Raw genomic sequence first — 57,671 nt, 5'->3', positions numbered from 1 at the left:
AATAATGACACGCTTTCCTAGTGAAGCAGCGAATGCCGCCTGAGGAACATAAGCCATGCTTGCCTCATCAAGGATTACAATCTCAAATTCTTTTTCATAGATGGCTGCATCTCCCGCTGCCTTAGCCAATGTTGTCCCGACAATAAACGCTTCCTTGATAAATTCAAGTTCCTTTTGGCGAATCTTTTCGAGGACCCTGGCAATCTTGGTCTCAAGCTCTAGCAATTGATTTGTATCCCTTTTGCTAAAAGAACGGGCGATATCCTGTTTTAGTTTCCGTCTTTCCTCTATTAACATTTCTTTCTCTTCCGCAAGCTGAGGGTCTTCTTTCTGAAGGAGCTGGCTTGTTGTAACCGTTTCATGATGTACGAGCTGCTCTCCAGTATTGAAGCCATAGCGGAGAACATCCCCTTCACGGAACCGGTCTTTCTTTTTAATAAAGGTCGATATCTCATTAATTAAAACATCTACCGCTTGGTTACTGTGCGATAAAATCAACACTTTTTTTTCCTGAAAATACTTATTAGCAGCTACCCGAGCCAAGGTGTAGGTTTTACCTGTTCCAGGTGGGCCCCAAACGAAGGTAACTGGGTTGTATTTGGAACGTAAAACTAACTCATGAACATTGCTTTTACTTTTTTCAACCGGATGCTTAGCAGGCATCGAAGGGTCCATCAACCGTTTCACTCTGATTCGTTTTTGCTTATTTTTTTTCATCTCATCGAGACGTTCAATGAGCTGGTCTAGCAGCTCCCAAGGATCGTGAAAAAGCTGCGCTTCAGGGATTAAATCTCCGAAAGATTGCTCCAAGGAGAGCATCACTCCTTTACCTTCTGAAGAAAGGACTCGTCCACTCAGTTTCAAGCTTCCCCATTCAAGTCGAACCTGAGACCCAATCGGTATACGGATAGAAATAGCGGTATCAAAGTAGTATGTATAGGAACCTTCCGTTGAAAGCAACCTGCCATTTGAAACTTGAAATTTATTACTGCCAAATTTTTTTAAATGGAATATTTCATTTTGAAGAGCCTGCTGCCACTCTTTAATAAAATTTATCACTTTCATAAAAATAATCCCTTCTATATGCATAATCCCTACATATCTTAAATAAAAAAGACCATTGCGTTGCTTCCGAATATTATACATTAAATATATATGGAGGGATATTTCTTATGAGTAATTTTGATTTTCTACAAATAAGCCGGAATTTTAAGAGTTATTATCAAACCCTACGGGATGTCCATTATTATCTAACGAATGATTCTGATTTAAGTGAGGAGGAATTGCAAGCCGTTTCTAAGGTATTGAGTAAATTAATTTATGGATTTATTCGTATTAAAGGAACATCTTTTAGAGAAATGGACCGCGAACAGTTCGAACAAGAATTTAATCTATTTCATCAGGATTTTCTAAAAGTCATCCAAACTAGCGGTGAAAATTATGTGGACTTTGATCAATTCACTGCTCTAATAGATGAAATAATTGGAATCGCTGTTAAGAGGACAAATGCACTTGGAAAAATTATAAGAGTAAAACAACAACCTTTAATCGAAGATGACGAAATGCTTGAAGTAACTGAGGATGAAGCGCAATTAAGTAATGAAAATGAGGACGTTGTTGCCGATGAAGAAGTGGTGGTTGAGGTGATCGAAGTAATGGATGAAATTAAAGAGGAAGTATCTGAAGTTAGAACTCTTAATTCTGAATTAAAAACTTTTAATACTGAATTAAAAACTTTTAATAATGAATTAAAAAGTTTTAGTACTGATGATGGAACTCTAAGTACTGATGATGAAACTCTAAGTACTGACGTTAAAACTTTTAGTACTGATGTTGAGACTCTGAGTACTGAGGTTGAGGCTGTCCAAGATGAAACTGGAAATGCTAAGAACAAAAAGCCGCAACAGGAGATTGAAGTGGTAATAGCTGATGTAGTTAAGGAGGTTAAAGTGGCGGCTGTGATGCCTAAAAAAGTGAAAAATAATTTTGTGGATGCTGCCCCAGTTGTTAATACCTTTACCGATTATGAAAGTAGTGACGATTTCCGGTTTCGACCTAGAAGGAGAAAAAATAGATAACCTCTGAAAAAAAGAACCCATGAAATTTACATTTGTAAATACATGGGTTCTTTTTTTATTTTCATCTAATTTTCTGAAGTGACTCAGTAAGTGTTTTGATCAGGTAGGTTAAATCTACTTGCTTAATCGTTAATGGCGGTGCCAGTGTTAATACATTGTTATATCCTGCTACTGTTGCGCCATTTTTTCCGATGAAAATTCCTTCCTGCTTACAATTGACGATAACCTGATTGACAAGGTCATTCTCCAATGGTTCCTTGGTCCGCTTATCCTTTACTAATTCAATTCCGATCAATAACCCTTTTCCACGGACATCGCCAACATGGGGATGGTCTTGTAAAAGATTCTTTAAATCATTTAAGAGTTGCTCCCCTAAATCACGGGAACGATCAAATAATTTTTCATTTTCCATAATTTCAAGATTTTTTAAAGCGAGCGCACAAGCAGCTGGATTTCCTCCAAACGTATTGACATGGCGGAAGTAATCATACTCCTCTGTGCCTTTAAATGCTTCGTAAATGTCTTTACGGACAGCTGTAGCGGAAAGGGGCAGGTACGCACTGGTAATCCCTTTTGCCATCGTTATGATGTCTGGCTTCACGCCATAGTTCATAAACCCGAATGGCTTTCCTGTACGGCCGAAGCCACAAATGACTTCATCGACAATGAGCAGTGCCCCGTGTTTTTCACATACCTCTTTTGCCGCTTTCATATAGCCATCGGGCGGAATGAGGACACCACCTCCGGTAATAATCGGTTCCATAATCATTGCCGCAATTGTTTCACTTAACTCCCATGTCATGGTCCGGTCAATTTCTTTGACGGAAGACAATTCCTTCGGATCTCCTACATTCGTATCATCCCGGTAGGAATCCGGTGGTGAGACATGAATAAAACCTGGTGCAAGCGGTTCGTACTTGTATTTTCTTTGCGCTTGCCCGGTGGCAGCCAAGGCCCCCATAGAATTCCCGTGATACGCTCGATAGCGGGAGACAATTTTGTAACGATTTTGTTCACCCTTTTGCTGATGGTACTGTCTTACTATTTTAAAGGCGGTTTCGTTTGCCTCGGAGCCGCTGTTTGAGAAAAAGATGACATATTCATCTCCTAACATCTGATTCAGCTTTTCTGCTAGTTTAATTGCTGGAACATGGCTTTGAGAAAGTGGAAAATAGGCCATTTCCTTCAGTTGTTCATAGGCCGCTTCGGCAAGCTCGGTCCTGCCATAACCGACGTTCACACACCAAAGGCCTGCCATCGCATCTAAGTAACGTTTCCCGTCGGCATCAGTCACCCATGACCCTTCAGCCTTGGCTGCAACGATTGTAGCTTTAGGGTTATAAGGCTTCATTGAGTGCCAAACATATTTATCATCCTGTTCCAATAAAGTTTCCTGAGGACGACTTGTTTGAACCATCGTGCTTCCCTCCATTTCAAAATATTGGTGCCTGACACCAAAAGTAATTTTGCCACTTGCTTAACCGTCAAAACGAGATGTAATCATTTTTTTGCGCGTATAGAAATTTAAGCCGTCTTTCCCGTTTACATGCATGTCACCATAGAAGGAATCCTTCCAGCCCGAAAATGGGAAGAATGCCATTGTTGCCGGTACGCCAACATTAATACCAAGCATACCTGCTTCTGCTTCTTCACGGAATTGACGGATCGCTTTCGCATTGTTCGTATAGATGGTTGCGCCGTTGCCATACCTGGACTTTCGAATATATTCCAACCCTTCGTCTAAATCATTGGCACGAAGGAGACTTAATACCGGGGCAAAGAGTTCCTCCTTGGCAATTGTCATTTCAGGTGTGACGTGATCAAAAATAGTAGGTCCCAAGAAATTTCCTTCTGGGAGCTCATCCATTTCTCTGCGTCCATCCCTAATCAAATCAGCGCCTTCCGCAAGGCCTTTTTCAATATAGCCAAGTACTTTTTCACGGTGTTCCCTCCGGATAATCGGTGTTAATAACACTTCATCATCCATTCCGTTACCAATGATTAGTTCATCTGCCTTTTTCTTTAATGCGGCTACAAACGGCTCATTATCACCGACAACAACAACTGCACTGCAGGCCATACAACGTTGTCCCGCACTTCCAAACGTAGAAGTTATCACATGTTGGACAGCCTTATCCATATCTGCATCAGGCATGACAATATGATGATTTTTAGCTCCAGATAGGGCTTGAACTCTCTTTCCTTCTGCAGCAGCTCGCTGATAAACATACTTTGCAACAGGTTGTGAGCCAACAAATGAAATGGCCGCAATGTCCATATGCTCGAGTAAGCCATTGACAACATCATGAGCACCGTGGACCACATTTAACACGCCTTTTGGTGCACCAGCTTCCATGAACAACTCTGCTAATCTATTAGCTAATATTGGTGTGCGTTCAGATGGCTTTAGCACAAACGTATTACCACAAGCGATCGCTAGCGGGAACATCCATAGCGGGACCATCATCGGGAAGTTAAAGGGTGTAATCCCGCCGACAATCCCTACAGGGTAACGGAACATTTCGGAATCAATATCTTCAGCAATACCTGATAACGTTTCTCCCATCATTAACGTTGGAGCGCCTGATGCAAATTCAACACACTCAATCCCGCGCTGGACCTCACCGTAAGCTTCTTTGTATGCCTTTCCATTTTCTAGCACAATTAATCTTGCTAATTCTTTATGGTTTTCAGTTAACAGATGGTGGTATTTAAAAAGAATTCTGGCTCTTTTTGGAACCGGGACATTCTTCCACTCCTTAAATGCAGCCTTAGCCGCTGCCACTGCTAGATTTACATCCTCTTTCGTTGACACAGGCACCTTTGTTAACAGCTCATTCGTAGCAGGATTGGGTACATCTAGTGTTTGGACGCTGTTCGAGTTCACCCATTCACCGTTAATGAAATTTTTTAAAATGGCCGTATCTTTTTTTGTTACACTCATATATCTAACCTCCTAAATTTTTTATATATAGTGTTTGAATTTTCTACCTTGATAGCCTTATAATCTCATTATCTCGTATCTAAACCACGCTTTCATTAGACGAACTGTTAATTGAGGCGAACCAATTCTTTGACGATTTGAATAGTCAATTGGACATTTATTCTGTTTTTCTGAAACTGGTATTGCTTGTATTTTGTTGGGAAGCTGATAAGTAATCTTGGACAAGTAGCATGAATTCGATAGCTACTCGTTTTTCATGTTCCATAAAGTCTTCTCCCAGAATGTTTTCAAGCTTTTGTAGGCGATGGTACAGTGTTTGCCTGACAATAAAAAGCTTGCTTGCGGCTTCTTGTTTTGATCCATTACATTCTAAATAGACCTTTAATGTCTCTAGTAGCTTGCCATTATATTTTTGATCATATTGAATAACAGGCTGTAAATACTCTGCTGCAATCTCTTTTAGGTTAACGTGTTTACTCATTTGTGAAATAAGACGATATAAATGCAGATCCTCATAAAAATAATAGGTCGCTTTATTGGTCATCTTTTGTTGTATTCGCTGAGTTTCCTTCGCTGTGAGATAACTTTTATGTACTTCATTTAAATTTCCAATAAAATTTCCTACCGCAATCAAGATTTTTGCTGAGCACTGTTTTCTAATAAACTCTGATTCGGTAATGGATTCAATTGCCTTCTTAATCCGTTCCTTTACATTCTTTTTCGTCCGATTATTTACAAGAATGAATGTAAGCTCATTCCTTTTTTCAACAGGAAACACAGTGAAGCCATTCTGTTCAAATATCGAGCGAAATAATAACTTTAAATAAGTAACATCTTGGGTTATTTTTTCTTTTAGAGGAATAAGCTTTGTGATTAAGACAACTGCTTCATTCGTTTTTGTTTTAATCCCGTTCAGGGTAAAATATTCACTAATGCTTTCGAGTGAATGTTCACCCTCAAGCCAGCCGTAAAGCCACTCAAACTCCTCGACACGCTTTTTTTCTTCAACATACATTTCCCTTAATAAATGCTGGGCCAGTGCTGTTGCGGTACGATCCAAAATCAATAAATCGTATTCACTGATAGGGATATCCTCTGAACAAATAAATAACTCTGCATATTCTTGTCCAAACAAGAATATAGGGGCAGACGCTATATGATCACATGGGTGTATTTTGGTCCCTTCAAGCTGGGTCATTAGTTTTTTTTGTTCAGTTTGACTAATTTCCGGGACAAATTCATAGTCCAGATTCTTTAAGCGGAAAATAATTTGTAAGTCCAATGCAGAAAAAATGCATTGAAGAATATCACCATAACTCTCCATCGTTAGAAGTCGTTTATTTAAGCTTTGCGAGTAATGCTCTAAATCTGAAATCTTCTGGTATTGCTGGTTAATAATGATTGAGTGGATGTCTTGAGTAATTTTCACAAACGGAACTTCCTGTGTAAAAATAATAATCGGAAATTGATGTTCATTAGCAATATCTATGACTTCCGCTGGGATGGCTGTCATGTATGTCCCCATTTCAATACATAAACCAGCTGCATTGTTTTCAAGAAATTCCATTATCATCGAAACAAATAAATCGGTATTATCTTTCCAGGCAACACCTGTTGCTAGAATAAGTTCATCTCCATTAAGAAGATTTCGAATACTGGTGACCTCGACGATATGAACCCATTTGACGAATCGATGAATACCGTCTTCCCCAGCGATAACCCGTGCATTTTCAAAATGCTTTCGATTTAAAATATCTGCCACCGTTAATTGAAAATGTTCTTTCATCATTTGGCTCTCCTCGCAAAAGTGAAAACAGATTGAATAGGTGAAAAAGGATTGGTCCTACAACCAATCCTTTCAATATATATCTAGAGTATTATCGGGAAGTTTACTTTTATTTCACTAAGCATTGACTCAAATTCATTTCGATCTAGAAAGTCTTCAGACTGCCAATTTTCCATGATCCAGGCCACTAATTCTTTAGGAGAGTTGAAGTACTCACCGCTAGAATCAGATTTTCGTATCGTATAACGTCCATTGTCTTCATCTATTGTGACTACACAAGGGTACGCATTATCCTTTGATCTTAAATAGAATTCCAAACTTCCCACCCCTATTATTATCTTTTAACACTTAGCACCTCACGAACTTGTGTGATTCTGCTTCAATAAAAGACTAGTAAAATATTTTCGTGCATTTGCTGTTCCAATCAAAAGTGTTTCAAATACATTTCCTTTGGGATGTAAAAATTCCACAGTAGCCCCATTTAAATGTTCTTTAACACCATTTATGCGATAGCCCTTCTGAATAAGGAAATCAATTTTGTCTCTTTCATCTAGAAATTGCTGATAATCTGACATCAAATCTCCCCCTTTTATTTTTTGGTGCCTTGATGAAGCGTGAAATAGTGGGAATATCTGCACTTAATGTCGCCCAAAAACCCATATTACTAAAAATAACAACTAAAAAGGCTGAAAAAGCAGCGCCGCCGGTTACAGGGGACTCGACCCAACTCCAGACCTCTCTGCCCGCAGCTGTTGCCTGACAAATTCAACAAACGGTCAACAACAATTAATCAAGTAATTGCTCAGCAAATCTGAGCAATTGCAGATAGGAGTAGTTCGATTAGTGTTTAAGTGAAGCTAAGATAATTAGCTAGATAGATAGTGTTTCACTTTGGTTTACTAGTGTATTTTTATTATATTTTGCCCTCTTCAAATATTGGCCAGAACCCGGTTTTCCAACAAATTGCTTGTCGCGAACAACAAATTCCCCACGTGACAACACCGAAACCGGCTCGCCGGTTACCTTCATACCTTCAAACGCATTGTAATCAACAGCCATATGATGTGTTTCGGCCGAAATCACACGTTCGATATTCGGATCAAAGATAACAAGGTCTGCATCTGCACCGATGGTGATTGTCCCTTTTTTCGGGAATAAGCCAAAAAGCTTTGCGCTGCGGGTTGAGGTAATATCAACAAATTGATTCAGACTAATCCGTCCCTTTTTGACCCCCTCAGAGAATAATACCGACAAACGATCTTCAATAATTGGACCGCCGTTTGGTATTTTAGTAAAATCATCTCTTCCTAAATCCTTTTGCCCTTTAAAATCAAAGGAACATTGGTCAGAACCAATCGTTTGCAATTGACCACTCTTCAAAGCATTCCAAAGAACATCCTGATTCCACTTCTCTCTTAATGGCGGTGACCAAACATATTTAGCCCCTTCAAAATTAGGCTTTTCTAAATAGTCTTGATCAAGGACTAAATATTGAGGACAGGTTTCTCCCCAGACATCAAAGCCCTTGCTTCGGGCTATCGCTATTTGTTCCACTGCATCTGCACAAGAGACATGTACGACGTATAGCTGTGAATTGGCAAGTCCCGTGAATTTTGCTGCACGCCCTGTAGCTTCGCCCTCTAATTCCTGCGGTCTCGTTAGTGCGTGATAAATCGGGGCCGTTTTCCCTTCATCAAGGGCTTTTTTCGTTAAGTAATCAATGACATCCCCATTTTCTGCATGGACCATGACCAAGGCTCCGTGTTCTTTTGCAGAGATAAGTGTCTTGAACAATGTTTCATCATCCGCTTGAAATACATTTTTGTAAGCCATAAATACCTTAAAAGAGGTAATTCCTTCTTCAGTAATAACTTGAGGGAGCTCACTGAGAACATTCTCGTTGATTTCTGAGATCATTAAGTGGAAACCATAATCAATTACAGCTTTTTCTCCTGATTTATCATGCCATGTTTGAATCGCATTTTTCAGCGGCTCCCCCTTATTGGTTAAGCAAAAATCAATAACCGTTGTCGTTCCGCCAAAGGCAGCAGCAATGGTCCCTGATTCGAAATCATCCTTTGTCACCGTTCCACCAAATGGCATATCGAGATGGGTGTGTGGATCGATCCCTCCAGGAAAAACAAAACAGCCTTTCGCATCGATTATTTCCGCGCCAGTCGCTGATAGATTTGTCCCGATTTGTGATATTTTACCATCTTCAATTAATATTTCTGCTTGGTATGTGTCTGTAGCCGTGACAATGGTTCCGTTTTTGATAATTTTTTTCATCAATAATTCCCTCCAAATCTTCTACTTGGTTAGATCTGCTTTACATTCTACAACTCCACTTAAGGCAGCCTGTCGTTCATTCCAAGTCATCGGCGGCAGTTCTCTTGCTGCTTCGACCATATCAATCGCCCCGTCTACAGGACATACGATCGAACATAAATTACAACCGACACAATCCTCTTCCCTCACTTTGAGGAAGCTCTTTCCATTTGCGTCCGTCAACATATCGATACATTGATGCGAGGTATCTTCGCAGGCAATATGACACTTATTGCAATTGATACAGACATCGGTATTGATTTTTGCGACGATATTGTAATTTAAATCCAAGTTGCCCCAATCCGAGTATTTAGGGACGGATTTTCCGATGATTTCAGTCACAGAGGCAATTCCTTTACTATCTAGATAATTGCTGAGTCCTTCAATCATATCTTCAACGATTCGGAACCCATGGTGCATGGCGGCAGTACAAATTTGAACGCCAGCGGCTCCCATCAACATAAATTCAACGGCATCCCTCCAATTGGAAATACCGCCAATCCCCGAAATTGGCACGTTAATATGCGGATGTCTTGCACATTCAGCGACCATGTTTAAGGCAATCGGCTTAACTGCAGGTCCGCAATAGCCGCCGTGTGCACCCTTTCCGGCCACATGTGGAATCGTATTCCATGAATCGAGATCAACACCCATGAGACTGTTAATCGTATTGATCATACTGATCGCGTCCGCACCGCCATTGCAGGCAGCTTCTGCGGTCGCCGTAATATCAGTGATATTTGGCGTTAATTTTACAATCACAGGTGTCTTTGCAACTTCTTTCACCCAAAAGGTCTGACGCTCAACAAGTGCAGGGACCTGGCCCGAAGCCGAACCCATGCCGCGCTCTGCCATCCCGTGGGGACAGCCAAAATTCAACTCAAGTCCATCAACACCGACATCCTCCACACGTTTAACGATTTCATGCCACTTTTCCTGCTTTGGTTCCACCATTAACGAAGCAATGATCGCATGGTTAGGAAATCGCTTTTTGGTTTCATAGATTTCTTTTAAATTGACATCTAAAGGTCGGTCGGTGATTAGTTCAATATTATTGAAACCGGCCACCCTTTGTCCGTTAAAACTAATTGCAGCAAACCTTGATGATACATTCAAAATAGGATCACCCAATGTTTTCCAGACTGCCCCGCCCCAACCAGCATCAAAGGCTCTCTGTACCTGATAGCCAGAGTTGGTAGGAGGTGCTGATGCCAGCCAGAACGGGTTAGGAGATTTTATCCCTGCAAGATTAATACGTAAATCAGCCATCTATTTTTCTCCCCTTTTTATCAAATAAGAAGTTATTTTGCCGTTCCGACAACAGAATATTGTTTATGAATGGCATAGGCCACATCTTTTCCCTGTTGCGCAGCGGTTACGACCATGGCGTCCCCATTCCCTTTACCAAACACAACATCTCCGCATCCAAACACTTTGGGATTAGAGGTTTGGAACGTTTCTTGATTTACCTTGACAACCCCGCCATCATGGCTAAGATCGAACCCTTCAATTAACTTCAGGTGTCTGGTTTGACCGATTGCTTTTACCACAGCATCGACAGGAAGTACATATTCGGAACCCTCGATTGTTACAGGTCTGCGCCGTCCATCTTTTTCTGGATCCCCAAGTTTCATTTTGATACACTCTATTCCGGTTACCTTCCCGGTTTCATCACCGATAATCCTTTTTGGTGCTGTTAACCAGCGGAATTCCACACCGTCTTGTTTGGCAAAATCATATTCAAATTCATAGGCCGTCATTTCTTCTTCCGTTCTCCGGTATAAGATTTTGACGTTTTCAGCTCCTAACCGAACGGAACAAGTCGCACCATCAATCGCGGTATTCCCAGCACCAATTACGACAACCCGTTTTCCAACAAACTCTTCGGATAACTGGCCACTTTTTGTTGCCTTGACAAATTCAATCGCATCAAATACACCCGCTAAGTTTTCGCCTTCAACACCCAGGTTTGGAACATGTGCCATACCTACTGCTAATACTATATAATCAAAATTTTCAGTAATTTCTTCCGCTGAAATATCCTTGCCGACTATTGTGTTCGTTTTAATGGTTACATTCAATTTTTCAACCTGCTCTACTTCCCAGAAGGAAATTCTTTGAGGTAAACGGAAAGAGACAATTCCATACGTATTTAAGCCGCCTGCTTTCTCGGCCCCCTCAAATATTGTAACCTCGTATCCCAATCTCGCCAGTTCCCTTGCCGCCGATAGTCCAGCCGGACCACCGCCGATGACAGCAACTGTTCGTCCATTCGCTTGGCCTGGTCGAAAAAGTACTTGCTCATTTGTCATTGCCCAATCCGTAGCATATCTTTGTAGATTGCCTATCATAATCGGCTTGGTTGAATGATTTAGGACGCAAGCACCTTCACATAGTTCATCGGTTGGACAAACCCTAGAACAGCTTGCACCAACTGGATTTGAAGACATGATTGTTTTAGCGGAACCTAGTAAGTTTCCTGAGGCAATTTTTTTAATAAAGGTTGGAATATCAATACCTGTCGGGCAGGCCTTTATACATGGAGCATCATAGCAATAGAGGCACCGATTGGATTCTTCAACAGCTTCTTGGTTTGTCAGTCCCTGCTCCACCTCTAGAAAGTTCTTTTCAAGATTGGATAAGGATATACGCAGCATTTTTTCATTCGCCAAAGAGAAGCCCTCCTTCTTATATGAATGGTTTATGGCCAATACATATGGAATAAATAAATTATTTAAGTGCTGATCTTTAAAATGTAAGCGCTTTAATAAACTGATATTACCAAAAAGGGACCAACTCCTTTAGTCAATTATCTATTTCGCAGAAAATTCTGCATCTTATTATTATTTTACAGACTGGTTTTAGACATTTCACCTAACAATCTGTAAATTGATGCAAGCATTTATTTATTCATTATGTAAAAAGAAAATAGTTTACTATGAATTTTAACCCTAGGGGAGTATTGTTGTTAGATGGAAATTGGAAATGATATGGAATATTGTAAATAGTTTTATCAGAGGGCAGATTTCTTGTCCACTTTTCTGAATCCTTTTTCAATTTAACACAATAATACCAAAAATATTGTAAAAAGAAATCGAATTGTCAATTAATCTTACAAGCTTTATTTGTTCATTTTCAATTGTCTAATCAGTAAAGTATTACTTACCTAACAATGCATCTTCCTTCTAAGGAAAACTGACTTATTATAAAACAATCGTAAAAAACTTCTCGACATTTTTTACGAATGTGGAGGAAATGAACCCCTTCGCGCCTTCCGCTCCAATCAACATGTGCCAAAATCAACAATGAGCTTTAACATAGCCTATAAAAAAGTGTACCCTTTTTAGAAGGTACACCCAGCCATGTTTAACTTTGAAAATATTTAGACAACTCGATAACCATTGCTCCCATTCTCTCATTTTCAGGAACAAGGATCCGTTCTACCCCTTGCTCTTTTAATGCTGCTGCGGTAACTTTTCCAACGGCTGCAGCTACTGCTTTTTCCTTGAATGAATTAACAATGTCTGTAAATATTTCATGTTCTCTTGCATAGTCAAAAAGCGAGTGAACCTGGGTTGCCGTAGTAAAGCATACCGCGTCACATTCACCGGACTGAAGTTCATTACATAACCTTTCCACCATCTCTTTTTCAGGTGCTATATGCTGGTATGGGAGTAACTTCTGGACAATAGCACCGCGATCTTCGAGAAATTTTGTTAATACTGGTGCTGTTTCCCCGTGAAGTTGCAACATAACTCTTTTTCCAGAGAAATCTACGGTTTCAAGTGATTGAGCTAATCCCTTTGTTGTTCCATCATCATCGACCACGTTTGGTTTAATCTCATATTTCTTTAATGCAGAAAAGGTTTTATAGCCTCTAGATGCTATCTGTGCTTCACGAAGGTTCTTTAAAAAGGACTCTTTTAATCCAAGCTTTGTTGCTAATTCCACAAGTGTCTCAAAACCAATCCCCGTTGTGAAGATCACCCAATCGGCACCTTTCTTTACAAATTCGCGTAAATCAGGTTCCACTTCCTTTTCTGCTAAAAATACAGTCCCTTGAAGAGTACGGACTAGAGGAACACCTCCTTGTTTTCCAATTATCGTACTTATTTCTTCTATTTTTCGCGAACCGCTAATGACAACTCGCTTTCCAGTTAAACTCTTCTCCATTGCACTAACCTCTCAAATCGTATTAATTTTTTTCTCTTGCGATTCTTTCAATCTCATGTGAAGGATAAATGTTCACACCACTTTTATCAGTCTGGGCCACGGCTGCCATTGCTGCTGCGACGTTCCTTGCTTCAATCGCTTTATAAGGTCGTAATGCGCCAACCATAAGTAAATTTAAAAAGGCACTTGCTTTTTCCGCAATTCTTTCCCCAAAACGAAACTCTGTCCGCTCTCCTAACAATAGTGATGGCCTGAAAATATGAACAGATGGTATAATTAATTTACCTAGAGCTTCCTCAACTTGTCCCTTCACTTGATTGTAGAAAATTAATGATTTAGAATTTGACCCCATCGCTGTAATAATGAGAAATTTTTCTACACCAGTTTTTGATGAGATTTTTGCTGCCTCGACCGGATATTCATAGTCTACTTTTCGAAAAGCTTCCTTGCTTTTTGCCTTTTTAATAGTAGTCCCTAAACAACAAAAAACATCTGTTACCTGAAATAATTCTGAGTATGTATCTAGCTTGTCAAAATCAACGACATGCACTTCACAGGAGGGATGATTGCTTTCAATTGGTCTTCGGACTAACATATGGATCTTTTCATAATTTTTTTGTTGAATGAGGATTTTTACTAATTCATTTCCTACTAGTCCGCTAGCACCTAGAACAAGTGCCGTTTTTTTTCTATTTTTCATATCTAATCCCCTTTACGATCCAACCTTTTATCTCATTGAATCGGTATCATTAAGATTATTACACAATCCTCGTGAATAATGAAGAATATTAATCCTTAGATGTATAATTTTGACTTTGTATCTTACCCTAAAAAGGAAGATACAAAATTCAATAAGGTAAATCACGATTAAGTTGGCAATATTATAGATTATTTTTGTTCAATTATTTTTTCCTTGGACATACTGAGGAAGTGAAAATTTTTTTAAGGAGGAACAAGGATGCCTAACGATTTCCAATTTAGTAATTTTATTAATGATGTATCGCTGCAAACGAAAATGGAGAATGTGTGGAGTAATACTTGTGGTTCATGGGAGAATTGCAACCAAGAAACGATTCAATCTTTCCTAGCCCAGTGCCTCGATTATAATATTGACCCACAGTACTGCATGAGTTGGGTTGAACAGCATAAGGAAGAAATACCCAATTGGACTAATGTCTCGAAAACCTCGTTAGGCTGGGTAAACCAGCACACATCAACGGGTTCAGCCATTTCGATTACAGAGCAGGATTTTAGTTGATTTTTAGGGAGGAGGTAATACCCTCCCTTTTCATTTATCCAAAAATAAAAAAAGTGCTTCTCTGGTCATTTAAATCTATGAATCAAATCTACTAACCTTTCTAATCCATCGAGCAGTCTGGGTGAGGGGCGGCAGTACAGTTCTTCCTCAAGAATGAGAATCTGGTCATCACTTTTAAACCCTAGTTCTTCAAATCCAGTTCGCTTTTTAACAAGGCTTTTTTGAATCTTATCTTTCCTCACTCCTACCCAAGCAAGACAAATAAAATCGGGCTTGCGAATTATTACATCTTCCCACTCCGTTTGAACACTGGCCAATTCAATATCCTGAAAGATGTTTATTGCCCCAGCAGCTTCGGATATCTCCGTGAGCCAATTTATTTTTCCTGGTGTAAAAATCGGCTTTGGCCACCATTCCCAGTACAAACGTGGTCGGTAACTTTGATTTACACTCTGCTGTTTTACTTTTTCAAGCCGGGAACGAAATTGCCGAGCCGCCTCCACTCCCCGTTCTTGTTCGCCAAGAACTCCAGCGGTTGTGATTAAATCGTTTTCAATATCTGTTAATGATTGTGGATTTAAAACAAGATGGGGGATATCTCGTTTCTTTAGAGCCTCAATATTTTTTTCCATCCCTGGAACACTTAAAGAAGCAAGGACCATATCAGGCTGCAATTGTTCAACTAGATCCATGTTAATCGATAAATCAGGACCTAACTTTGGTAGATTTTTGATTGAGGCTGGCCAATCGGAAAAGTCATCAACTCCTACTAATAAGTGTGTTAAACCCAGATATTCCATAACTTCGGTATTACTAGGGCACAAGGAAATGACTCGCATGTTCTACCATCTCTCCTCTCGATATAGTTAAAGCAAAGGAATCATAAAACGCATGGCTGGAAAATCATCCATGCGTTTTTGGGTATTTCTATTTCCTTTCCCCTTCTACGGCCTCAACCAACTGAAATAAAAAGCGATAAATAAGCTGGAACGCCTCACCTATGGATATCTCTTCGGTAAAACCTTCCACATAGTTTAGGGCAAAATTCAAATTCCATAATCCATCTTCCAAGCTGAACATTAAGTCAAATTTTGCTTCATCCCCGTGTAATTGGGTATTTAAATTTTCCTTTAACGCTTTTTCAAATTTCTTTTGCAGTTTTAATCCCAACATTACATCGTATGTCCCAAATACATCATCCGCTTCTATTGAAACCGCCTCGACACCAATTAAATCAAACCAATTGGACTCTAAATAAATAAATTCATTTTTATGCATTTTTAAGTAATCGAGAGGCTGAGTCAAGAATGAAGACGATTCATTCTTTAGCATATTTTCTGTTTCTTTATCACAACGTTCAATGTAGGCGTCTGCAAAGCGCACACTAACATCCTTCTCCGAAAATTGGACATTATCACCCAGCTGATTTTTTTCGAGATACTCTTTTTCTTCTTTAAAAATAGTAATACTATTGCCGTTTGGGTTATTTTGCTGTTCAGATATGTACTGTTTGATTTGGTCTTTTAACATAAGGAATGTCCTCCTATGATTCACTTTTCATCTTTAATTTTGAGTGTTTATGTGTAAAAAAGCAAATATGTAAATGTTTTTTTTCCAAAAAAAAGAGGTGACTATATAAAAGCCACCCCACTAATTGCTATTTAATTTTCCGCTAATTTCGTTTTTACCTTATGAGCGGACGGTTTTACCTCACCTGGATCTTCTGCTTGTTTTGCCCGTTTAATAAATAAGGCAAGAACTAAAGCGAGGCCAGCGATAAATACACTTACAAAGAAAGCATCATTAATTCCTTCCAAAAGAGCTTGCATCTCAATTTGATGTTGCATTTTTAGTTTCATGGCTTCTGTAATCTTTATTGAAGGGTTAGGTACAACCTTCTTTGCAGCCTCAACGATTTCAGTTGCATGTGTTTTGGCACGAGTTGTCATAACCGTAACCAACAAGGCTGTACCAATGGCACCAGATACCTGCGACATCGTATTATTCATCGCCGTGCCATGAGGATAAAACCGTGCCGGCAACTGGTTTAAGCCATTGGTCGTAATTGGCATATTTACCATCGAAAAACCAAACATACGGATCGTGTATAAAATAATTAAATGAGTATAGGTGGTTTCCAGTGTTAATTTACTAAATAAATAACTTGTTATCACTGTTATAGCTAAACCAATAATAGCTAAAGCACGACCACCGAACTTATCAAAAAGTTTACCTGTAATCGGCATCATAATGGCCATTAGAATTGCCCCTGGCAACAACATTAAACCCGCATCTATCGGGGAAATCCCGCGAATATTTTGGACATAAATTGGTAGAAGAAGCATCCCGGAAAACATCGCCATTGTAACTACCATGGATATAGAAGAAGATAATGCAAACATTGGATATTTATAAATCCGGAAGTTAAGAAGTGGCCGTTCTTGTCTTAATTGACGCAAAATAAATGTTACCAATGAAATGAGCCCAACTGCAAGCGTCCCATAAACTTGCGGACTATCCCATCCTTCTTTTCCAGCGGAACTGAATCCATAAAGTATTCCGCCGAAACCTACGCTTGATAACACCACAGATAAGAAATCAAGACGAATATCAACCTTACCTTTTTTATCTTTAAGTAAGAAAAAGCCAAGCAATACGACGAGAATCGCGATTGGTGTGACAAAATGGAAGAGCATTCTCCAATCATAGTGTTCAATAATCCAACCCGATAAAGTCGGTCCAATTGCCGGAGCAAACATTAATACTAACCCGAAAACCCCCATTGCTAATCCACGTTTTTCAACAGGAAAACTTGTTAACATTACATTCATTAACAAAGGCATCATAATCGCTGACCCAGAAGCCTGAATCATCCGACCAGATAATAAAAGTGGAAAGGCATGAGCAAAGCCAGCTAAAACAGTTCCAAAAGTAAATAAAAGCATGGCTGCTAGGAATAATTGCCGGACCGAAAATTTTTGAATTAAAAATGCTGATAATGGAATCAGAATTCCATTTACTAACATAAAACCGGTTATCAACCACTGACCAGTTGATGGGTCAATTTTTAAGTCAGTCATGATCGAAGGCAGTGCGATATTTAATAATGTGTTATTTAAGAATGCAATAAAAGCTCCGACAATCAGTACGGCAAGAACGCCATACGGTGGGCCAGCAGGCTTTTTTATCTTTTGTTTCATTCATTTTCCCCCTATAATATATGTTCATTTTTTTATACACCTGTTTCACACTTACATAATAATATACGCAGAGTTCAATTTTTGCAATTAAAAAAACCTGCAAAATTATGGGTTTGTAATAATGCTTTAAATAATGTACTATATTTTTATACTAATAGTACAAATGGAAATAAAGGTGATTTTATGAATGACCGAAAGCAGCATGTAGTAAATATGGCTCATCAATTATTCATCGAAAAAGGATTCCAAGCGACATCTATTCAAGATATTTTAGACTATAGCGGGATTTCTAAAGGAACGTTTTATAATTATTTTTCATCGAAAAGCGAATTATTAATCGCGATTTATAAAACAATTTTTAAGAGGCTCGAAAAGGATCGAAACGATTTATTAATTGGTCAAAACCCTTCCAGTATAGAAATTTTCATTAAGCAAGTGGAAATGCAAATGATTTCTAATAGGAAAAATAAATTAATTGCCCTTTACGAGGAAGTATTGTCCTCTAATGATGCCGACCTCAAACAATTTATCCAACGACTTCGTTTAAATTCACTTCGTTGGTATTACAATCGGTTTATCGACATCTTCGGCGAAGAGAAAAAACCATTCCTATTAGATTGTGCGATTATGTTTCAAGGTATATTACAATATAATGTCCAATACAATAGAATGGCCCATGAATCTGGAGAAAAAATAAGCAGTGTTGTCCGCTACAGCGTGGCGCGATTGGTTAAAATAGTTGATGAGGTTTCTGAATCAGGGGATCAATTAATAGAACCAAATACTTTAGAAAAATGGGTCCCTGGCTGCCAAAAAAACAATCTCGAGATTATCACCCAGTTGATGAAAATAGCGGTAACGTTAAGGGCATCGATAACGAAAAGCATTCAAGATGTAGAAGAACAAAGCAAATACAATGAACTTCTGGATTTTATTCAAGAAGAAATCATCCATACAAAATCACCAAGAAAGTTTCTTATTCAAAGTGCCCTATTATCATTAAAGCAAAACCCCGAATCACTTTGGAAAAAAGAACTAGGGCAGCTTAATGAATTGATCGAGTCTTTTTATAGTGTGACAGAGTCGGAAGAAACAAACCCCTAATCCAAGGATTAGGGGTTTGTTTTGTGTAGGTAAGGCTTTTATTATTTGAAAAGCGTTGCTGAATTTCCCAAATAAAGTAATTCCTTGAATATTGTTTTACCACCACGATTGCATCTTCACCATTTTTTGTAAATATTAACCCTAAACCCATTTGTTCTTGAAACTTCCATCCTTTTGATTTCATATATTTTTTTACAACATTATAGCTGCTATCTTGATTACTTTCGGATAAGTACCTGCTTCGTTTATCTGTTTTTGAGAACAGCTCAAATTCTGAATCGCATAAGTGAAGCTTCATTGCAGAAACAATTAATGGTATTGGATTTCCCTCCTGAAAAAGCGCAGAACCAAATCTGCTGACAACTAGACCAAATCCTATGACCAAAACAATCACTAGGGTAACGGCCATTTTTCTAATCCCCTCCACCCGTTCGCCTCCTTATTTATCTGCTTCTATTAAATTTGACGACGGATGGGTATTTTTGGTTTCAGTTAGAAATATTTCATTTTCATTAAAATTGTTTTAAGAGATCGGTAATGAATTTATAAATTAGTATTAAGAGTAGTTTATTAAAGGGAAAGCAGCAATAATAGGGGTATCAAAATAGACATGATCAATGCGGAGGTAATCATCGCTATGCTCCCCATGACCCCTTCTATTTCTCCCCATTCAAATGCACGGTTGGCACCAATTGCCTGGGCTGAGGTTCCTAAAGCTAATCCCTTAGCAATTCTGCTTCTAATCCGAGTAAAATTTAAAAGAAATGGCCCAACCATTAAAGAAAAAACCGCTGAAATACAAACAAACAAAATCGTTAGTGACGGTATCCCCCCTAATGACTGGGATACTGATAAGGCAATTGGAGCAGTGACCGATTTTGGAATAAGCGACAACATAATTTCCTTATTCATGTGCAAATACTTCGTCAACAAGACAATTGAAATTACCCCAGTTATTGTGCCTGGCATAACCGCCCAGAAAATAATTACGAAATTTTTTCTAATAATTCTTACATGTCTATATAAGGGAACAGCGAGTGACACAGTGGCAGTTCCTAATAAAAGTGAAAATATTCCTGTTCCAGAAGAATATTGGGCCACTTTAATATGAGAAAGCGTCAATAAACCAATGATGAACACAGTTACTGTATATAACGGATTTAACCATGCCTTGTTATAAGTTTTAAACACCTTATTTCCTGCTACATAACTCATAACAGTAATGCTGGTACATAACAATATATTAGAAATCATTGTTCCCATTTTGTTTACTCCTTTTTCTGTTAGTTTCTAAATACTCAGCAATAAAAGCTGTAACAAGAAGAACAACCAGGCTGCTTGCTGCTAGGATGATTGCTAATTTTATTCCTTCTACTCTAAAAATCCCTGCAAAATGCCAAACACCTACGATAAATGGAATAAATAGAAGAGTTATATGTTTGATATGCAGCTGGGCGGCTGCTTCGACCCATTTGAGCTTACAAGCACCTGACATTAATGCAATGAATAAGAGCGCCATACCAATAATACTTCCAGGGACAGGAAGATCAAGCCAAGTAACGAGTCTTGTTCCAATCAAATATATAACTAAGATTGTGAGAAACTGAGCAATAGTACGAACCATTCGGCTCCAACCCCCTGCATTAAGATTAATGCCCCATTATTTTTTAACAAATGGGGTCACAATTTATTTCTCTAAAGTCAGTATCGCATACCTTTTTGAGTTTTTCTGTAAATGTGGAATGGTATCTAACATAGATTTATTAAATTTGATTTAATACATGGTAGAATAACTTACGTTTATTTCGAGTTACCTTCATAAAGCAAAAAAGCCGATTCCCAATAGTAGGAGCGGCTAAAACTGAATATTTAATACCTATTTAAGAAAGGATTTAGGCATGACAACAGCGACGACCTCTCCACGAGCACAGAGAATATCATTCGCATAAACTTCTGTCTCAACCTTAAACTTTTTAGGGTGTATTTCATGGACAGTTCCGATTGCTTTTAATGGTATACCATGTGGAGTGGGCTTGAGAAAGTTCACATTTAAGGAAGCCGTTACGAATCTTGGGGGCTCCTCTCCATCACCAGCTTCATGTCCATTTTTTCGATGAAGCGCCAATGCAGCAGACCCTGTTCCATGACAATCTATTAAAGAGGCAACAATGCCGCCATAAACAAAACCTGGAAGTGCTAGATGCTCTGCTTCTGGTGTGAATATAGTTACTGTTTGTTCACCCTGCCAGCCAGTTCGAAAATGATGTCCCCCTTCGTTCAATCGACCACAGCCATAACACCAGGCGAAATCATCCGGATAAACATCCTGAATTGCTTTTAAAACTTTATCTTCCATTAATTTCTCCCCCTTCACCGAAAACGCTTTCATAGACATGATAACATTGTTAAAATTCCCTGGTCAATCAATAGACAAAATATTAGAAAATCCAAACATTTCACATAAGTCAGAAAAGGAAAACCCTTGTGATGCAAGGGTTTTCTTCTGAATATTTCGGTAGTAATAACAAATAGACTCTATATGGAGCAAATAAAAACAATTAGACTACTAATTCCAAACTTCCTCTGCAATTACCCTATACCCTGCTTCCGGCTTAATTGATCCAAAAAGATAGTCACGAATCTACTACACCGATCAATATCCTTCATTTGGAGGTTAACCTCGATTTTTAGGGTGGCAATTAAATTTGTGTGTACGTAAAGCATATCCTTAAATTCATCAACAGCTCCGCAAAACTTCGGGTAACCACTATCCCCTGTGCCGATTACACCTGTCAGTACCTTTTTTACGTCCTGAGTTTCGAATGCACGATATAGCTCCATCATTTCTTGAGGAATTTCGCCATTTCCCCAAGTATAGGTTCCGATCACTACAGCCTCAAATTGGGATAAATCCCTAACTCGAAATTGCTCGATCCGAAAGAGAGAAACCATTACATTCTTCTTTAAAAATAAATGGAAAATTAGTTGAGCTAATTCTTCAGTATTTCCTGTTTTGGAAGAATATACGATGGCAATTTTCATAATTCATCGAAACCGTTTGATTGTGTTACCTTTGCATAGCTTCTTGACTTCTGTTCAAAAAAATCGGATTTTGTTCCATTCATCATTTCATCACTGAAAACATGGATCCAAGGCATAGGGTTTACCCTTTCTTTATATAAGTTCTGTAAACCTAGCTGTCGAAGCCGCTTATTAGCAAGATATTCGGTGTATCTTTCGTACTCGTTCAATTCAATACCATCTATATCCTTCAAAATCATATGTGCCCACTCTTTTTCAAGTCGGACAGCTTGTCCAACCACTTTATATACATAATCAATGTTAGCCTCTGTATGTAAATCCGGATTTTCTGTTAAAAGTATTCGTAGAAACTGTGCCATGAAATACGCATGCTGCATTTCATCCCGTTGTATATAGCTAATCATTGTACTAGTCTTAAGCATTTTTTGCTGGCGGGCAAGATGATAGAAAAAAGCAAAGCCAGCATAAAAATAAATACCCTCTAGATTAATAGAATTCACACCTAGTTGAAATAAATTTTGTGGTGTAGGATTCTCACGGAAACATTCATATGCATCTAATATCAGTTGGTTTCTTTTTTGAACGATTGGATCATTTTTGGCTTGATTGAACCAATCCTTTTGTTCATTTAAGGGGACAAGAGAACTTAATATATAGGAATAGGATTCATTATGAACTGCTTCCTGCTGAGCGATGACAGCAAATATTGCTTTAAAGCTAGAATCCGACACATAATCCATCACTTGACACATGGTAGGGGTCTGCAGGCTATCTAAACAAGCAAGTTGTGTATTTATTCGTAAAAAGACATCTTTCTCCGTTGAACTTAGAAAGTCCCATTGCTTTATATCATCTTGCATATTAATCTCTTGAGCTTTCCAAAAGTTTGACAATAAAGTTTGATATAAATCGTATATCTGAGGATAAGCAATATCATTCCAGTTGAGCAAGCCTGATGATTTTCCGTTGATAATACCGGTTGATTTATTGGGAAACTCAGGGTTTAACAGTTTTATTCTTGATAGCGGTAAATGAATATCCATAAAATAATCTTCTCCAATCTATTCTTAAAAGATGTTAGCTATGGCAAGCCTCACATTCGTCAATTTCCGTTTGAGATGTGCTTCTTACATAGTACGTTGTCTTTAATCCTTGCTTCCAAGCTTCCATATGCAGGTTGAGCAAGTCCTTTGCTTTTATATCGTGCCTAACATATAAATTAAAGCTAATGCCTTGATCAATGTGACGCCCTCGTGCCGCATTCTGTTTAATACTCCACACTTGATCTAATTCATGTCTGGACCGGCGATAAAAGTCGTACGTTATATGGTTTAAATCAGGTGCGGTAACTTTAAATTTAAAATTCTTCTTTTCCTCTGCATATTCAACAGAATAGATCGGATCTATTCCATCAGTGGAACCTCCTATTTTGGCTGTTGATGAGTTGGGAGCGATAGCCATTAACCAACCATTTCGAATACCATGATTTACGACATCCCTTTTTAGTTCAATCCATCTTTTCGTTTGGTAATTTTTCCGATCAAAATAGCTCCCAGTATGCCATTCTGAATCTTTAAATAGACTATAAGACCCTTTCTCCTTGGCTAGTTCCATTGAAGAACGAATGGTATAAAAGGCGATATCTTCATACAAGCGATCCGCATACGTAACAGCCTTTTCAGATTCCCAATATATACCTTTAAGTGCTAAAAGGTGGTGCCAGCCAAATGTACCAAGACCCACGGCTCTGTACTTTGTATTTGTTAGTTGAGCCTGTCCAACTGAGATTGTATTTAAATCAATCACGTTATCGAGCATTCTTACTTGGATCCTAATTAAACGCTCTAAAACATCTGCAGGAACTGCTTTTGCCAAATTAATAGAAGATAAATTACAAACAACGAAATCACCTGGTTTACGAACAATCACGAGATTGCCATCTTCATTTTGGTATTCGTTAACTATGGTCGTAGCTGACATATTTTGAGCAATTTCTGTACATAGGTTACTGCAGAAAATAGTTGTACGGCCCTTGCCTAATACATGCTTATTTGGATTTTGCCTGTTTACTTCATCACGATAGAACATGTATGGTGTTCCTGTTTCTAATTGAGCAACCATTATTCGTGTCATAATATCCATTGCACGGTAGGTTTTACGAGGAAGAAGCTGGTTACCTGCGGCCTCTTCATATTTCTCGGTAAAGTATTTAACATCCGTTTCATCATAAAAATCCTCAAGTCCGAGAAGGTTCCCTTTTTCATCCTTCCAGCCCATAAATTGTTTTACTTGATGGGGACAAAATGTATGCCACTGCCCGATACTTCTTCCATCCTCATCTTTCTCTTCTAATTTTTTCATAAATAGGTCTGGTATGGTGACACCCGTGAAAATGTCATGGGCTTTACGACGTTCATCTCCATTATTGGTTTTCAAATCGAGAAATCCGTTCATGATATCTTTATGAAACAAATCTAGATAAACAGCAATGGCACCTTGCCGTTGACCTAACTGATCGACACTGACAGCTGTATTATTTAGCAATTTAATCCATGGTACAATTCCAGAGGAGTTTCCTTTAAATTTCTTAATATCGGAACCTAGGGCACGAATTTTACCATAATAGATCCCAATACCTCCGCCATCCTTACTTAGCCGAGCAATATCCCAATTATTTAAATAAATGCTATCAAGGGAATCGTCTACTGTATCAATAAAGCAGGAGGAAAGCTGCCCAAAGCTTTTGCCCGCATTCGCTAAAGTAGGGGTAGCAACTGTCATAAATAAATTACTTAGTGCCCAATATGCTTCCTTTACAAGCTGTAAGCGGATGGACTCCTTTTCATCCTTCATAATCGTCATGGCAATAACCATGAACCGCTCCTGCGGGAGTTCATATACGTTTCTATTATGATCTTGAGCAAGATAACGATCCGCTAGTAAAAATAACCCTATGTAATTAAATAATAAATCTTTATCTGGATTTATCTCTTTTGCTAGTTGATCGATTTCATCTTTACTATATAAACTTAGGAGATCATTAGAATATATACCTTTATCAGTCAATTCTTTTATTAATCTATAAAAGTCTCCATATTTTAAAGAACGATTATAGCATCGACTTTTTGCAGATTTTCCATATAATTCATTCAGATATAAACGGGCAGCGACAAATGTCCAATTCGGTTGGTCCATTGCAACTTGATTTATTGCATAGACTAAAGCTTGTTGGTTTGCTTCCACCTCTGTTACTTCCAGTTCGCTTATACGGTTTTTAAGCTCAGTTGTATCCATCTGATATTTTTCTGTAACTTGATTAATAGATTCTAAAACATAATTGAAATCAACTTGAAGCTCCTTTGTTACCATTTCATTTCCCCCTATAATAAAAAAATCCGCTCAAGGGGAATTGAGCGGATGAAACGATAACACTACAAAAGGACTAAAATAAAAGTATCCAATGCCTCCTGTCGCCACCGTTCATCTTCTCAATCCCCGAAGAAGTTGAAACAACTTAAGAAAGACAGGTCTCCTGACTCATGCTTCATCCTACTTTGAACCCTTCCCATATAATTGCCTAATATATTAGACATTTCTTATACAGTGGTTTGCTCATTTCGTCAGCATTTACAGTTGCGGGGGCAGTTCTGGATTTACACCAGATTCCCTATTAAGCCACAATGGCATCGTCTCTTAAGGCTAACACAATATATAGTTTGATTATTATTTATTGAAACAATATATAGTGAATCAATTAATTTAAATAATAGTATAGTCACCAAAATAATTCAAGTCTATTATTAAATAAAAATGAAACCTATCTGGTTTAGTTTCCGTATATTAAGAAAGTCCAAGGTGAAAAGGGGCAATTTTATGGGGAACATTTTTCTATTTACGATGATCATTGGAATAGCTTCAGCACTTGTTTTAATACCCATTTTTAAACATGAAGAGGCAAATAAAAAAGTTGATAAAAAACAAAAAATCGGCGTCTTCATTGCTGTTATGGTTTTTCTTATGCTTCCAGTGTTTTCATTCTTTTATTTTAGTAATTTTGATAGAAACTTCACTTCTTTATGGCCGTTAGCAATCTTCCTAACTGTAGGCGGAGCAGTTCTTGCCAAAGGCACAGAAAGAAAGATTAAAGGACTTCTCTTTCTAGCAAGTCTAGGTCTAGGAATTTATTTCTTAACCGCCTTCATTTTTAATGCCGATGAAAAATATCAAGTAGCAAAGATGGATGCAAAGGTAGAGATTCAGACCTTTGATGAGAAGGAAACACCAGCTAGCGTTCCACCGCAGTTTGCACGTAACAAAATGAAAAAGGCTTTTGGGCAAGTACCGAACACAAGCTACTTTGAGCTTGGAAATCTTCAGATTCAAAAACTGAACGGTGATTATGTATATATTGCTCCCGTTGAATTTTCTGGATTTTTTAAATGGTGGAAAGGTGAAAGAACTCCTGGTTACTTTTCATTAAGTGCAACGGATTCTAGCGCTAATCCAAAATTTATTAAGGCCGAAATGGTTTATACCCCTTCCTCTTATTTTAATAGACAAATCGAGCGGCATATTCGCATGCAATATCCCAAGAAGATTTTCTACGGAGATGTTCAATTAGAAATTAACGAAGAAGGAAAACCTTTTTACATCCGTACTTATGGTGAATTTATTTCAGCCCGAAATGGATTTACGGCCAAAGGGCTAGTCGTAGTTGATTCTAAGAGTGGCGCAATGAAAGATTATCATATTTCAAATGTCCCCGAATTTATTGATGGCGCGGTCTCACCTGAGGCAGTTAGTCTGCAAAACAGCTATTATGGGAACCTCGTCCATGGATTTTGGAATAGTAAATTCGGAAAATCTGACGTGAAACTCCCATCTGATGAAGGAACTGAGTCAAATGTAAGTCCGATCTTTGATGAAAATGGAAAGATGTATTATTTTACTGATTTCACAAGTCCTAAAGAAGGCGTAGATTCTATGCTTGGTTACTCGTTAACTAACTCAAGGACGGGAAAAGCAACTTACTATACCGGAAATCCAGAGCAATCTTATATGGATTCACAGGGTGCCTTACAGATCATTGAGAAGAAATTTATTGAAAAGAAATGGCATGGGCAAATGCCGATTCTTTACAATTTTTACGGAGAAGCAAGCTGGTTAACGTCTGTATTGGATTCGAACGGTTTTCTGCAAAATTACTTTATCGTCTCTGCAGCTAATCCAGAAATTTCTGTGTACGCCAATACTCCAAATGAGGCCCTAAAACAATATAAAACAGCCCTACAAAGAGGCAAGGGCACTGTAGACGGCAGTTCTAAAGCGGATGAAAAGCAAATCAGCGGAACAGTGGTGAGAGTCTATAAAGAACAAAGAGAAGATTTCACCATTGTTTCTTTTTTATTAGACAATCGCCAAAACTTTATCATCTCTTCGGAAAGAGTCCCGCTAGCTATCTACTTAAAAGAAGGAGATAAAGTAACCGTTCGCTACTTGGACACTGGCGGAGACTTCCTGCCGGCAAAAGAGTTAGTAATAGATGCATTACAATAGGGAAACAAAAATGGGTGTCAGGCACTAATTAGTGCCTGACACCCATTTTTTAAAACACCAAGTTTGTCACTGAACCCTTTGTATTCTATTTTGAATGCCATAAGTGAACGGTTTTGGCTGGGCTTTACTGAAGTTAACTAATGCATCAAGGTCAACGGGTCCGACTTCTTTGTTTTTAGCTTGAGTAAATACAGTAAATCCATCTCCGCCTCCAGAAAGAAAAATATTCGCTGTCACAGAATAGGATTTATTAGGATCCATTTCCGTGCCATCTGGAAGCTTGGTGCTCACTACCCTTTGCCCTGCTGGTTTATTTGGATCCCAAGTATAGCTTAAGCCAGAAATCTGCAGCATGTTCGTTTTTGTTGCCCCCCACTGCTGGTTGAGCAATTCACGGATTTGCTGTCCCGTCATCGACATTTTGACAAGATCATTATTAAAGGGCTGAACTGTGTAAATTTCTCCCCAAGTGATATCGCCAGGGTCAATATCGGCTCGAATACCGCCAGGATTCATAAAGGCTAATTCGGTATTCAACGCTTTCCTTTGTGCATCCGCAATGAAATCGCCAAGCACTGACTCACCATTTTCATTTTGCTTTGCCGTCAGACTTTCAGATGAAGAGCCAACAACTCGATTAACAATCGGTTCTATTTTTGATTCATAGCCTTCTATCATTTTCTTTATTTCCGGATCGGGCTCGATTCCTTCTTGAAAGGTAGTTACAATCTCAGCTCTTTTTGAGACAATATCCTTTGTTTTAGGATCTATCTCAAGATCAACATCAGAGAAAGCAGTTCCATAGGAATAGGATTGAACAACTAGTTTATTGTCAATCGTTGCGTTCATATAGGCATGATTATGGCCGCCGAAGATGATATCCACTTCATCGTCGACCCGGTTTGCGATATCGACAAGTTGCCCTTTTGGATTTTCTCCGTTTGGACCTGATGTACCAGGGTTATGTGCTAAAACGACAATCGATTTTACCCCTTGTTTTTTCAAATCCGCTACATTCTGATTAATTGCTTCTACTTCATCGGTGAATTTTAATCCTGCCACACCGCTAGGCAAAACAAGCTTTGGAGTCTCAGTAGTTACCACACCGATAAAACCAATGGGCATCCCATTTACTTTGATCACTTGATAAGGAGGCAGAATCGTTTTTCCTGTTTTCTCATTGACCACATTGGCAACAATCCATGGGAAGTTTGAACCTGCAAAATTGCCTGTTTTCGGATGTGTTCCCCCTTTTATGAGGCGCATCAGTTCCGTTAAGCCTTCATCAAATTCATGATTACCAACTGTACCAATATCAAAACCCAATTTATTCAAGATCTCGATAGTTGGTTCATCTTGTAAAAGGGCCGACACAGGGGGGCTGGCTCCCACCATGTCTCCATCTTGCACCAATAGAGTATTTTTATTTTCAGCCTCACGCTGTTTTAAATAGGCTGCTAAATAATCCACTCGACCAACCGGTTTCCCATTTACTTTCCGAGTCACATTTAATTGGCCATGCAAGTCATTAATCCCTAATAGTTGGACCTGAATGAAACGAATATTTGCGGCCGGTGGCTTTCCCTTTTTGGGATTGACCGTTTCTGGACGGTTGGATTTATGTCCATGATATGCTTTAGATAACCCTTGATTCTTTCCATTCGAAGGATTCTGTCTGCTAACCTCTACAACTTGAGGCCTATTAACAGTTTGAAATTGATGATCCATATCCCTTAGGGCATGAGCAGAAGCACTTTGATTTTCCGTTATCGCCACCAGTGCTAGGATCGATAAGGAAAGAAGCGCTTTTTGAAACAATTTCATACTATTCCTCCTACAATTTTCTAAAAGAACCAAAGGTATTTTTCGCATTGTAGGTTTGGAATATACAGAAAAGGCACCAAAGGAGCTTGGTGCCTGACACTATTAATGTTTGGCGATCAGACTTTGGTAGGCTGCTGATGTTCTTACTTCAATGGTCAAGGTTCCCTTTTTATAGATGGATTTGATAATAAATGGAGCACCAGTGTTGTTCTGAAATTGAAAGTCCGGTCCACCATAAGATACGGTTGCATCTCTGCCAGCAGGTACATACCCAACCGACAAGGAATGGTGATGTTTTTCAATATAACTAACACCTACCTGATCCACTGCATTGAACAGGGTTGATGACGTCTGGCAAATTCCTCCGCCGATACCGTCGACTAGTTGCTTATTTACAATTTCCTTCGCCTTTTGATATCCATGGGCGGCATCACTTGGACCAACAGTGGTATTAAATGAGAAAATATCTCCCGCTCCGACAATGATATTATTAATGGCCTCGGCCGACAGCTGAATATTCTTTGAACGGCCTACAACTCCGCTATTAAATCTCGTTGTAAAGCTTGCCACGACAACTTCCCCTAACTGGTCAACATCCTCAGGCTTATAACCGCTCTCGGTCACATATAAAGGTAGTTCAATAACTCCACCCGTTGCCGATGCTGTTATGACCTTTTCAACTAACTCTGATTCCTCTAAGATAATTCTAGGTTTGCCTTTAATGATTTGACCATTGGGGCCAATCTTATCAAGAACCATTCGTTGGTCATATCCTTTGGTACTTTCCGTCCCTCTTGCTAAATCCTTTGCCCATTTTTCAAGTTCCTTTTTGTAGGTTTCATTATCGGTTCCAAAACCCATTTCCACTGGTAAAAAGGTTTCCAAAATAGCATTTGTATTCGGATCAATGACACTCACCGTAATTGGTTTTGGTTTTTCTTCTTTCTGTGGTGGTTCTGGTGTTTTATTGGGCTTTTGTTGTCCTGGTTCAGTTACTTTTTCTTCAACTGTCTTTTCTGTATTCGTTTTTTCTGTACATCCGGCAATAATTAATAAGCTACAAATTAATAAAATTGATACTAGCCACGAGCTCTTTGTCATTTCCCCCAACCTCTTATCCTTTATTTTCATGCAGTAAATGCTGACCTCCAAACGAAGTCCATACATTCTTGGATTTTATTCCCGTTTGCATGTCAATATGACTTATAAGTATTGATTAATATGCAAAAAAGCCCCTTAGGTGTAAGGAGCTTAATCAGTGAAGATATATAATTTTTTTAAGCTGTAAATTATCTTACGCTGCTTTTCATCATTGGTTGAACCACTAATGGTTCCGAATATGTGCGTTCATTTTTCTTATAGGCGTGCCAATATGCGAGTGCGATAAAGACAGATCCGCCAACCGCATTGCCTATAAAGACAGGGATAAAATTTTCAATATATCCTAGCCAAGTAAAATGGCCGGCAAATATCGCTGCAGGAATCACAAACATATTCGCTACAACGTGTTGGAATCCGATTGCGACAAATGCCATCGTTGGAAACCAAATACCTGCAATTTTTCCGACCATATCGTTTGCTCCATAACAAAGCCACACTGCCGCTGCCACCAGCCAATTACAGCCAATCCCCGAAACGAAGGCTTGGAGAAAGGTTGCTTCTAATTTATGGTCAGCAATACTAATCGTTCTTTCCAAGAAGGGGCCTGATTCGGTAAGTCCAACCAGATGCCCAAAAAAGTATGCTACAAAAATGGCCCCGATAAAGTTACTGACCGTAACAAGAAACCAATTATAAACAACCTGTCTAGTGCTAATCTTATTCGCCATTCGAGCTAGAGACACAGCCATCATATTTCCTGTTAATAGCTCACCACCTGCAAGCAAGGTGAGGATAAGGCCGATTGGGAAGACAGTCGCACCAATCAAACTGCTTAACCCCTCTAAATTTCCTGTTAAAGTTGCTGTGACACGGATGAAAAGTAAATAACCTAAAGCAATGAAGGCACCTGCTTCAAAACCTAATATCAGGGTCTGTAAAGGATGGTATTTTGATTTTTTTACTCCATTTTCAACGGTAATTTCCATGATTGTTTCGGGTTTACTATATCCCATATGATATACTCCTTTTTAAATGAACCATTTAGTATGTGAAATGTTTAACATACTTCTATTTTATAACAAATTCTTTTAAAATCCTGTGAATATTTCTTTAACTATTTTAGAGCGCTTACATTTACCTTTGTAATCTTGCTTTTATATTCAAAATATCTTACTTCCCTTTCCTAATAAAGGTATACTGATTCTGAGGTGACATGGTGGAGTGTAAAAACACCACAGGAGTTACGGACGGAGACGAATGGTCTAACAGAAGAAAGATGGCAGTCAATTATCAATAATGTTCCTTCATATGATGATAAACCAGTATGTTAGTCGGTATCCCTAACCCAGCCCATTTTGCTACACTTTTAAAAAAAATAACCAGCCATACTTCATCAGAGTATCGTCAAATGATCCGAAAGGAATAAAGAATGGAGGTTTATACAATGGAAAAGAAAATTTATTGGAGTTTGTTTATATATGGTCCATGGAAAATGTATCTCGCAGCAACGGTAGATGGACTTTGTTATGTAGGTTCCGATCATAAGGACTTAGAAGAACTGGTGACTTGGGTCCAAAAAAAACTCCCGCATCACCTTTTGGAACGTGATGATAGTAAATTACAACCTTTTGTAGACGAATTCACCGAATATTTTCAAGGAAAGCGCACGTCTTTTACCTTTCCAATCGATTTTCACGGGACTCCCTTTCAACAATCTGTTTGGAACGTATTAAATGAAATTCCCTATGGATGCACACATACTTACTCAGAAATCGCGGAACTCCTGCAGAAACCTAAATCGGTACGTGCCGTTGCCGCTGCAATTGGAGCAAACCCGATATTAATTACTGTTCCTTGTCATCGTGTGATTGGTAAGAACGGGAAGTTAACTGGTTTTCGCGGCGGTTTAGATATGAAGGAAAAACTGTTAGATTTGGAAAAAGAACCCTCCAGTTTGAAAGGTGTAATCATACATGCTAAATAAACCAAAAAGGCAGAGAGAAAGTCTCTGCCCTTTTTATTTTATATATTTACTTGAAACATAACCTGTTGCTTTACCAAATTTGATTTTTTTCCATGAACCTTTTGTTGAGACAATGGTTACTGATTGATTTTTCTTTAAAGTACTAATTACCTTGCTTTTGGTTGATGTTGTTGCACGTACATTAAGACGTGATACAGTTACTTTTCCCATTTTTGGTTTGACAACTTTTTTTACAACGAAAGTAGTTGTCACGCTCGAACGGTTTTTACTTGTGTCTGTCGCTGCCATCACTACAGAGTATTTCCCATTTCCAAGGGAGGCAGTGCTGTATCCTAGGTTGATTGTACCTGCTTTTGTTATAACGTCCTTTTTCAAGTAGCTAAGGGTTTTACCAGTACTATTTTTTATATAGACGGTTACATATAGAAATAAAAAAACTCACCAAATTAGGTGAGAAAAAATTAGCGTGTGAAATTAATAATTAATCCATTTAGCTCCTATTTTAGTGGAAATTTGATACCATCCATCTCCACGGTCAGCCAAAACCTTTACTTTTTGTGGAGTAATCTGCCCGTATGTCTTAGACGATATGGATGGTTTGCTATACAATTTTTCTTGTTTTTTTACTTGTAGATATTTCAATGGTTTTGGATTAATATACACCCATTTAGCTCCTAAGGAGGTATGAATCATGTACCATCCCTTCCCGCTATTCTTCATAACCTTTGCAGTTTGCGGTGTAAGCGCACCGCTATTTTTCAATAAAAGACTTGGCTGGTCATATAAATTAACATCGTATGTAATCTTTATATTTGATAAGATCGGCATAAAAGGAAGTATAAAGAGATTTTTATTTCCACTTTTTATCCATCCAAAACCTTTTCCATATTTAATTTTGTACCAATCACCAGACTTTGCAGAAATTTCAACTCTATCCTTTAAAATGACCTTACCTATTTTAGGTGAATCATTATATGGGAAGTTTCTCACATCGAGACTAGGATTGATAGTTATCATACCATTTACTAAATATATAGTTTGTACAGCTGGAGGTACCACGTCATTGACTTTCGGCGGACTGGCATTAATCAATTCATGATGAACGCCATCCCTGCTAGTACTAATAAATTTAAGGCCAACTTGCTTTGCTAGCTTTAAAAGTGAAGAATTTACATAGTGTAATCCATTTAAAGGCTTTCCTTTATTGTCAAAAACAATGGCATCAAATGCTATCCCCTTCGTATGAGGCGCTTTGGCAGTGGGCTTAGCAACTAAAGGCCCCAACCCATGTTTGGTCTTTTCAGACCTTTTACATGTTGACGCAACGCCAGTAACAATTTCATAAAAGTGATTTTGATATTGATATGGTCGATAGGCGGAATTGTATTGAATCTTCCAGCCTTTTGCTTTTAGGAGTTTTTCATAATTAATTTTCGCTTTTAGTAGATTTGGGTGAATATTTTCCCATATGACCATTTCCCCCTTCTCCATTCTTAATGCGACTGGATCAGTTAATGGTGTTACCCCCTTACATGTACTTGCTTGCACCTTTTCTCCTGGAAAAATCAATGGGAAAAATAATCCTAACACAATGATATAAAAAGTAATTTTAGCAATAAACCTCATTTTTCCTCCTCGTATGTGATTTTCTGATAAAATATAACTCTATAATTATATCAAAAATTACAAAATAATCTATAATTTTACAAGGGAAAGATATCCATTCGTGTTTTGTCGTATTTTATGAAAAAACTTAGTTTTATCAGTAACATAATCTATTAAAAAACGACAAACGCTAATTGAACACTGAGTTCGTGAGAAATAAGTTTTCCGACAAATATCTACATATCTCGAGTTGAATCAGCAAACACATTCAAAATATGTTATAATAGAAATAACCTACTGATTTTTCAGTGAGTAACACTAAGGGGAGTAGCTCCTAATCGACTCAAATAGCCATAAGTTTCTTAAAAACTGACTCATTGGAAAATCAACTTAATGACTCGGAAACAGAATTTAAAATATAGAAAGGGTGTTTATATGGAAAATTTTATTGAAACGGTTTATTTCTTAGAAAATCCTGAAAAGAATATTATTAAATTTGCAACTGGCACCCAGCTGCGCTATGAGGACGTAATAAAAGAGGTTTTTGGCGTAGCCTGTATCAATGATTTGCATATGATGATCCAATATAACAAGAGTTTTCAGACCAGCATTTGTAACAGTCATGGCATTAGTGAAAAGAAGATAACTCTTGATAAAATCCTTCGTGTCGCTTCAAAACTGGACATGCTTCGTCTAAAAAAAGAATTGATGGACCAAAAGAATAACATCCTTTATGAAACACCTGCAGATGGTGATTTAGCCATTACTTGCCCTTTTGATGCCACCATAAAACTTCAAGAAGGTATTTTCCAATGGGATGACAGCAATTTTTCATATAATGCAGTGAAAACTGGTGCCTAATACCTTTGTTGTTACTAAAATAACTAACAAAGGCTAGGTGCCTTTTTTTTGTTCCGGGAGATTTGGTCCTAAAAAAATCCGATGTTCTAAGGCAACTGCATATCAAAAATAAGTGGTTCCATTGTTTACGCACTTTTTTAGCAGAATTTAAACCCATACAAAAACCCCCCATCTGCTTAAAATGGGAGGTTGAAGGATTGCAGTTAGTTATCATTGGAATTTAGGTCATTAACGACGCTTTTTCTTATCCGCCTTAGTCATTCTTCCTAATAGAAATGCCCCTGCTGCTACACCAATCACTGTGTTCGTTTTTTTATTAAAAACTTGTTTAGCGACAAGATTTAAGTTTTGTGGTCTTTCAGCTAGCCTTCTCATAAAATACCCATACCAGTCATTGCCGAAAGGAACATAGGTACAAAAATTGTATCCTTCACTGGCAAGTTGCAGCTGCATATCTTTCCTAAACCCATAAAGCATTTGAAATTCGAATTTCTCATTCGGAATATCGTGCTTCTTAACAAATTCTTTCACATGATTAATAATTCGATGATCATGTGTGGCAATCGAAGTGAATTTGCCATTTAATAGATGCCATTCGGTAATCTTGATAAAGTTTGCATCAATATCCTTCTTATCTTGATAGGCAATTTCTGCTGACTCTTTATAGGCACCTTTAACAAGACGAATCCGGAAATTTTTATATCTTTCAAGGTATTCTTGTGCGTTGTGGAAATAGGACTGAATGACTGTACCTACATTAGTATACTCCAACGACAGTTCGTCCAATAAATCAAATGTTGGTTGTAAGTGTTTGAAGTCCTCCATATCAACATTTACAAAAATATCATATCGATGTGCTTTATCAACGATTTCTCTTAAATTATTTAAACAAAATTCATAATCTATATCTAAACCTATTTGAGTCGGTTTTAAGGAGATATGTGCATTCACTTTATTCTCATGGATCGCGTCGATTACGTTAAGTATTTGTTCTTTTGCCTCAGTGGCCTCTTCTTCTTTAAAAACGAATTCACCTAAGTTATCGACAGTACATGAAATTCCATGTGCATTCAGATCCTTAATACTTTGGATCACTTCAGGTATATTTGTACCAGCTACGACAGTTTGTGCACCTAATTTTAAGCCGTATTTTTTAGCTGTACTATTCAGAAATTGATTTTGTGATAAGCCCATAAAAATGTCTTTCAACATAGCGATTACCCCTTGCTGTTGTTTTTACCATCATTATAGCATACGCTTTCAATAAAATTTATTTTGCGAATTTTCCAACATAAATTGCCTGAAACCGCTTAATAATTGGTTTTATTTCAATAGTTTCTTTCGAACAGAATCAAGGTGTAGGAACATGTGATGAAATGCTTCAAACGGATCCCTTTTTACCAATGCCTCGTAAATAGCAATGTGTTCTTTGAGTGTTCGCTCACGCTCACGATATATAATTTCGCTATCGATTTTTTTAAAAGTGATAATTAATGAATCGATCATACCTTCGACAATTGGATTATCTGCACTTAAGGCAATGGTTTGATGAAATTCCTTATCCGCTTCGACATAGTTATTGTCTTTGCTGTTGGCGATAATATCTATCGTCTCTTTTAATTTCGTAAGCTGTTCCTCATTGATTTTCTCTGCCGCAATCGTAACTAATCCTAGTTCTAATGCCATCCGTGCCTCGATGATTGCTGGCAAATTATCATGGGCCAGAGCTAACATGACTGAAAATGGATGACTGCCAATTTTATTGTTAAAAAAAGTTCCTTCACGGGTTTTACGTGTTATTACACCAAGTGTATCGAGTGAACTTAAAGCCTCACGTAACACTGGCCGGCTGACATCTAGAACTTCCATTAGTTCCATTTCAGTCGGCAATTTATCACCTGGTTTCAATTGTCCACTAATTAATAAGTTAATAATACTTTCAACAACCTGCTTCGATAAGGTATTTCGATTAACGGATTCTACAATTATTTTTTTCGGAGAACCAACCATCATTTCGCCCCTTGAATTTTTTGTCTTTATTTGTAAGACTAATAATATTATACCTATATTATGCAACAATTTATATGAAAAATAGCTGTCGAAAACTCGACAGCTACTTTTTTTGGATAAATATTATATTTTTAATACCCGGCAAATATTTTCTGCTGCGAAAGCAAGATTAGCTTCACCTGATTCTAGTGCTTCATTTAAAGAAGTAACACCCATTAAAATTCCAATAATTGCAGTGAATCCATGATCAAATAATGGCTCGACACCCGTTCCAATTCTACCTGCAAATGCAATGACTGGAATAGAATATTTCTGTGCGATGGTAGCAACTCCAAACGGTGTCTTCCCAAATAAAGTTTGGCCATCAATACTGCCCTCGCCAGTAAAAACATAGTCTGCACCCTTAACTCTTTCCTCAAGTCCAGTATACTCGATTACAAGTTCGACGCCCTTTTTTAAATGAGCATTTAGAAATGCCATTAACCCTCCACCTAGACCACCAGCGGCTCCTGCACCTTCCGTATACGCGATATCCTTTCCGAGGTCTTGCTTAATTAAGTCAGCGTATAGAGCTAAATTTTGATCAAGAAGTTGGACTATTTCAGGTGTTGCACCCTTTTGCGGGCCAAAGATTGCGGATGCACCGTTTTCTCCAATTAGTGGATTCGTGACATCACAGGCTACATCAATTTTGATTTGGTTAATTCGGTCATCTAATCCACTCAAATCAATGGAATGTAATTGACCCAACGCACCGCCGCCAAAGACAAGTTCTTCACCGTTCTTATCCTTAAATGAAACTCCAAGAGCTTGAAGCATTCCAACGCCGCCGTCATTGGTTGCACTTCCACCAATTCCTATAAGGATACGGGTTACACCCTTGTCTAGGGCAGATTTAATTAACTGACCGGTACCGTAGGTTGTTGTGATTAATGGATTGCGATCCTGTGATTGGATTAATTCTAATCCACTCGCTGTAGCCATTTCAATAACAGCAGTTTGCCCTTCCCCCAAAAGACCAAATTCCGCAAATCTTTTCTCTCCTAAAGGTCCTAGAACTTCAGTTTTGATAATTTCTCCATTAGTCATACTAACAAGAGACTCAACTGTTCCTTCCCCACCGTCCGCCATTGGCACGATTACGCATTCCGCATCAGGGAAAACCTTTAGGATTCCTTTCTCCATAGCAAGGGCAGCATTTTTCGCTGTCATACTTTCCTTAAATGAATCAGGCGCTAACACAAACTTCATAGTAATCTGTCCTTTACATTTAAAGTAGAAAAAATTAATAAATAATTACTCAACCGTTCTATGACAAAGTATGAGTTTATTGGATTTTTAATTATATCCCAACCTTGTATTAAGAGTAAAAAATTTAGGGTGACCTTTCAGCCACCCTAATTTTTTTATCGGACTAAACAAGGGCGTTTATTATCGAATCTCCAGTCTGGAATTAAGAATTGCATTCTGACTGCATCATCACGAGAGCCTAGTCCCATGTTGTTATACATTTCATGTGCTTTCATAATTTGATCCATATCCACTTCAACGCCTAGACCTGGTTTGTTAGGACCTGTAATGTCACCGTCAACAATTTGGAATGGCTCCTTTGTTAACCGTTCTGTCCCTTCCTGCCAAATCCAGTGAATATCAATTGCAGTAATCTCGCCAGGATCTGCAGCGGCAACATGTGTAAACATAGCAAATGAGATATCGAAATGATTGTTTGAGTGGGAGCCGCTCGAATTTACTACTCAATTCTTATCAATTCTACCAAAATAGATAAAATTTAAGAATTGTCACACCTGAGTAAAAAACTTTTCTCCAAATCAAGACTGTGAATCAATGTGAGCCTTGTTGGCAGAACAACACCTTTTCAAGTGCAAATTGCACTATCTGCTCTCGAATGGGAAAGCAATGTCATCATAAGTATAGTTAGTACCATCGTGCCGTGAGCACTCCTAACTAGCCTGAGCGTGGCCATTATATCTTGTTTTCTATCCAATAAATAGACTGTCCGTAAACTACTTTGCCCTTATGGGTAAAGTTTTTTAGTTTGTGTTTGTATTTTTGAACATCTAACGAGAAACCCACTTTCTTTCCAATATTCACACTGGCATTACTGTCTCTCATCATTTCTGTTCCACAAATCATACAATCGAAACGACGAATAGACGGGTCTTTTTTCTCTTGGTGGCCACAAACGCAACAGTCTTTTGTGGTATTTCGTTCGTTCGCTAGAAGATAGTACTTTCCTAGTTTTGCCGCTACCCATTCTACAATTGTACGGAACTCACCCATTTTTTCTTGGTTTAACATGCTTCTTTTCATTTGATCAAAAGGAGCCGTTCCATTTGTAGGTGTATAATCACCCACAATAACTAGGTCGAATCTTCGATATAATTCATGCGCTGTCGTATACAATGCCGTCTTTATTTGTTCTCGACGTTTATGATACGCCTTATTTAACGCATGGTTTAATCGGTTCCAACGAGGGCTGTGTACCGTATAGGAATTTCCATGTTTAGTTTTTCTGTTACGATATTTCTTTTCACAAACATCTCGGAGAGATTTTATTTCATCAATCTTTTTGTCCCAATATTTGATCATTTGAAGTTTTTTGAACTCAATGGAGTTCCCTTGATCATCCACTCCAACAAAGAAATTCTTATGATTCGGGTCCAGTCTACGCATAAGATCATGATCACGGGTTAATTGAATTACAGTGGATATCATATCTGGATTCTCATCGACAATATCCTTATAAAGTCCTTCCTCCTCCGCCTCTGCATGTTTCAAAGTTCGTGATTCCCAATGTTCAATTGCTACTTCTATCACCTGAAATGCTTTTTCCTTTTCACCATCTTCCAGACATTTCTGGAATAAATCTCTTAACTCTACTGCCTCATTAAGTGCTGCTTCGTGGATCGACGAATGTGCATCTGGTTTTCTTAAACTTGGTCCTGACAAAGTCACTTCACTCCTTTATTGTCGAATGATATTATTTAACTAAAAATGGAAATCATTATAATCTTTTCCATATAACACATCAAGAAACTTTAGAAATTGAGGGTTATATAAAAAAAGATGTCAGGCACTTGATGAAAGAATTGATATTATACCCATCTATTTGTTATAATGAGGTGGTTGTAACATTATTGAGGAGGAACATTTTTTTATGTCAATCGAGGTAGGTACTAAGGTACAAGGTAAAGTAACAGGCATCACTAGTTTTGGGGCATTCGTAGAATTGCCTGGTGGCACAACAGGGTTAGTCCATATCAGTGAGGTAGCGGACAGCTATGTTAAAGACGTTAATGACCATCTTAAAGTTGGCGACCTAATTGAAGTAAAAGTAATTAGTGAGAAGGACGGAAAGACTGCCTTGTCCATCAAAAAAGCTATAGATAAGCCCGAAGGACAAACCTCGTCTTATTCCCAACGTCCACCACGTCAGGGAAGAGTAGATAGCCGTTCTAAAGATTTCCGTTCAAAAGGCGGCAGCACTTTTAAACCTAAAGAAAATTTTGAAGACAAAATGGCTAAATTTTTAAAGGCTAGTGAAGAGAACTTATCCACCTTAAAACGCAGCACTGAAACAAAAAGGGGCGGCAGAGGCGGAAGACGCGGATAACTGTATCGTTTTTAATACAACATTATATAGCGAAAGGCAAACATGCATTTAGACATGTTTGCCTTTTTTATTTGCACATAAAAATTCCATTTGAATTAAACGACAAAAGAGACAGGGATTTTCATTCCCTGTCTCTTTTGATTAATTGTGAAAATTGGTACCGTCAGTTGTAGCTTCGATCACACCGGCTCGAATCACAAAATCACCAAAATGCTCGCCTTCTTCCCGTTCTTTCGCATAGCGAGGAAGCAACACTTGCAGTTCGTTTAAAATATCTTCTTCTCCTATGTTCTCACGGTACATTTTACTTAGACGGCTGCCGTCATGGGCGGCACCAAGATACATATTGTATTTGCCAGGCGCTTTCCCAATAAAGCCAATTTCCCCAAGAGCATGACGGGCACAGCCATTCGGACAACCGGTCATTCGAATAGTAATCTCTTTTTCGCTCAGACCATTTTCTTCGACAATGGTTTCGATTTTACTGATTAAAGATGGTAAATACCGCTCTGCTTCCGCCATCGCCAAACCACAGGTTGGAAGTGCAACGCAAACCATTGAACTGCGACGCAGCGCAGAAGCATGTTTGCCATCAGTTAAACCATATTGTTCAATCAAATCATTAATTTTTTTCTTATTCTGCGTGGACACATTGGCTATAATTACGTTTTGATTTCCTGTTAAGTGGAAATCACCGGTATGAATTTTGGCGATTTCACGCAATCCTGTCTTCAACTTGTAATCATCAAAGTCTGCGACACGGCCGCCTTCAATAAACAGTGTTAAATGCCATTGACCTTTTACGCCCTTTACCCAGCCATAACGGTCACCGTTATGGTCAAAATGGTAAGGCTTTGCTTCATCTAATGTCCAGCCAAGACGATGTTCCAATTCAGCCTTAACGGTTTCAAGGCCAAGTCTGTCTACAGTGTACTTGAAACGAGCGTTTTTGCGGACAGAACGGTTACCGTAGTCCCGTTGAATCGTAATCGTTTTTTCAGCTATTTCATACAATTGATCTGGTTTACAGAAGCCAATGACTTTAGCAAGCTGCGGATAGGTTGCTTTGTCTCCGTGCGACATCCCCATCCCGCCGCCAATCGCTACGTTGAAACCGATAAGCTTTTCATCTTCTACAATCGCAATAAAGCCTAGATCCTGTGAAAAGATGTCAATATCATTTCCAGGCGGCACGGCAATTCCGATTTTGAACTTCCTCGGTAAGTAAAGCGGACCGTACATTGGTTCGACTTCGTCGATTTCCGGAGTCCCGGCTACTTTTTCTTCATCCAGCCAAATTTCATGATACGCTCTTGTCCGAGGTAATAAATCATTGCTTAATTTTTTTGACCATTCATAAACTTCGGCATGAAGTTCAGATTGGTATGGATTTGATGAACACATGACGTTTCGGTTTACGTCGCCGCAAGCAGCAATCGTATCCATCAGCGCGTTATGGATTCCCTGAATGGTGCTTTTCATGTTCCATTTTAAAATCCCATGCATTTGGAATGTTTCACGAGTAGTCAGCTTTAATGTGCCATTGCCATATTTATCCGCAAGCTCATCCATAACAAGCCATTGATCCGGTGAGGCAACCCCGCCCGGGAGGCGAACACGCAGCATAAATTGGTATGCTGGTTCAAGTTTCTGCTTTTGACGCTCATTCCTGAGATCCCGGTCATCCTGCAAGTAACTACCGTGATGTTTCATCAGACGGTTATCATCATCCGGTATACCTGCGCTAATCCGATCGAGCATTACTTCTTTAAGAGTTCCGCGCAAATAATTACTTCTTTCTTTAATACCTTCTACATCACTTGGCGGGCCATCTGGCGCTTTTAAAATTTGATTTACCATGTTGAAACTCCTTTCCAATCCAAATCAGTATACATCACGCTGATAACGTTTTTGCTGCTGCATCTCGGCTAAATATTCTTCAGCTTTTTCACGGTTCAAGCCGCCTTCTTTTTCAATAATCTCAATTAACGTTTTATGAACATCATGTGCCATGTGTTTTTCGTCACCGCAGATATAGAGGTGAGCACCTTCTTGAAGCCACTTAAATACCTCTTGACTTTGTTCCAACATGCGGTGCTGCACATATACTTTTTGATCCGTGTCTCGAGAAAATGCAACATCCATTTTTGTAAGTATGCCGTTTTCCAGCCACTTTTGCCATTCTGTTTGATAAAGAAAATCCGTTACGAAATGCTGGTCTCCAAAGAACATCCATGATTTACCTGTTGCTCCGGTTTCTTCCCGTTCTTGCATAAAGGAACGAAACGGTGCTGCACCTGTCCCCGGACCTACCATGATGATTGGGGCATCCGCGTTCTTTGGCAGCTTAAAGTTTTCGTTTTGTTGAATATATACTGGCACTGTTTCACCTGGCTGCAGACGTTCCGCTGCTAGAATGGAACAAACGCCTTTTCGTTCACGTCCATGTGCCTCATAGCGGACCGCACCGATCGTCAAATGGACTTCATCAGGATTTGCCGATAAACTGCTCGCGATTGAATAAAGACGGGACGGCATCTTTCGAAGGATTGAGACAAACTCTTGAGCTGAGCCAATCCATGGTGTAAAATCACGGACCAAATCAAGCAAATCACGTCCATCAAGGTACGTTTTTAATTTATCTTCATTCCCCGCTGATAGAAGTTCCTTTATTTTCTCATTGGCAGAAAGCGATGCTGCCTTCTCAAAAAGCGGTTTGGTTAAGGTCGTTATTTCAAAGTGTGAGAGGAGCGCGTCGTTAAGTGAAAGCACCTCACCCTTTTTATTGACTGTCACCTTCTGTTCCGGATCCCAGTTCATTTCGTCTAGCAGTAATTTAACAAGGGCGGGATCATTTTCCGGATAAATACCAAGACTATCCCCTGGTTCAAAGGTAAGTCCAGAACCTTCGAGTGATAACTCGAGGTGACGTGTTTCTTTATTCGAGCCGCGGCCGTTCAAATTTATATTTTCAAGGACTTCTGCTTTAAACGGATTGGTTCTTGAATACGTTGATTCAACTAGTTGTGATGCTAATTCTTTTTCAGGTATTGGACTTACGCCAACGGCTTCATTTAGGCTGATAAGGACACCTGCCAGCCATTCAGCTGCAGGCTCATCATAATCAAGGTCACAGTCAAAGCGAGGATATAGCCTTGTTCCTCCAAGTTCCCCCAGCCGAGCATCAAAGTCTTTTCCCGTTTGACAGAAAAACTCATACGAGCTGTCTCCAAGCGCCAATACGGCGAAGCGGAGATTATCAAGCTTCGGAGCCCGCTTTCCTATTAGAAATTCGTGAAATGACAGCGCGTTGTCAGGGGGCGTACCTTCTCCATGAGTACTTGTGACAATCAGCAGGTTTTGGATCTTCTTTAAATTGTTTGGTTTAAAATCGCTCATTGACTGAATCGTTACTTGAAAGCCTTCTCCCTCAAGCTTTTTGCCCGCCTTCTTAGCAAGGCCCTGAGCGTTACCTGTTTGTGAACCAAAAAGGATGGTCACATCTTTTGAAATAGTTTGGGCGGTGTTCCCTGCAGGACCATCTGCCACCTGAATATTTCCTGAACCCGGAATCGAAGCAAATTGGGCTGCTGCCAAAAAACCGCTCAGCCAGACTTTTTGTGATTCTGTCAAGGTAGGCAGAATGCGGTTGAGGAGCTCTGCCTGCTCCTGATTAAAAGGACTGTTCAATACTTGAAGTTGCACCAAAATCCACCTCACAAAGGATTATTAACTTACAGTGATCATTTATTTATCATGACTAGTTTCAACAATCTTACAATACATACTTTTCAGTCAAAAAATGATTAATATAATAATAGTTTTACTATTCCTATAAGTCAAGTCGGTTTTAACGATTTAAACGATTAAAATCAGATTATTTCATATTTTTATTAAAATATTTTATTGAATATTGCCATATTTATAACAATGGCGCAAGGTAGGAGTCCACCGGGACATTTTCCAATTTAGGGTGTTGTCCTGTGCACACTACTCATTGCGCCGGATGCAGGAACTGCTATCGATTCCTTTTGTTTCGGTTACGCAAAAACGTCGGAATGTCGAGCGAGTCCTCTGATTCCTGCCCATATTGATCGTTAAAATGAAATGGGTCTTCATGTCTCACTTGCTCACGTCGGGTTGGGGCTTGTATTTGTGATTTTGATTGTGGTTCCTTATGTGAAAGGGTAGACGGTTTGCTTCGTACCGGTTTATCATCGAAACCAGTAGCAATGACCGTGATCATAATTTCATTTTTAAAATTTTCATTGATAATTGAACCAAAAATCATATTTAGTTCCTTATCTGCTGCAGAAGCAACAAGGTCGGCTGCTTCTTGCACCTCATAAAGACTTAAATCTTTACCTCCTGTGATGTTCATGAGTATCCCTTGGGCACCGTCAATCGACGTTTCTAATAATGGACTAGAAATAGCTTTTTTTGCTGCTTCAACCGCGCGGTCATCCCCTTTTGCAACCCCTATGCCCATTAAGGCTGTCCCTTGATTACTCATTATCGTTTTAACGTCTGCAAAATCCAGATTAATTAATCCTGGGACAGCAATTAAATCGGAAATACCTTGAACCCCCTGGCGAAGTACATTATCTGCCTCCCGGAACGCTTCAATCATCGGTGTTCTTTTGTCAACAATTTGCAATAATCGATCGTTAGGAACAATAATTAAGGTGTCAACCGCTTCCCTCATTAATTCAATACCGTTTGCTGCATTTTGCGCACGTTTACGTCCCTCAAATCCAAACGGACGAGTAACGACACCGATAGTCAATGCACCAATTTCGCGTGAAATTTCAGCAATCGCTGGAGCAGCACCGGTTCCCGTACCACCACCCATTCCGGCGGTAACGAACACCATGTCTGCTCCTTTTAATACATCTTCCAACTGCCTTCTGCTTTCTTCAACTGCTTTCCTGCCTACTTCTGGATTAGCACCTGCTCCTAAACCTCTTGTCAATTGTGCACCAATTTGCATTTTTATCTCAGCTTTTGATAGGTTAAGAGCTTGTGCATCAGTATTCACTGCAATAAATTCTACCCCTTGAACTCCACCTTCAATCATACGATTGACAGCATTATTCCCTCCGCCGCCAACACCAATTACTTTAATTCTTGCAACTTGATCTATATTCATGTCAAAATCCCACATATTCTTCCTCCTCATCATGCGTTTAGTTAATTGCCTCACTATTCAAAAAAATAATCGTAGACTTATGATCTAATTGAAGATTTTAATGATCTAGTAGTAGAGATTGTTGAATGATTAACTTTACAACTAATCTTTTTTTGAGTATGTATAATTTTTGCTTATTGATATTTTACCAAAATAATGGAGGATTTAATATAGAAAGGTGACACTTGAATTAGATTATTTTGTAGAATAATGTAGAAATATTTAACATAAATGCAAAATTTATAAAACGTGCAGATAAAGTAGTTCTTTTGATATACAACCAACGATATATAAAGAGAAACCCGGTAATAGGATAGCAATATCAAATATATATTAGTTTGCTAGCACTATGATACAACGCGCTATCATGTTAGACATAAAAACAGCACACCTTTGTTAGGTGTGCTTGAGAGTCTAGTATGTACATTTATAGCGCTGGAGCTTCCATCCCCATTTGACTCCATTCGTTTCTTGATGGGCCATACACTCCAGGGACATTTAATCCAGCTTGGCGCATTAAGACTGTCATTTGACCGCGGTGATGAATGATGTGTTTGATTAAAAGAGAAAGTGTTACTGCTTTTTGCATATCCATCCCGAACACATTTTTCATTTCTTTTAAGGATTCATCTGTCCACTGCTGCTTCACAGCGTCCATTGTGTCTGCACTAACCTTTCGAAAGGTCTCAGCGATTTCCTTGGCAGTGGATGGGACTGTATTGGAGTTTTCTACATTTTCAACCTTTACACCGAACTCGTTTAGCATTTCAGGTGTACTTGTTACAACATGCCAGGCAATTCTTCCTAATGTACGGTCCTCAGGTGATACCGCTTGTTGAAGAGATTCATCTGTCAACACATCCAAAACCTTTTGCGTAGAGGCTGCTTCTTGATTCCAATCCTCAATAAATTCAGTTATAGAAGTATACATTAATCATTCCTCCATCTTTAAATAGTTTACAGTAAAAGTATATCATCGTTGGTATATATAGCAAAATTTCCCACGATGAAATTTTTTTCTAATAGAATTCCTTAATACTCCTCTACAGTAGATATATTAGGTAAATTTCTATATTTTTGGGCATAGTCAATCCCATAACCAACAATGAATTCATCTGGGATCACAAAGCCAACATAATCCACGGGCAAATCAACTTTCCTTCTTTCAGGCTTATCTAAAAGAGTACAAATTCTAATTTGTTTCGGCTTATGTGTGTTTAAATGACCGCGCAAGAAATGCAATGTCAGGCCACTGTCAATAATATCCTCAACTACAACCACATTCTGATTGGTAATATTCGCATCAAGGTCCTTTAATAACCTTACTTTCCCCGTTGACTCGGTCTCGTCACCATAGCTAGAAACAGAGATGAAATCAATTTTTATTTCCCCCTTCATCTCACGAATCAAATCTGCTGCAAAAACAAACGACCCTTTCAGGACAACAATAAGGACAATTGCTTCATTATTAAAATCACTTTCAATTTCCTCTGCTAATTGTTTCACTCTGTCTTTAATCTCTGTCTCGGAAATCATCACATCTTTAATTCTGTACCCCACAAAATACACCCTCTTCTTAAAAAATAAAATGCCAATACGAAAAACCAATTAATTTGATTTTTCGTATTGGCAATGATTATTATACCCCTTTATAGGCTTGGCGGTAAATTTCAGCCAATTCTGTTACTAATGGAAGCTTAGGGTTTGCAGTGGTACATTGGTCTTCGAAGGCCCGGTCTGCTAAATAGTCAACCTTGCTTTCAAACTCGATTTTATTTATATTATTTGCTTCAAGGCTCATTGGAACCTCAAGTTCCTTCGCCAATTTAATAATAGCTTTAACGAGGCTCTCCACACCTTCCTCAGTAGTACTAGCAGGTAAACCTAGTATTCTAGCAATTTCAGCATATCGTTTGTCAGCTTTGAAATGATCATACTTTGGAAAGGCTGTGAATTTCTTAGGTTTAGCTGCATTATAGCGAATCACATGCGGCATAAGCACAGCATTTGCCCGTCCGTGTGCGATATGGAATTCCGCTCCCAGCTTATGTGCAAGACTATGATTAATGCCTAAAAATGCATTTGCAAAGGCCATGCCGGCAATGGTTGAAGCATTATGGACCTTTTCGCGCGCTTCTTCATCCATACCGTTTTTGTAAGCTCTTGGCAGGTATTCAAATACGAGCTGGATTGCTTTTATTGCAAGGCCATCCGTAAAATCATTGGCCATACAGGATACAAATGCTTCAATCGCATGTGTCAACACGTCCAATCCTGTATCAGCAGTTATATGTTTAGGCACCGTCATCACAAACTGCGGATCGATAATGGCTACGTCTGGAGTCAATTCATAATCAGCAAGCGGATATTTAATATTTGCCTCTTTATCAGTAATAACCGAGAATGATGTTACTTCCGAGCCTGTTCCAGAAGTGGTAGGAATGGCTACAAATTGTGCCCTTTGGCCAAGATTCGGATATTTAACAATTCGTTTTCGAATATCTAAGAACTTTTGTTTCAAGCCAAAGAATTCTGTATCTGGATGTTCATAGAACAGCCACATTCCTTTGGCCGCATCCATTGCAGAGCCACCGCCAAGCGCAATGATAACATCTGGCTGGAAGTTAGCCATCATTTCTGCACCTTTCATCACTGTTTCAATCGATGGGTCTGGTTCAACCTCTGAGAAAATTTCGCAGTGAACATAATCTTGACGCTTTCTTAAATAGTAAAGGACTTTATCCACATATCCTAATTTCACCATTCCAGGGTCGGTGACAATAAATGCTTTCGAAATTTTCGGCATTTTGGCAAGATATTGAGTTGAATTTTTCTCGAAATAAATTTTAGATGGAACTTTAAACCATTGCATATTAATATTCCTTTTCGCCACTTTTTTAATATTAATTAAGTGAATAGTACCCACATTTGTAGAGACAGAATTCCCACCATACGTTCCACATCCGAGGGTTAAGGACGGCATGTAGGCATTGTAGATATCACCGATCGCACCTTGTGAAGATGGGGCGTTGACAATAATACGTCCCGCTCTCATCCGCAGTCCAAACTTCTTAATCACTGTTTGATCATTGGTATGAATAACAGCTGAATGACCTAGCCCGCCGAACTCCAGCATTTCTTCGGCCCGTTTTAATCCTTCCTCAAGACCACTTACCTTGTAACAAGCAAGCACTGGGCTCAATTTTTCCCTTGAAAGTGGGTATCCTGTTCCGACACCTTTTAATTCTGCGATAAGGATCTTTGTATCATCAGGAACCTTTACTCCTGCTAACTGTGCAATCTTTGAAGCAGCCATCCCAACAATTACTGGATTAACAGCACAGGATTGCTCATTAATAACTAATTTTTCAACCTTCGCTTTTTCTTCTTCATTTAAAAAATAACAGTTATTTGCTATCATTTCTTGTTTTACAACTTCGTATATTTCTTTATCAATAATGACTGCTTGTTCGGAAGCGCAAATCATTCCATTATCAAACGTTTTTGATAAAATTAAGTCATTAACTGCCTGATGAAGATTGGCTGTTTTTTCAATATAACAAGGGACATTTCCTGGCCCAACTCCGAGTGCTGGCTTACCTGAACTGTAAGCAGATTTAACCATCCCCGCACCGCCAGTGGCAAGAATTAATGATATTTTTGAATGGTTCATTAAGGCTTGTGTTGCTTCAAGCGACGGTGTTTCAATCCATTGAATGCAATTTTCTGGCGCACCCGCCTTGATTGCTGCATCTCTAAGCACCCTAGCCGCTTCGCTGCTGCATTTCTGTGCCGATGGATGAAAGGCAAAAATAATTGGATTTCTGGTTTTAATTGAAATGAGTGCTTTAAACATAGTGGTCGATGTTGGATTGGTTACAGGTGTAACTCCAGCAATCACCCCGACCGGCTCCGCAATTTCAATCATTCCTTCATGTTCATTTTCGTTAATAATACCAACGGTTTTATCATATTTGATATTATGATAGACATATTCAGTAGCAAACATGTTTTTGATGATTTTATCTTCGTACACGCCTCTTCCTGTTTCTTCAACGGCTAGCTTTGCAAGTGGCATATGCTGATCAAGACCGGCCAAAGCCATTTCTTTGACAATATTATTAATCATGTCTTGGTCGAAGCTGCGGAATTCATTCAATGCTTTTAGACCGTTTTCCACCAAAAAGTTAACCATTTGTGTTACGGTTTGTTTTTCATTAACTGCCTTTTCTACTACTGCCATCGTAATACCTCCATTTGATTAAGTGTTTGTGAAGTTTTTCACAAGTACTTTTAAAAAATAATACACAATCAAGCTGATATTTTCTCTGGATGTCATGTATCGTTATATTTGTGAAAAGTTTCACATTTTTGATTAAAAATAATAACACTCTACTTGATTTTTACTCACAAACTGGATTGCGTGGAATCTTTTCAAATAAAATGTCAGTTAGAACCTTCGAATACTTTTTAACAATAACCACATAATTTACGGTCCAGATATAGGCGGGGATTTCTTCATTTTCTTTAAAATACATTGCCTCAAATTCATCCCCAACTGCTTCTTCAAATACTTCTAGGGTATAAGTTTCAGAATCTGTAGAGAAGGTTTTCCATTCACATACCATCATGTCTTATCACTCCTTGTTTGTTTATGGATTTATCATAACATGTATTTTGAATAACGATTTGTGAAGTGTTGAACAAAGTGTGAATTGTGATTAATTCTACCAAAAATAGTACTATATCCTTATATATCAATAGTTATGAATGATAATATTGGCATATATTTGGTGAAATACTCTATCTATTGAAAACGATTACATTTATTTTGATATATCAGAATAATGTCTGATAATCAAAGTTATCAATTGTATATGTACGGTTATTGAAAACTAACAGTTAGTGACTGTAACATTATTTAAAAGAGGGTAACGGTCTATTAGTGAGCCCTAATTCTTACCATAACCCCCTGTGAAATCAGGTTAAGGTCATTAAGGAGCCCTCTTTCTTACCGCACCCCCTTGTGAAATCAGCTTTCAGTCATTAAGGAGCCTACTACAACAATACAATCCCTCTTGGCAGTAACAGATTATCCAATTTGGAGAGTAGATTTTTGCTAATCTTACACTCTATCATAATCTGCTTTCCAATTAGTAATCTGTTTCTTAATTTCATCTGGGCTTAAATTTTGTGAAGCTGCCTTTTCACTTAGTTCAGGTAACTCAGCATCACTAGCAAACCGAAGAGCTATAATTTGACCAATTGTAAGTCTGGCATCAAGTAATTTTCCTGTCAAAACATAATGTCGAAGATTTTCTTCTGCTCGTATCGCTCGGTCCTGTGCCTTTAAAGGATACTGTCTAATTAATAAAAACATGATGACCAAGATAATAACGATGGCTAAAAAAAGGATGGCAGATAGACTGATTCCGTTTCTAATAATTAACCAAATAGCTACTACCAATGTAAGTAACAATAAGAGCGATAAGATATAATGAAACAATGGGTGAAATCTACGATGATTCTTGTAATTTTGATTCATTGTTTTTCCTCCTATAATGTTTTTGTTTTTACTCCCATTTAAATGTATAACTAGCTATCACAAATGCAGCAATTAGCCAACCACCTAAAATAGCTGTTTCCAAACCCAAACTCGTCCAGCTTGCCCCAACATTCATGATTTCTCGTAATGCCGTGCTTAAATGTGAAATCGGCAGGAGCTTTACGATAGGTTGAAGAAAGTCCGGCATATTTTTTATTGGGAAGAAAACTCCCCCTAAAAATAACATTGGAAATGATAGAACGCCTGCGATCGGTGCAGCACTTTCAGGTGTTTTCGCAATTCCAGCAATGATGAAACCAATTGCCATAAAAGCTAGTGTTCCAAGAACAATAAAACATATCAAGGTAAACCAAGAACCGCGAACTTCTACACCAAATAAGAGATGGGCAACTAGTAATACTATCAGCGCTTGCATTCCATTCATCACCAACCGTGCTGTAATTTGTGCTGCTATGAAAGTTGAGGCTTTGAGTGTAGTCCCCTGCATCCTACGTAAAATCCCACGTTCTCTCCATGCTGCTATCTGACCAGCTACTCCATTCATGTTGTTACTCATAATCATCATCGCAACTATTCCTGGTACCAAAAAATCAATATATTTTAAATTAAGAGCTTTGATGCCGTGAGATTCCATTACAACGACAGGCTCATAGGAAACTCTTTGTTTACTGATCTCATCTATTACTCCATTAACTAGAGCTACTCCTACCTGTGAAACAGCAAAATTCGTATCATTAAAATAAACCGGGATGTTGAAGGGCTTTGCTTGTGATCCACTATTTTTCAAGCTAGATTCATAGCCCTTTGGAATGATTACGACAAGTTGTAAATCACCATTTTTCAAACTGGTTTGTGCTGAATCTTCATCTTTTCTTATCTCTAAATGAATAGCTTCATTTTTTTTAAGAGCTTTTATAAACTCACTTGAAAACGCTGTGTGATCTTCATCAATCAGCCCAATTGACAGGGATAGTCCATTTCCTTTACCTAAAAATAAACCTAGCATGGTCATGAGGAGGATAGGGAAGATCAAAGTCCACATCAGCACCTGTCGATTCCGTAGAAAAATGCGCAGTTGTGCGAGAGTTAACTGCCAGTAAGCTTTCATGCTTCTCTTAATCTCCTTCCCGTCATGTGAATAAATACATCTTCTAGTGTCGCTGTCCTTGTTTGCAGATCAACTATTTGCAGATTATTATCAGCAGCAAATTGGATTAAGCTTGTCAATGTGTTCTGTAAATGATCCGTATAAAGAACATGAATATCTGTTTGATTTCCAACTTTCTTAACACCGTCAATACTAGAGAAATCAATGAAGTCTACTTGTTCTATGACTCTAAACTCTAATGCACTATCTGACTGGAGACTTTTCACTAATTGAGAAGGGGCATCCAAAGCAATCAGTTCCCCTTGGTCCATGATGGCAATCCGATCGCATAGATTGTGTGCTTCATCCATGTAATGAGTGGTTAACACGATTGTTTTACCTTTATTTTTCAATTGAAGAACAATATCCCACAATGTTCGTCTAGCTTGAGGATCTAAACCCGTGGTCGGTTCATCCAAGAAAATAACGTGTGGATCGTGAACCAACGCTAGAGCAATCGCTAAACGCTGTTTTTGACCACCTGAAAGACCTTTTATTCGGCTTTTGCTTTTCTCAGTAAGCAACACATCTTCTATAAGTTGAGAAATAGAAATATGTGATGGATAAAAGCTTGCGTACATTTTCAGAATTTCCTCAACTGTCAGCAATTCAAAAAGCGAAGTTGATTGTAACTGTACCCCGATGATTTCCTTTACCTTCGAAAGCTCACGTAAGATATCGTGTGAACCAATTATGGCCGTTCCTTCATCTGGTTTACGCAGGCCTACCAGCATTTCAAGCGTAGTCGTTTTCCCTGCGCCATTAGGACCCAAAAGACCGAATATCTCACCCTTTCGTACTTGAAAATGGACACCACTCACTGCTTTAAATGATCCATAGTTCTTTACAAGTCCTTTTACATCAATTATTGTATCATGAGAAAATTTCATGTAGGTGCTTCCTCCTCTCAATTAGAATTGAATAGGAAGCGTCAGACCTCCCTGTTTACCCAATTTATTGCTAAAATACTTTCCTCCACAGGAAAACCTTACCATTACAAATGTGTTACGTCTACAAAATAAAAGAATGGCTTAAATAACTAGTAACAAGAATTACAATAATCCCTTTTCTTTCTTATATTTCATTCCCTTAATTTTTTCTAATAGTCTGTTATGTACTTTTGATAAGATGAGTAACGCGAGGATAGAACCAATAAAGTTTAACAACATATCCCACTGCGCGTCCCAAATATCTCCTTGTGCTCCTAAAAACTCAGTGGAAGTCTTTCTGTTCTTTGTTAATTTAGTCGATATCCATTCGATAATTTCATACATAGCTCCAATTGCAAGTGAAAAACTTAATATCACAGAAATTAACCAAGGACCTTTTTTAGTCACTCTTTTTCGGATTAATATTTCTCTTATTACAATTGCAAACAACCCTTTTAAGAAATGCCCAAAGCGGTCATAGTGGTTTCGGTTTAATTCAAAATAATCTTTTATCCAAGTAAAAAGTGGAACCTTTGCGTAAGTATAATGACCACCAATGAAGGTAAGAATCGAAAGAATGGCAATTATGATATAAGATAGCGAAGTAAGACGAAACTTATTATAGGTAATAAGTACAATCATACATATCACAATGGCAGGAAGTACTTCCATCGCCCATATTAAATATCCTGCTGGCTTATAGATTGACCAAATAAAAACGGCAATTACAAACAAGATAAGTAGTAAATGAAAGTAAACACTTTTGTCTCTTATCACTTAACTCACTCCTAATGATATTACAGTTGTAAAGTTAAAAACTAACTAACTTGCTCTCCGGTACAAAGTTAAAAGATAACTGTTATAGGTTGTCCATCCTTTCTTTTATTAAACAACATAGCTTTTTAAATTTCTGTTCAAAATGAATATCAAAAGCGGTAGGTTTTAAATCAATGGAGTTATCTAGGAGTAGAACGAAATAGGAATATATAAATCGCAGGTATTTTTCTAACATCACTGGTATCCTCTCCAACAAGGACCACTAATATAGTAAATAAAAATAAGCCAACAAATACTAGATTCGTTCATACTCTAGTATTTGATAGCTTATATATGCTACGCCTCAATTTAAAAAAAATGTATTAACAAGTAATTTGCAAACATGTTTTCCTAATTCAGGTAGGAAAACATGTTATAGTTTAAAGTACCTTGCTTAAAAACGCCTTGGTTCTTTCATGCTGAGGGTTACTGAATAACTCATTCGGTTCATTTTCTTCAACAATGTAGCCTCCGTCCATGAAGATGACCCGATCGCCGACTTCCCTGGCAAAGCCCATTTCATGAGTAACAACAACCATTGTCATACCTTCTAGTGCCAGCTGTTTCATTACTTCTAAAACATCACCAACCATTTCAGGGTCAAGTGCGGATGTCGGCTCGTCAAATAGCATAATTTTTGGATTCATGGCGAGTGCCCTTGCAATCGCAACCCGTTGTTTTTGCCCCCCAGATAGTTCCCCTGGAAAGCTATTGGCTTTTTCTCTTAGACCCACTTTATCTAATAGATCAAATGCCAATTTTTCAGCAGCTGCTTTATCTATAGCGTGAATTTTAATCGGTCCCATGGTGATGTTCTCTAATACACTTTTATGAGGAAACAGATTAAATTGCTGAAACACCATTCCTACTTCTTGTCTTACTTTGTTAATATTGATTTTTGGGTCTGTTATATCCTGTCCGTTAATAACTACCTCTCCACCCGAAATTTCTTCAAGGCGATTTAAGCAACGGAGGAACGTACTCTTACCTGAGCCAGATGGACCAATAACACAAACTACTTCTTTTTCTTTAACTTCTGCATTGATATCTTTTAATACCTCAACATTACCAAACGATTTTCGTAAGTTTTTAACTGTAATCATGCTCATCTAAGCTGAATCCTCCTTTCGATGAAATTAGCAAGCATGGTTAATAAATAAATAATAATAAAGTAAATGATACCAACAGCCAGCCAAATCTTAAATGCTTCAAAAGTGGCAGAAGCCTGAATTTGTCCTTGCTGTGTTAAATCTGCAATCCCAATTACAGATAAAAGAGACGTATCCTTTAAACTTATAATGGATTGGTTTGTAATCGTAGGAAGCATTCTTCTAAAGGCCTGAGGAAGCACCACATATCGCATGGTTTGTGAGCCTGTAAAACCAATTGATCTTGCTGCTTCTGTTTGTCCTTTATCAATTGATTGAATTCCCGCTCTGATAATCTCAGCAAAATATGCACCCGCATTAATGGCAACAGTGATGATCCCAGCAGTAGTGCTATTTAGGGACACCACTTGTAGAGAATTCACACCAAAATAGATAAAAAATAATTGCACAATAAATGGTGTTCCACGAATGGCATCAACATAAACCTTAGCAATCCAGTTCAAGATCTTGAGCGGTGCTAATCGAAATAACGCTATTACTAAACCTATTAAAAATCCTAGAATAATTGCTATAACAAATATATATAGAGTCACTTGAAGACCTTTTAATAACATTGGCAGTGCTGCAGAAATAATATCCATCCTGTTCATCCCCTTTCAAAAAGAAAGCGCGCATTAAGCGCGCTTAATCATTTCGTATCCTTTATTCACCTAGATACGTTTTAATAATTTTATCATACGTACCATCTTTCTTTAACTCAGCAAGACCATTGTTAATTTTTTTCAAAAGATCTGCGTTTTGTCCTTTTAGAACAGCAATTCCATATTGATCTCCATTTAAGCGCTCACCGACGATTTTTAATCCAAGGTCTTTTTGAGCAATTGCATAAGAAATTACAGGATAATCTTCAATAAGTGCATCTGCATTTCCGTTAGATACTTCTTGGAACATGGCAGGACTATCATTAAATTGAACAACAGTAATTCCTAATTTCGCAGCATTATCTTGTGCATATTTTGCACCAGTTGTACCTTTTTTAACAGCAACTTTTTTGCCTTTAAGGTTTTCGACTGATTTAATACTTGTATTATCTTTTTTAACAACGACTGTTAACCCTGCATCAAAATATGGTGTTGAGAAATCTACCACCTTTTTTCTTTCATCCGTAATGCTCATTCCTGCAATGGCCACATCTAGCTGATTTGCTTGCATTGCTGGGATGATACCACCGAAATCCATTGGAGAAAGTTCGATTTTAAAGTCTTGGTTTTTCGCAATTGCATTGATTAACTCAATATCAATTCCCTTATAATCGTTTCCTTCTTTAAATTCAAACGGCGGGTAAGTTGTATCAACACCAACTTTATATACTTTTCCACCTTTTTCTTTCTCGTCTGCTGTGTCTTTGCTTCCACAAGCAGCGATAAAGATTGAAAGGATTAATAACAAACTTAATAGACCTAACTTTTTCATTTCATTCTCCCCTTAATTTTCAGATTGTTCTCACTTGCTGAATATAGCAAATTTACTTATTTAATATATCACATATAGTTAACAGAAAAAAGGGATTAAACTATATGAATATACAAAAAAATTTAATAATACACATAATATAATAATATTGATTTTTATGATTTATTGAAATAATAGAGATTTGGATTAAACAAATCAATACTATTAATACTTTTATTTTATCCATTCTTTAAGAATGCATTCATTAAAGGAAAAATTTACATTTCATTTTTTAATCAATTTATATTTCAATATTAAATATCCTATAACTTTTCCTCACTTTTATCCACAAGACAAAACCACTTGGAATATAGATACCACGTGGTTTTGGTTATAATTTCACCTATTAATTGACATCCTCGAATTCTCTTGCAATCCTTTCAATTGCTTCCTGAATTAGTGGTCGAGGGGACGGGATACAAATTCTTTGCCATTGTAACCCTTCTTTACCAAACATCTTCCCATCTTCTAGTAGAACATTTGCTTTATTATAAATCCGATCATGGACTTCTTCAGGCGAGAGTCCATAATCACTAAAATCCATCCACAAGATATAGGTTCCCTCTGGGATTCTCACCTTAACTTTTGGCATTTTCTCCGCTAAGAATTGGACTGCCCATTCCATTGTCCCATCGATATATTCCTTTAATTGTTCTAACCAATCTTCGCCCTCATTGTAAACGGCGATCAGTGCAGAAACGGTAAAAGGTGAGGGTAAATGCATCCCCATAACAGTATTAAAGGTTTTTCTAAGTTCAGGATTTGAGATGATTACATTTGTACAATGAAGCCCTGCAACATTGAATGTTTTATTGATGGCAGTAAAAGTAATAATTCGATCACCATGGTCGGTAGCTTTTGTAATTGGAATAAAGGTTTGATTACAGCGTACTAAATCTCCATGAATTTCGTCAGC

Annotated in this window: 52 protein-coding genes, 2 pseudogenes and 1 riboswitch (2 of these 55 only partly in view); of the genes and pseudogenes, 7 read left to right on the top strand and 47 right to left on the bottom strand. The window is 38.2% G+C overall.

The genetic code is table 11. The annotated features are described in order from the left end of the window. Nucleotides 1-1,065 carry the 5' portion of an AAA domain-containing protein gene (locus COE25_RS22455; RefSeq protein WP_098934199.1) on the bottom strand. It extends 1,179 nt beyond the left edge of the window, so only the first 1,065 of its 2,244 coding nucleotides appear in the window; its start codon is at nt 1,063-1,065; its stop codon lies beyond the left edge, outside the window. A 107-nt stretch (nt 1,066-1,172) separates the two neighbouring features. Between COE25_RS22455 and COE25_RS22450 the strand changes: the two genes are divergently transcribed. Beyond that, complete coding sequence (locus tag COE25_RS22450; protein ID WP_098934198.1) at nt 1,173-2,078, top strand: hypothetical protein; 906 nt, start codon at nt 1,173-1,175, stop codon at nt 2,076-2,078. A 61-nt stretch (nt 2,079-2,139) separates the two neighbouring features. Here the strand turns inward: COE25_RS22450 and COE25_RS22445 are convergent, their stop codons facing one another. The 11 genes and pseudogenes from COE25_RS22445 to COE25_RS22395 form a co-directional block, all read right to left on the bottom strand. Further along, nucleotides 2,140-3,495 carry an aspartate aminotransferase family protein gene (locus tag COE25_RS22445; RefSeq protein ID WP_098934197.1) on the bottom strand — a complete coding sequence of 452 codons (1,356 nt, stop codon included), beginning with the start codon at nt 3,493-3,495 and terminating at the stop codon, nt 2,140-2,142. 60 nt (nt 3,496-3,555) lie between these two features. Beyond that, on the bottom strand, nt 3,556-5,022 hold the full coding sequence (locus COE25_RS22440; protein ID WP_088087876.1) for a CoA-acylating methylmalonate-semialdehyde dehydrogenase: 1,467 nt from the start codon (nt 5,020-5,022) through the stop codon (nt 3,556-3,558). Between the two features lie 157 nt (nt 5,023-5,179). Beyond that, entirely contained in the window at nt 5,180-6,808 is a 1,629-nt protein-coding gene (locus COE25_RS22435; RefSeq protein WP_098934196.1) for a PucR family transcriptional regulator, read from the bottom strand. A gap of 83 nt (nt 6,809-6,891) precedes the next feature. After that, nucleotides 6,892-7,134, bottom strand: a complete 243-nt coding sequence (locus COE25_RS22430; protein WP_373408501.1) for a hypothetical protein — start codon at nt 7,132-7,134, stop codon at nt 6,892-6,894. 30 nt (nt 7,135-7,164) lie between these two features. Continuing rightward, complete coding sequence (locus COE25_RS22425; RefSeq protein WP_088087879.1) at nt 7,165-7,383, bottom strand: hypothetical protein; 219 nt, start codon at nt 7,381-7,383, stop codon at nt 7,165-7,167. Nucleotide 7,384: 1 nt separating this feature from the next. Continuing rightward, nucleotides 7,385-7,564, bottom strand: a pseudogene (locus COE25_RS31775) (nitrate reductase); the annotation flags it as partial. A 114-nt stretch (nt 7,565-7,678) separates the two neighbouring features. Next, nucleotides 7,679-9,097, bottom strand: coding sequence for a dihydropyrimidinase (hydA, locus tag COE25_RS22415; protein ID WP_098934195.1), 1,419 nt, complete (start codon nt 9,095-9,097; stop codon nt 7,679-7,681). Between the two features lie 21 nt (nt 9,098-9,118). Then, nucleotides 9,119-10,405, bottom strand: a complete 1,287-nt coding sequence (preA, locus tag COE25_RS22410) for an NAD-dependent dihydropyrimidine dehydrogenase subunit PreA (protein ID WP_088087881.1) — start codon at nt 10,403-10,405, stop codon at nt 9,119-9,121. A 32-nt stretch (nt 10,406-10,437) separates the two neighbouring features. Next, entirely contained in the window at nt 10,438-11,793 is a 1,356-nt protein-coding gene (locus tag COE25_RS22405) for an NAD(P)-dependent oxidoreductase (protein WP_098934304.1), read from the bottom strand. A 709-nt stretch (nt 11,794-12,502) separates the two neighbouring features. Further along, the gene (locus tag COE25_RS22400; protein WP_098934194.1) at nt 12,503-13,309 is read right to left on the bottom strand and encodes a uroporphyrinogen-III synthase; all 807 of its coding nucleotides are present in this window, start codon (nt 13,307-13,309) and stop codon (nt 12,503-12,505) included. Between the two features lie 22 nt (nt 13,310-13,331). Continuing rightward, nucleotides 13,332-14,009 carry an NAD-dependent epimerase/dehydratase family protein gene (locus COE25_RS22395; protein ID WP_098934193.1) on the bottom strand — a complete coding sequence of 226 codons (678 nt, stop codon included), beginning with the start codon at nt 14,007-14,009 and terminating at the stop codon, nt 13,332-13,334. A gap of 258 nt (nt 14,010-14,267) precedes the next feature. Between COE25_RS22395 and COE25_RS22390 the strand changes: the two genes are divergently transcribed. Then, nucleotides 14,268-14,567: a hypothetical protein gene (locus COE25_RS22390; protein WP_098934192.1), complete on the top strand. Its 300-nt coding sequence runs from the start codon at nt 14,268-14,270 to the stop codon at nt 14,565-14,567. A 65-nt stretch (nt 14,568-14,632) separates the two neighbouring features. On the opposite strand, the gene COE25_RS22385 is transcribed toward COE25_RS22390, so the two are convergent. The 3 genes from COE25_RS22385 to COE25_RS22375 all read right to left on the bottom strand — a co-directional run bounded on the left by COE25_RS22385 (nt 14,633) and on the right by COE25_RS22375 (nt 17,767). Next, nucleotides 14,633-15,406 (bottom strand): cobalamin-binding protein, encoded by a 774-nt coding sequence (locus COE25_RS22385; protein WP_098934191.1) that lies wholly within the window; start codon nt 15,404-15,406, stop codon nt 14,633-14,635. 88 nt (nt 15,407-15,494) lie between these two features. Continuing rightward, nucleotides 15,495-16,097 (bottom strand): branched-chain amino acid aminotransferase, encoded by a 603-nt coding sequence (locus COE25_RS22380; protein ID WP_098934190.1) that lies wholly within the window; start codon nt 16,095-16,097, stop codon nt 15,495-15,497. A gap of 131 nt (nt 16,098-16,228) precedes the next feature. Then, nucleotides 16,229-17,767, bottom strand: a complete 1,539-nt coding sequence (locus tag COE25_RS22375) for a DHA2 family efflux MFS transporter permease subunit (RefSeq protein WP_098934189.1) — start codon at nt 17,765-17,767, stop codon at nt 16,229-16,231. Nucleotides 17,768-17,950: 183 nt separating this feature from the next. On the opposite strand from COE25_RS22375, the gene COE25_RS22370 reads away from it, so the two are divergent. Next, nucleotides 17,951-18,871: a TetR/AcrR family transcriptional regulator gene (locus COE25_RS22370; protein WP_098934303.1), complete on the top strand. Its 921-nt coding sequence runs from the start codon at nt 17,951-17,953 to the stop codon at nt 18,869-18,871. Here the strand turns inward: COE25_RS22370 and COE25_RS22365 are convergent. The 7 genes from COE25_RS22365 to COE25_RS22335 all read right to left on the bottom strand — a co-directional run bounded on the left by COE25_RS22365 (nt 18,813) and on the right by COE25_RS22335 (nt 25,282). Next, complete coding sequence (locus COE25_RS22365; protein WP_098934188.1) at nt 18,813-19,298, bottom strand: hypothetical protein; 486 nt, start codon at nt 19,296-19,298, stop codon at nt 18,813-18,815. The genes COE25_RS22370 and COE25_RS22365 overlap by 59 nt on opposite strands. A gap of 143 nt (nt 19,299-19,441) precedes the next feature. After that, on the bottom strand, nt 19,442-20,134 hold the full coding sequence (locus COE25_RS22360) for an LrgB family protein (protein WP_098934187.1): 693 nt from the start codon (nt 20,132-20,134) through the stop codon (nt 19,442-19,444). Further along, nucleotides 20,115-20,495 (bottom strand): CidA/LrgA family protein, encoded by a 381-nt coding sequence (locus tag COE25_RS22355; RefSeq protein ID WP_098934186.1) that lies wholly within the window; start codon nt 20,493-20,495, stop codon nt 20,115-20,117. The genes COE25_RS22360 and COE25_RS22355 overlap by 20 nt, the downstream gene beginning before the upstream one ends. A gap of 252 nt (nt 20,496-20,747) precedes the next feature. Beyond that, nucleotides 20,748-21,227, bottom strand: coding sequence for a PaaI family thioesterase (locus COE25_RS22350; protein WP_098934185.1), 480 nt, complete (start codon nt 21,225-21,227; stop codon nt 20,748-20,750). A gap of 233 nt (nt 21,228-21,460) precedes the next feature. Continuing rightward, nucleotides 21,461-21,913 carry a flavodoxin domain-containing protein gene (locus COE25_RS22345; RefSeq protein ID WP_098934184.1) on the bottom strand — a complete coding sequence of 151 codons (453 nt, stop codon included), beginning with the start codon at nt 21,911-21,913 and terminating at the stop codon, nt 21,461-21,463. Beyond that, the gene (locus COE25_RS22340; RefSeq protein WP_098934183.1) at nt 21,910-22,956 is read right to left on the bottom strand and encodes a ribonucleotide-diphosphate reductase subunit beta; all 1,047 of its coding nucleotides are present in this window, start codon (nt 22,954-22,956) and stop codon (nt 21,910-21,912) included. The genes COE25_RS22345 and COE25_RS22340 overlap by 4 nt, the downstream gene beginning before the upstream one ends. Before the next feature lie 34 nt (nt 22,957-22,990). After that, complete coding sequence (locus tag COE25_RS22335) at nt 22,991-25,282, bottom strand: ribonucleoside-diphosphate reductase subunit alpha (protein WP_098934182.1); 2,292 nt, start codon at nt 25,280-25,282, stop codon at nt 22,991-22,993. A 136-nt stretch (nt 25,283-25,418) separates the two neighbouring features. After that, a riboswitch (cobalamin riboswitch) is annotated at nt 25,419-25,620 on the bottom strand. Between the two features lie 166 nt (nt 25,621-25,786). Between COE25_RS22335 and COE25_RS22330 the strand changes: the two genes are divergently transcribed. Continuing rightward, the gene (locus COE25_RS22330; protein ID WP_098934181.1) at nt 25,787-27,469 is read left to right on the top strand and encodes a hypothetical protein; all 1,683 of its coding nucleotides are present in this window, start codon (nt 25,787-25,789) and stop codon (nt 27,467-27,469) included. A gap of 66 nt (nt 27,470-27,535) precedes the next feature. Here COE25_RS22330 and COE25_RS22325 read toward each other — a convergent pair whose 3' ends face one another. The 3 genes from COE25_RS22325 to COE25_RS22315 form a co-directional block, all read right to left on the bottom strand. Continuing rightward, entirely contained in the window at nt 27,536-29,293 is a 1,758-nt protein-coding gene (locus COE25_RS22325; RefSeq protein ID WP_257208925.1) for a bifunctional metallophosphatase/5'-nucleotidase, read from the bottom strand. 102 nt (nt 29,294-29,395) lie between these two features. Continuing rightward, nucleotides 29,396-30,394: a VanW family protein gene (locus tag COE25_RS22320; protein ID WP_098934301.1), complete on the bottom strand. Its 999-nt coding sequence runs from the start codon at nt 30,392-30,394 to the stop codon at nt 29,396-29,398. A gap of 188 nt (nt 30,395-30,582) precedes the next feature. After that, nucleotides 30,583-31,407 (bottom strand): formate/nitrite transporter family protein, encoded by an 825-nt coding sequence (locus tag COE25_RS22315; RefSeq protein ID WP_098934180.1) that lies wholly within the window; start codon nt 31,405-31,407, stop codon nt 30,583-30,585. A 431-nt stretch (nt 31,408-31,838) separates the two neighbouring features. Here COE25_RS22315 and COE25_RS22310 point away from each other — a divergent pair, with 431 nt between their 5' ends. Then, nucleotides 31,839-32,378 (top strand): methylated-DNA--[protein]-cysteine S-methyltransferase, encoded by a 540-nt coding sequence (locus tag COE25_RS22310; protein WP_257208924.1) that lies wholly within the window; start codon nt 31,839-31,841, stop codon nt 32,376-32,378. A 33-nt stretch (nt 32,379-32,411) separates the two neighbouring features. On the opposite strand, the gene COE25_RS22305 is transcribed toward COE25_RS22310, so the two are convergent. Together COE25_RS22305 and COE25_RS22300 are read right to left on the bottom strand one after the other, a co-directional pair. Next, nucleotides 32,412-32,753 carry an SH3 domain-containing protein gene (locus tag COE25_RS22305; RefSeq protein ID WP_088087899.1) on the bottom strand — a complete coding sequence of 114 codons (342 nt, stop codon included), beginning with the start codon at nt 32,751-32,753 and terminating at the stop codon, nt 32,412-32,414. A 99-nt stretch (nt 32,754-32,852) separates the two neighbouring features. Next, nucleotides 32,853-34,004: an SH3 domain-containing protein gene (locus COE25_RS22300; RefSeq protein WP_098934178.1), complete on the bottom strand. Its 1,152-nt coding sequence runs from the start codon at nt 34,002-34,004 to the stop codon at nt 32,853-32,855. A gap of 414 nt (nt 34,005-34,418) precedes the next feature. On the opposite strand from COE25_RS22300, the gene COE25_RS22295 reads away from it, so the two are divergent. Beyond that, entirely contained in the window at nt 34,419-34,844 is a 426-nt protein-coding gene (locus tag COE25_RS22295; protein WP_088087901.1) for a hypothetical protein, read from the top strand. Nucleotides 34,845-35,072: 228 nt separating this feature from the next. Here COE25_RS22295 and COE25_RS22290 read toward each other — a convergent pair whose 3' ends face one another. The 5 genes and pseudogenes from COE25_RS22290 to COE25_RS30975 form a co-directional block, all read right to left on the bottom strand. Further along, nucleotides 35,073-36,056 (bottom strand): proline dehydrogenase family protein, encoded by a 984-nt coding sequence (locus COE25_RS22290; protein ID WP_098934177.1) that lies wholly within the window; start codon nt 36,054-36,056, stop codon nt 35,073-35,075. A gap of 111 nt (nt 36,057-36,167) precedes the next feature. Continuing rightward, the gene (locus COE25_RS22285) at nt 36,168-36,854 is read right to left on the bottom strand and encodes a FadR/GntR family transcriptional regulator (RefSeq protein ID WP_088087903.1); all 687 of its coding nucleotides are present in this window, start codon (nt 36,852-36,854) and stop codon (nt 36,168-36,170) included. A gap of 123 nt (nt 36,855-36,977) precedes the next feature. Next, nucleotides 36,978-38,105 carry a glycerate kinase family protein gene (locus COE25_RS22280; RefSeq protein WP_098934176.1) on the bottom strand — a complete coding sequence of 376 codons (1,128 nt, stop codon included), beginning with the start codon at nt 38,103-38,105 and terminating at the stop codon, nt 36,978-36,980. Between the two features lie 155 nt (nt 38,106-38,260). Beyond that, a pseudogene (locus COE25_RS22275) lies at nt 38,261-38,593 on the bottom strand (enolase C-terminal domain-like protein); the annotation flags it as partial. A 244-nt stretch (nt 38,594-38,837) separates the two neighbouring features. Then, nucleotides 38,838-39,824 (bottom strand): zinc ribbon domain-containing protein, encoded by a 987-nt coding sequence (locus tag COE25_RS30975; RefSeq protein WP_180247569.1) that lies wholly within the window; start codon nt 39,822-39,824, stop codon nt 38,838-38,840. Between the two features lie 208 nt (nt 39,825-40,032). On the opposite strand from COE25_RS30975, the gene COE25_RS22265 reads away from it, so the two are divergent. Next, nucleotides 40,033-40,488, top strand: a complete 456-nt coding sequence (locus COE25_RS22265) for a S1 domain-containing RNA-binding protein (RefSeq protein ID WP_066255074.1) — start codon at nt 40,033-40,035, stop codon at nt 40,486-40,488. A gap of 141 nt (nt 40,489-40,629) precedes the next feature. Here the strand turns inward: COE25_RS22265 and cysI are convergent, their stop codons facing one another. The 15 genes from cysI to COE25_RS22190 all read right to left on the bottom strand — a co-directional run. Next, the gene (cysI, locus tag COE25_RS22260) at nt 40,630-42,348 is read right to left on the bottom strand and encodes an assimilatory sulfite reductase (NADPH) hemoprotein subunit (protein ID WP_098934174.1); all 1,719 of its coding nucleotides are present in this window, start codon (nt 42,346-42,348) and stop codon (nt 40,630-40,632) included. A 24-nt stretch (nt 42,349-42,372) separates the two neighbouring features. Beyond that, a complete protein-coding gene (locus COE25_RS22255) occupies nt 42,373-44,193 on the bottom strand; it encodes an assimilatory sulfite reductase (NADPH) flavoprotein subunit (RefSeq protein WP_098934173.1) in 1,821 nt (606 codons plus the stop codon). A gap of 313 nt (nt 44,194-44,506) precedes the next feature. After that, nucleotides 44,507-45,652 (bottom strand): cell division protein FtsZ, encoded by a 1,146-nt coding sequence (gene ftsZ, locus COE25_RS22250; RefSeq protein ID WP_098934172.1) that lies wholly within the window; start codon nt 45,650-45,652, stop codon nt 44,507-44,509. Between the two features lie 451 nt (nt 45,653-46,103). After that, the gene (locus tag COE25_RS22245; RefSeq protein ID WP_088087916.1) at nt 46,104-46,607 is read right to left on the bottom strand and encodes a DinB family protein; all 504 of its coding nucleotides are present in this window, start codon (nt 46,605-46,607) and stop codon (nt 46,104-46,106) included. Nucleotides 46,608-46,708: 101 nt separating this feature from the next. Next, a complete protein-coding gene (gene hpt, locus COE25_RS22240) occupies nt 46,709-47,236 on the bottom strand; it encodes a hypoxanthine phosphoribosyltransferase (RefSeq protein WP_088087917.1) in 528 nt (175 codons plus the stop codon). A gap of 79 nt (nt 47,237-47,315) precedes the next feature. Further along, complete coding sequence (gene adhE, locus COE25_RS22235) at nt 47,316-49,919, bottom strand: bifunctional acetaldehyde-CoA/alcohol dehydrogenase (protein WP_098934171.1); 2,604 nt, start codon at nt 49,917-49,919, stop codon at nt 47,316-47,318. A gap of 160 nt (nt 49,920-50,079) precedes the next feature. Beyond that, complete coding sequence (locus tag COE25_RS22230; RefSeq protein WP_088087919.1) at nt 50,080-50,307, bottom strand: hypothetical protein; 228 nt, start codon at nt 50,305-50,307, stop codon at nt 50,080-50,082. 494 nt (nt 50,308-50,801) lie between these two features. Further along, entirely contained in the window at nt 50,802-51,221 is a 420-nt protein-coding gene (locus COE25_RS22225) for a DUF6526 family protein (protein WP_098934170.1), read from the bottom strand. 28 nt (nt 51,222-51,249) lie between these two features. Next, nucleotides 51,250-52,350, bottom strand: a complete 1,101-nt coding sequence (locus COE25_RS22220; RefSeq protein ID WP_098934169.1) for an ABC transporter permease — start codon at nt 52,348-52,350, stop codon at nt 51,250-51,252. Beyond that, nucleotides 52,347-53,279, bottom strand: a complete 933-nt coding sequence (locus tag COE25_RS22215; RefSeq protein WP_098934168.1) for an ABC transporter ATP-binding protein — start codon at nt 53,277-53,279, stop codon at nt 52,347-52,349. The genes COE25_RS22220 and COE25_RS22215 overlap by 4 nt, the downstream gene beginning before the upstream one ends. 162 nt (nt 53,280-53,441) lie before the next feature. Further along, the gene (locus tag COE25_RS22210; RefSeq protein WP_088087923.1) at nt 53,442-54,095 is read right to left on the bottom strand and encodes a DUF2238 domain-containing protein; all 654 of its coding nucleotides are present in this window, start codon (nt 54,093-54,095) and stop codon (nt 53,442-53,444) included. A 419-nt stretch (nt 54,096-54,514) separates the two neighbouring features. Next, complete coding sequence (locus COE25_RS22205; RefSeq protein WP_088087924.1) at nt 54,515-55,243, bottom strand: amino acid ABC transporter ATP-binding protein; 729 nt, start codon at nt 55,241-55,243, stop codon at nt 54,515-54,517. After that, complete coding sequence (locus COE25_RS22200) at nt 55,240-55,884, bottom strand: amino acid ABC transporter permease (RefSeq protein WP_088087925.1); 645 nt, start codon at nt 55,882-55,884, stop codon at nt 55,240-55,242. The genes COE25_RS22205 and COE25_RS22200 overlap by 4 nt, the downstream gene beginning before the upstream one ends. Nucleotides 55,885-55,945: 61 nt before the next feature. Beyond that, the gene (locus COE25_RS22195) at nt 55,946-56,716 is read right to left on the bottom strand and encodes a transporter substrate-binding domain-containing protein (protein WP_088087926.1); all 771 of its coding nucleotides are present in this window, start codon (nt 56,714-56,716) and stop codon (nt 55,946-55,948) included. Nucleotides 56,717-57,101: 385 nt separating this feature from the next. Further along, nucleotides 57,102-57,671: the 3' end of a MalY/PatB family protein gene (locus COE25_RS22190; RefSeq protein WP_098934167.1), read on the bottom strand. Its footprint extends 621 nt past the window's final position; only the last 570 of its 1,191 coding nucleotides appear in the window; the start codon falls outside the window, past its right edge; it ends in the stop codon at nt 57,102-57,104.

Origin of the sequence: Bacillus sp. AFS031507, assembly GCF_002584635.1 — a bacterium.
GTDB lineage: Bacteria > Bacillota > Bacilli > Bacillales > Cytobacillaceae > Neobacillus.
Note: the sequence above shows the minus strand (reverse complement) of the source record. Positions and strands in the feature narration are given on the sequence as shown.

Excerpts from the sequence above, each read along its gene's own strand:
- COE25_RS22450 (WP_098934198.1), top strand. The coding sequence starts at position 1,173 with ATGAGTAATTTTGATTTTCTACAAATAAGCCGGAATTTTAAGAGTTAT.
- COE25_RS22445 (WP_098934197.1), bottom strand. The coding sequence starts at position 3,495 with ATGGTTCAAACAAGTCGTCCTCAGGAAACTTTATTGGAACAGGATGAT.
- COE25_RS22440 (WP_088087876.1), bottom strand. The coding sequence starts at position 5,022 with ATGAGTGTAACAAAAAAAGATACGGCCATTTTAAAAAATTTCATTAAC.
- COE25_RS22435 (WP_098934196.1), bottom strand. The coding sequence starts at position 6,808 with ATGAAAGAACATTTTCAATTAACGGTGGCAGATATTTTAAATCGAAAG.
- COE25_RS22425 (WP_088087879.1), bottom strand. The coding sequence starts at position 7,383 with ATGTCAGATTATCAGCAATTTCTAGATGAAAGAGACAAAATTGATTTC.
- hydA (WP_098934195.1), bottom strand. The coding sequence starts at position 9,097 with ATGAAAAAAATTATCAAAAACGGAACCATTGTCACGGCTACAGACACA.
- preA (WP_088087881.1), bottom strand. The coding sequence starts at position 10,405 with ATGGCTGATTTACGTATTAATCTTGCAGGGATAAAATCTCCTAACCCG.
- COE25_RS22405 (WP_098934304.1), bottom strand. The coding sequence starts at position 11,793 with ATGCTGCGTATATCCTTATCCAATCTTGAAAAGAACTTTCTAGAGGTG.
- COE25_RS22400 (WP_098934194.1), bottom strand. The coding sequence starts at position 13,309 with ATGGAGAAGAGTTTAACTGGAAAGCGAGTTGTCATTAGCGGTTCGCGA.
- COE25_RS22395 (WP_098934193.1), bottom strand. The coding sequence starts at position 14,009 with ATGAAAAATAGAAAAAAAACGGCACTTGTTCTAGGTGCTAGCGGACTA.
- COE25_RS22390 (WP_098934192.1), top strand. The coding sequence starts at position 14,268 with ATGCCTAACGATTTCCAATTTAGTAATTTTATTAATGATGTATCGCTG.
- COE25_RS22385 (WP_098934191.1), bottom strand. The coding sequence starts at position 15,406 with ATGCGAGTCATTTCCTTGTGCCCTAGTAATACCGAAGTTATGGAATAT.
- COE25_RS22380 (WP_098934190.1), bottom strand. The coding sequence starts at position 16,097 with ATGTTAAAAGACCAAATCAAACAGTACATATCTGAACAGCAAAATAAC.
- COE25_RS22375 (WP_098934189.1), bottom strand. The coding sequence starts at position 17,767 with ATGAAACAAAAGATAAAAAAGCCTGCTGGCCCACCGTATGGCGTTCTT.
- COE25_RS22370 (WP_098934303.1), top strand. The coding sequence starts at position 17,951 with ATGAATGACCGAAAGCAGCATGTAGTAAATATGGCTCATCAATTATTC.
- COE25_RS22360 (WP_098934187.1), bottom strand. The coding sequence starts at position 20,134 with ATGGGAACAATGATTTCTAATATATTGTTATGTACCAGCATTACTGTT.
- COE25_RS22355 (WP_098934186.1), bottom strand. The coding sequence starts at position 20,495 with ATGGTTCGTACTATTGCTCAGTTTCTCACAATCTTAGTTATATATTTG.
- COE25_RS22350 (WP_098934185.1), bottom strand. The coding sequence starts at position 21,227 with ATGGAAGATAAAGTTTTAAAAGCAATTCAGGATGTTTATCCGGATGAT.
- COE25_RS22345 (WP_098934184.1), bottom strand. The coding sequence starts at position 21,913 with ATGAAAATTGCCATCGTATATTCTTCCAAAACAGGAAATACTGAAGAA.
- COE25_RS22340 (WP_098934183.1), bottom strand. The coding sequence starts at position 22,956 with ATGGATATTCATTTACCGCTATCAAGAATAAAACTGTTAAACCCTGAG.
- COE25_RS22335 (WP_098934182.1), bottom strand. The coding sequence starts at position 25,282 with ATGGTAACAAAGGAGCTTCAAGTTGATTTCAATTATGTTTTAGAATCT.
- COE25_RS22330 (WP_098934181.1), top strand. The coding sequence starts at position 25,787 with ATGGGGAACATTTTTCTATTTACGATGATCATTGGAATAGCTTCAGCA.
- COE25_RS22325 (WP_257208925.1), bottom strand. The coding sequence starts at position 29,293 with ATGAAATTGTTTCAAAAAGCGCTTCTTTCCTTATCGATCCTAGCACTG.
- COE25_RS22320 (WP_098934301.1), bottom strand. The coding sequence starts at position 30,394 with ATGACAAAGAGCTCGTGGCTAGTATCAATTTTATTAATTTGTAGCTTA.
- COE25_RS22315 (WP_098934180.1), bottom strand. The coding sequence starts at position 31,407 with ATGGGATATAGTAAACCCGAAACAATCATGGAAATTACCGTTGAAAAT.
- COE25_RS22310 (WP_257208924.1), top strand. The coding sequence starts at position 31,839 with ATGGAAAAGAAAATTTATTGGAGTTTGTTTATATATGGTCCATGGAAA.
- COE25_RS22300 (WP_098934178.1), bottom strand. The coding sequence starts at position 34,004 with ATGAGGTTTATTGCTAAAATTACTTTTTATATCATTGTGTTAGGATTA.
- COE25_RS22295 (WP_088087901.1), top strand. The coding sequence starts at position 34,419 with ATGGAAAATTTTATTGAAACGGTTTATTTCTTAGAAAATCCTGAAAAG.
- COE25_RS22290 (WP_098934177.1), bottom strand. The coding sequence starts at position 36,056 with ATGTTGAAAGACATTTTTATGGGCTTATCACAAAATCAATTTCTGAAT.
- COE25_RS22285 (WP_088087903.1), bottom strand. The coding sequence starts at position 36,854 with ATGGTTGGTTCTCCGAAAAAAATAATTGTAGAATCCGTTAATCGAAAT.
- COE25_RS22280 (WP_098934176.1), bottom strand. The coding sequence starts at position 38,105 with ATGAAGTTTGTGTTAGCGCCTGATTCATTTAAGGAAAGTATGACAGCG.
- COE25_RS22265 (WP_066255074.1), top strand. The coding sequence starts at position 40,033 with ATGTCAATCGAGGTAGGTACTAAGGTACAAGGTAAAGTAACAGGCATC.
- cysI (WP_098934174.1), bottom strand. The coding sequence starts at position 42,348 with ATGGTAAATCAAATTTTAAAAGCGCCAGATGGCCCGCCAAGTGATGTA.
- ftsZ (WP_098934172.1), bottom strand. The coding sequence starts at position 45,652 with ATGTGGGATTTTGACATGAATATAGATCAAGTTGCAAGAATTAAAGTA.
- COE25_RS22245 (WP_088087916.1), bottom strand. The coding sequence starts at position 46,607 with ATGTATACTTCTATAACTGAATTTATTGAGGATTGGAATCAAGAAGCA.
- adhE (WP_098934171.1), bottom strand. The coding sequence starts at position 49,919 with ATGGCAGTAGTAGAAAAGGCAGTTAATGAAAAACAAACCGTAACACAA.
- COE25_RS22230 (WP_088087919.1), bottom strand. The coding sequence starts at position 50,307 with ATGATGGTATGTGAATGGAAAACCTTCTCTACAGATTCTGAAACTTAT.
- COE25_RS22225 (WP_098934170.1), bottom strand. The coding sequence starts at position 51,221 with ATGAATCAAAATTACAAGAATCATCGTAGATTTCACCCATTGTTTCAT.
- COE25_RS22220 (WP_098934169.1), bottom strand. The coding sequence starts at position 52,350 with ATGAAAGCTTACTGGCAGTTAACTCTCGCACAACTGCGCATTTTTCTA.
- COE25_RS22215 (WP_098934168.1), bottom strand. The coding sequence starts at position 53,279 with ATGAAATTTTCTCATGATACAATAATTGATGTAAAAGGACTTGTAAAG.
- COE25_RS22205 (WP_088087924.1), bottom strand. The coding sequence starts at position 55,243 with ATGAGCATGATTACAGTTAAAAACTTACGAAAATCGTTTGGTAATGTT.
- COE25_RS22200 (WP_088087925.1), bottom strand. The coding sequence starts at position 55,884 with ATGGATATTATTTCTGCAGCACTGCCAATGTTATTAAAAGGTCTTCAA.
- COE25_RS22195 (WP_088087926.1), bottom strand. The coding sequence starts at position 56,716 with ATGAAAAAGTTAGGTCTATTAAGTTTGTTATTAATCCTTTCAATCTTT.